This is a genomic window from Polyangium spumosum (assembly GCF_009649845.1).
Classification (GTDB): Bacteria; Myxococcota_A; Polyangia; order Polyangiales; family Polyangiaceae; genus Polyangium; species Polyangium spumosum.
Window position 1 is genome coordinate 1 of record NZ_WJIE01000010.1, and the last position, 56157, is coordinate 56157.

Annotated in this window: 53 protein-coding genes and 1 tRNA gene (1 of these 54 only partly in view); 27 read left to right on the top strand and 27 right to left on the bottom strand. The window is 70.2% G+C overall.

From position 1 onward, the window contains the following. Positions 1 to 167 precede the first annotated feature (167 nt). Positions 168 to 344 (top strand): hypothetical protein, encoded by a 177-nt coding sequence (locus GF068_RS29385; RefSeq protein ID WP_153822815.1) that lies wholly within the window; start codon positions 168 to 170, stop codon positions 342 to 344. 414 nt (positions 345 to 758) lie between these two features. Here GF068_RS29385 and GF068_RS29390 read toward each other — a convergent pair whose 3' ends face one another. From GF068_RS29390 to GF068_RS29420, 7 genes are all read right to left on the bottom strand, one after another. After that, positions 759 to 965, bottom strand: a complete 207-nt coding sequence (locus GF068_RS29390; RefSeq protein ID WP_153822816.1) for a hypothetical protein — start codon at positions 963 to 965, stop codon at positions 759 to 761. Beyond that, the gene (locus tag GF068_RS29395; protein WP_153822817.1) at positions 962 to 1123 is read right to left on the bottom strand and encodes a hypothetical protein; all 162 of its coding nucleotides are present in this window, start codon (positions 1121 to 1123) and stop codon (positions 962 to 964) included. Before GF068_RS29395 ends, GF068_RS29390 begins: the two co-directional genes overlap by 4 nt. Beyond that, positions 1120 to 1365: a hypothetical protein gene (locus GF068_RS29400; RefSeq protein WP_153822818.1), complete on the bottom strand. Its 246-nt coding sequence runs from the start codon at positions 1363 to 1365 to the stop codon at positions 1120 to 1122. The genes GF068_RS29395 and GF068_RS29400 overlap by 4 nt, the downstream gene beginning before the upstream one ends. Before the next feature lie 16 nt (positions 1366 to 1381). Continuing rightward, positions 1382 to 1678: a hypothetical protein gene (locus tag GF068_RS29405; RefSeq protein WP_153822819.1), complete on the bottom strand. Its 297-nt coding sequence runs from the start codon at positions 1676 to 1678 to the stop codon at positions 1382 to 1384. Between the two features lie 4 nt (positions 1679 to 1682). Continuing rightward, the gene (locus tag GF068_RS29410) at positions 1683 to 1871 is read right to left on the bottom strand and encodes a hypothetical protein (RefSeq protein WP_153822820.1); all 189 of its coding nucleotides are present in this window, start codon (positions 1869 to 1871) and stop codon (positions 1683 to 1685) included. After that, positions 1868 to 2233, bottom strand: coding sequence for a hypothetical protein (locus tag GF068_RS29415; RefSeq protein ID WP_153822821.1), 366 nt, complete (start codon positions 2231 to 2233; stop codon positions 1868 to 1870). Before GF068_RS29415 ends, GF068_RS29410 begins: the two co-directional genes overlap by 4 nt. A 134-nt stretch (positions 2234 to 2367) precedes the next feature. Then, on the bottom strand, positions 2368 to 4362 hold the full coding sequence (locus GF068_RS29420) for a hypothetical protein (RefSeq protein ID WP_153822822.1): 1995 nt from the start codon (positions 4360 to 4362) through the stop codon (positions 2368 to 2370). Between GF068_RS29420 and GF068_RS29425 the strand changes: the two genes are divergently transcribed. After that, complete coding sequence (locus GF068_RS29425; protein WP_153822823.1) at positions 4324 to 5796, top strand: hypothetical protein; 1473 nt, start codon at positions 4324 to 4326, stop codon at positions 5794 to 5796. The genes GF068_RS29420 and GF068_RS29425 overlap by 39 nt on opposite strands. Here GF068_RS29425 and GF068_RS29430 read toward each other — a convergent pair. After that, positions 5754 to 5930 (bottom strand): hypothetical protein, encoded by a 177-nt coding sequence (locus GF068_RS29430; RefSeq protein ID WP_153822824.1) that lies wholly within the window; start codon positions 5928 to 5930, stop codon positions 5754 to 5756. The two genes, GF068_RS29425 and GF068_RS29430, sit on opposite strands and share 43 nt — an antisense overlap. A gap of 151 nt (positions 5931 to 6081) precedes the next feature. Between GF068_RS29430 and GF068_RS29435 the strand changes: the two genes are divergently transcribed. Then, positions 6082 to 6507, top strand: coding sequence for a hypothetical protein (locus GF068_RS29435; RefSeq protein ID WP_153822825.1), 426 nt, complete (start codon positions 6082 to 6084; stop codon positions 6505 to 6507). Positions 6508 to 7156: 649 nt separating this feature from the next. Continuing rightward, positions 7157 to 7594 carry a hypothetical protein gene (locus tag GF068_RS29440; protein ID WP_153822826.1) on the top strand — a complete coding sequence of 146 codons (438 nt, stop codon included), beginning with the start codon at positions 7157 to 7159 and terminating at the stop codon, positions 7592 to 7594. Between the two features lie 43 nt (positions 7595 to 7637). Here the strand turns inward: GF068_RS29440 and GF068_RS29445 are convergent, their stop codons facing one another. Together GF068_RS29445 and GF068_RS29450 are read right to left on the bottom strand one after the other, a co-directional pair. Continuing rightward, positions 7638 to 8006 (bottom strand): hypothetical protein, encoded by a 369-nt coding sequence (locus GF068_RS29445; protein ID WP_153822827.1) that lies wholly within the window; start codon positions 8004 to 8006, stop codon positions 7638 to 7640. A 697-nt stretch (positions 8007 to 8703) separates the two neighbouring features. Continuing rightward, positions 8704 to 8776 (bottom strand) — tRNA-Lys (locus tag GF068_RS29450). Between the two features lie 191 nt (positions 8777 to 8967). Between GF068_RS29450 and GF068_RS29455 the strand changes: the two genes are divergently transcribed. Together GF068_RS29455 and dut are read left to right on the top strand one after the other, a co-directional pair. After that, a complete protein-coding gene (locus GF068_RS29455) occupies positions 8968 to 9747 on the top strand; it encodes a S1 RNA-binding domain-containing protein (protein ID WP_153822828.1) in 780 nt (259 codons plus the stop codon). Positions 9748 to 9761: 14 nt separating this feature from the next. Beyond that, complete coding sequence (gene dut, locus GF068_RS29460) at positions 9762 to 10199, top strand: dUTP diphosphatase (protein WP_420814135.1); 438 nt, start codon at positions 9762 to 9764, stop codon at positions 10197 to 10199. Between the two features lie 9 nt (positions 10200 to 10208). On the opposite strand, the gene GF068_RS29465 is transcribed toward dut, so the two are convergent. After that, a complete protein-coding gene (locus tag GF068_RS29465) occupies positions 10209 to 11627 on the bottom strand; it encodes a site-2 protease family protein (protein WP_153822829.1) in 1419 nt (472 codons plus the stop codon). 363 nt (positions 11628 to 11990) lie between these two features. Between GF068_RS29465 and GF068_RS29470 the strand changes: the two genes are divergently transcribed. Continuing rightward, positions 11991 to 12626, top strand: coding sequence for an SGNH/GDSL hydrolase family protein (locus GF068_RS29470; RefSeq protein WP_153822830.1), 636 nt, complete (start codon positions 11991 to 11993; stop codon positions 12624 to 12626). Positions 12627 to 12629: 3 nt separating this feature from the next. Here the strand turns inward: GF068_RS29470 and GF068_RS29475 are convergent, their stop codons facing one another. The 6 genes from GF068_RS29475 to GF068_RS29500 form a co-directional block, all read right to left on the bottom strand. After that, positions 12630 to 13337 carry a lysophospholipid acyltransferase family protein gene (locus GF068_RS29475; RefSeq protein ID WP_240807586.1) on the bottom strand — a complete coding sequence of 236 codons (708 nt, stop codon included), beginning with the start codon at positions 13335 to 13337 and terminating at the stop codon, positions 12630 to 12632. Further along, a complete protein-coding gene (locus GF068_RS29480) occupies positions 13334 to 13756 on the bottom strand; it encodes a hypothetical protein (protein ID WP_153822831.1) in 423 nt (140 codons plus the stop codon). Before GF068_RS29480 ends, GF068_RS29475 begins: the two co-directional genes overlap by 4 nt. Positions 13757 to 13763: 7 nt before the next feature. Beyond that, positions 13764 to 14186 carry a secondary thiamine-phosphate synthase enzyme YjbQ gene (locus GF068_RS29485; RefSeq protein WP_153822832.1) on the bottom strand — a complete coding sequence of 141 codons (423 nt, stop codon included), beginning with the start codon at positions 14184 to 14186 and terminating at the stop codon, positions 13764 to 13766. A gap of 59 nt (positions 14187 to 14245) precedes the next feature. After that, a complete protein-coding gene (locus tag GF068_RS29490) occupies positions 14246 to 15088 on the bottom strand; it encodes an HvfC/BufC family peptide modification chaperone (RefSeq protein ID WP_153822833.1) in 843 nt (280 codons plus the stop codon). Further along, positions 15081 to 15932 (bottom strand): MNIO family bufferin maturase, encoded by an 852-nt coding sequence (gene bufB / locus GF068_RS29495; RefSeq protein WP_240807588.1) that lies wholly within the window; start codon positions 15930 to 15932, stop codon positions 15081 to 15083. Before bufB ends, GF068_RS29490 begins: the two co-directional genes overlap by 8 nt. Positions 15933 to 16038: 106 nt before the next feature. Then, the gene (locus GF068_RS29500) at positions 16039 to 16308 is read right to left on the bottom strand and encodes a hypothetical protein (protein ID WP_153822834.1); all 270 of its coding nucleotides are present in this window, start codon (positions 16306 to 16308) and stop codon (positions 16039 to 16041) included. A 254-nt stretch (positions 16309 to 16562) separates the two neighbouring features. Here GF068_RS29500 and GF068_RS29505 point away from each other — a divergent pair, with 254 nt between their 5' ends. Next, a complete protein-coding gene (locus tag GF068_RS29505; RefSeq protein ID WP_153822835.1) occupies positions 16563 to 17531 on the top strand; it encodes a hypothetical protein in 969 nt (322 codons plus the stop codon). A gap of 122 nt (positions 17532 to 17653) precedes the next feature. Further along, positions 17654 to 18472 (top strand): SUMF1/EgtB/PvdO family nonheme iron enzyme, encoded by an 819-nt coding sequence (locus GF068_RS29510; RefSeq protein WP_153822836.1) that lies wholly within the window; start codon positions 17654 to 17656, stop codon positions 18470 to 18472. A 52-nt stretch (positions 18473 to 18524) separates the two neighbouring features. On the opposite strand, the gene GF068_RS29515 is transcribed toward GF068_RS29510, so the two are convergent. The 5 genes from GF068_RS29515 to GF068_RS29535 all read right to left on the bottom strand — a co-directional run bounded on the left by GF068_RS29515 (position 18525) and on the right by GF068_RS29535 (position 25221). Beyond that, positions 18525 to 20939: an MMPL family transporter gene (locus GF068_RS29515; RefSeq protein ID WP_153822837.1), complete on the bottom strand. Its 2415-nt coding sequence runs from the start codon at positions 20937 to 20939 to the stop codon at positions 18525 to 18527. 222 nt (positions 20940 to 21161) lie between these two features. Next, positions 21162 to 22268 (bottom strand): NAD(P)/FAD-dependent oxidoreductase, encoded by a 1107-nt coding sequence (locus tag GF068_RS29520; protein ID WP_153822838.1) that lies wholly within the window; start codon positions 22266 to 22268, stop codon positions 21162 to 21164. After that, positions 22265 to 23362 carry a type III polyketide synthase gene (locus tag GF068_RS29525; RefSeq protein WP_153822839.1) on the bottom strand — a complete coding sequence of 366 codons (1098 nt, stop codon included), beginning with the start codon at positions 23360 to 23362 and terminating at the stop codon, positions 22265 to 22267. The genes GF068_RS29520 and GF068_RS29525 overlap by 4 nt, the downstream gene beginning before the upstream one ends. Positions 23363 to 23408: 46 nt before the next feature. Next, a complete protein-coding gene (locus GF068_RS29530; protein ID WP_153822840.1) occupies positions 23409 to 24260 on the bottom strand; it encodes a hypothetical protein in 852 nt (283 codons plus the stop codon). A gap of 4 nt (positions 24261 to 24264) precedes the next feature. Beyond that, entirely contained in the window at positions 24265 to 25221 is a 957-nt protein-coding gene (locus GF068_RS29535; protein WP_338046626.1) for a fatty acid desaturase, read from the bottom strand. A gap of 85 nt (positions 25222 to 25306) precedes the next feature. Between GF068_RS29535 and GF068_RS29540 the strand changes: the two genes are divergently transcribed. Then, positions 25307 to 26125, top strand: coding sequence for a fatty acid desaturase (locus GF068_RS29540; protein ID WP_338046627.1), 819 nt, complete (start codon positions 25307 to 25309; stop codon positions 26123 to 26125). A gap of 143 nt (positions 26126 to 26268) precedes the next feature. Here GF068_RS29540 and GF068_RS29545 read toward each other — a convergent pair whose 3' ends face one another. The 3 genes from GF068_RS29545 to GF068_RS29555 are packed head-to-tail and all read right to left on the bottom strand — an operon-like array spanning position 26269 to position 28141. Beyond that, a complete protein-coding gene (locus GF068_RS29545; protein WP_153822842.1) occupies positions 26269 to 27072 on the bottom strand; it encodes a hypothetical protein in 804 nt (267 codons plus the stop codon). Positions 27073 to 27104: 32 nt separating this feature from the next. Beyond that, positions 27105 to 27554 carry an EVE domain-containing protein gene (locus GF068_RS29550; protein ID WP_153822843.1) on the bottom strand — a complete coding sequence of 150 codons (450 nt, stop codon included), beginning with the start codon at positions 27552 to 27554 and terminating at the stop codon, positions 27105 to 27107. A 47-nt stretch (positions 27555 to 27601) separates the two neighbouring features. Next, on the bottom strand, positions 27602 to 28141 hold the full coding sequence (locus GF068_RS29555; protein WP_153822844.1) for a L,D-transpeptidase family protein: 540 nt from the start codon (positions 28139 to 28141) through the stop codon (positions 27602 to 27604). Positions 28142 to 28257: 116 nt separating this feature from the next. On the opposite strand from GF068_RS29555, the gene GF068_RS29560 reads away from it, so the two are divergent. The 4 genes from GF068_RS29560 to GF068_RS29575 all read left to right on the top strand — a co-directional run bounded on the left by GF068_RS29560 (position 28258) and on the right by GF068_RS29575 (position 35362). Beyond that, a complete protein-coding gene (locus GF068_RS29560; RefSeq protein WP_240807590.1) occupies positions 28258 to 29271 on the top strand; it encodes an RNA polymerase sigma factor in 1014 nt (337 codons plus the stop codon). A gap of 168 nt (positions 29272 to 29439) precedes the next feature. Continuing rightward, positions 29440 to 29892: a hypothetical protein gene (locus GF068_RS29565; RefSeq protein ID WP_153822846.1), complete on the top strand. Its 453-nt coding sequence runs from the start codon at positions 29440 to 29442 to the stop codon at positions 29890 to 29892. 634 nt (positions 29893 to 30526) lie between these two features. Beyond that, positions 30527 to 33070, top strand: coding sequence for a hypothetical protein (locus tag GF068_RS29570; RefSeq protein WP_153822847.1), 2544 nt, complete (start codon positions 30527 to 30529; stop codon positions 33068 to 33070). Positions 33071 to 33073: 3 nt separating this feature from the next. Beyond that, on the top strand, positions 33074 to 35362 hold the full coding sequence (locus GF068_RS29575; protein ID WP_153822848.1) for an Rv1355c family protein: 2289 nt from the start codon (positions 33074 to 33076) through the stop codon (positions 35360 to 35362). 230 nt (positions 35363 to 35592) lie between these two features. Here the strand turns inward: GF068_RS29575 and GF068_RS29580 are convergent, their stop codons facing one another. Further along, positions 35593 to 39015, bottom strand: coding sequence for a serine/threonine-protein kinase (locus tag GF068_RS29580; RefSeq protein ID WP_153822849.1), 3423 nt, complete (start codon positions 39013 to 39015; stop codon positions 35593 to 35595). Between the two features lie 201 nt (positions 39016 to 39216). On the opposite strand from GF068_RS29580, the gene GF068_RS29585 reads away from it, so the two are divergent. The 4 genes from GF068_RS29585 to GF068_RS29600 are packed head-to-tail and all read left to right on the top strand — an operon-like array spanning position 39217 to position 44603. Further along, a complete protein-coding gene (locus GF068_RS29585) occupies positions 39217 to 40425 on the top strand; it encodes a hypothetical protein (RefSeq protein ID WP_153822850.1) in 1209 nt (402 codons plus the stop codon). Between the two features lie 16 nt (positions 40426 to 40441). After that, a complete protein-coding gene (locus GF068_RS29590) occupies positions 40442 to 41638 on the top strand; it encodes a kynureninase/PvdN C-terminal domain-containing protein (protein WP_153822851.1) in 1197 nt (398 codons plus the stop codon). Further along, positions 41635 to 42582 carry a GNAT family N-acetyltransferase gene (locus GF068_RS29595; RefSeq protein ID WP_153822852.1) on the top strand — a complete coding sequence of 316 codons (948 nt, stop codon included), beginning with the start codon at positions 41635 to 41637 and terminating at the stop codon, positions 42580 to 42582. Before GF068_RS29590 ends, GF068_RS29595 begins: the two co-directional genes overlap by 4 nt. Positions 42583 to 42626: 44 nt before the next feature. Then, positions 42627 to 44603, top strand: a complete 1977-nt coding sequence (locus GF068_RS29600; protein ID WP_153822853.1) for an FTR1 family protein — start codon at positions 42627 to 42629, stop codon at positions 44601 to 44603. Here GF068_RS29600 and GF068_RS29605 read toward each other — a convergent pair. Beyond that, positions 44600 to 45460, bottom strand: coding sequence for a metallophosphoesterase (locus GF068_RS29605; RefSeq protein ID WP_338046628.1), 861 nt, complete (start codon positions 45458 to 45460; stop codon positions 44600 to 44602). The genes GF068_RS29600 and GF068_RS29605 overlap by 4 nt on opposite strands. Positions 45461 to 45598: 138 nt before the next feature. On the opposite strand from GF068_RS29605, the gene GF068_RS29610 reads away from it, so the two are divergent. From GF068_RS29610 to GF068_RS29650, 9 genes are all read left to right on the top strand, one after another. Next, on the top strand, positions 45599 to 47347 hold the full coding sequence (locus tag GF068_RS29610) for a phosphoenolpyruvate carboxykinase (GTP) (RefSeq protein ID WP_153822854.1): 1749 nt from the start codon (positions 45599 to 45601) through the stop codon (positions 47345 to 47347). 221 nt (positions 47348 to 47568) lie between these two features. Continuing rightward, positions 47569 to 48138 (top strand): GbsR/MarR family transcriptional regulator, encoded by a 570-nt coding sequence (locus tag GF068_RS29615; RefSeq protein ID WP_153822855.1) that lies wholly within the window; start codon positions 47569 to 47571, stop codon positions 48136 to 48138. 64 nt (positions 48139 to 48202) lie between these two features. Further along, positions 48203 to 49324, top strand: coding sequence for a polyprenyl synthetase family protein (locus tag GF068_RS29620; protein ID WP_153822856.1), 1122 nt, complete (start codon positions 48203 to 48205; stop codon positions 49322 to 49324). 5 nt (positions 49325 to 49329) lie between these two features. After that, positions 49330 to 50319 (top strand): 3-deoxy-7-phosphoheptulonate synthase, encoded by a 990-nt coding sequence (aroF, locus tag GF068_RS29625; RefSeq protein WP_153822857.1) that lies wholly within the window; start codon positions 49330 to 49332, stop codon positions 50317 to 50319. Continuing rightward, positions 50316 to 51527, top strand: a complete 1212-nt coding sequence (locus tag GF068_RS29630; RefSeq protein WP_153822858.1) for a hydroxymethylglutaryl-CoA reductase, degradative — start codon at positions 50316 to 50318, stop codon at positions 51525 to 51527. The genes aroF and GF068_RS29630 overlap by 4 nt, the downstream gene beginning before the upstream one ends. Further along, positions 51524 to 52264, top strand: a complete 741-nt coding sequence (ubiE, locus tag GF068_RS29635) for a bifunctional demethylmenaquinone methyltransferase/2-methoxy-6-polyprenyl-1,4-benzoquinol methylase UbiE (RefSeq protein WP_153822859.1) — start codon at positions 51524 to 51526, stop codon at positions 52262 to 52264. Before GF068_RS29630 ends, ubiE begins: the two co-directional genes overlap by 4 nt. Beyond that, positions 52265 to 53719, top strand: coding sequence for an isochorismate synthase (locus GF068_RS29640; RefSeq protein WP_153822860.1), 1455 nt, complete (start codon positions 52265 to 52267; stop codon positions 53717 to 53719). Next, complete coding sequence (gene menD / locus GF068_RS29645) at positions 53716 to 55497, top strand: 2-succinyl-5-enolpyruvyl-6-hydroxy-3-cyclohexene-1-carboxylic-acid synthase (RefSeq protein WP_153822861.1); 1782 nt, start codon at positions 53716 to 53718, stop codon at positions 55495 to 55497. Before GF068_RS29640 ends, menD begins: the two co-directional genes overlap by 4 nt. Further along, positions 55494 to 56157, top strand: partial view of a 1,4-dihydroxy-2-naphthoate polyprenyltransferase gene (locus tag GF068_RS29650; protein ID WP_153822862.1) — the 5' portion only. The gene runs 287 nt beyond the window's last position; the window shows 664 of its 951 coding nt (coding positions 1-664); its start codon is at positions 55494 to 55496; the stop codon falls past the right edge of the window. Before menD ends, GF068_RS29650 begins: the two co-directional genes overlap by 4 nt.

Here is a 56157-nt window from a genome sequence, read left to right on the forward strand (position 1 = left end):
ACGCTCGCTGTCTCAGCGACACTGAATAACCCGACGCGATGGCGCCCATCACGCGACACGCACGGAGTGCTGCACGCGCTGCGAGCGAGCGCGCGCACGGCACCGCAGGGGAGCTCGCGCGGGGACAGCCGCTCGGTATTTCCCTGGCGGAGCGTGAGCATCGCGGAGTGCTCCGTCCCCTCGTCGATCGAGCCCAGGACGATCACGTCGACGAAATCGAGGCGGCCGTCGTCCTCGTGGTGCTCCTCCCAAAGATCAACGGGGAATCGGGCGCCGTCTGCGAGAACGAGTTCGTCCACGGTGGCAATATACCACGAAAAACGGCGGAGCGCCGCTTGACCTGAGTGTCGAGATCGATGCCCCGCCGCCCCGTTGGCGATTGCTGGGACTGAGCATCTACACCGATCATCGGGTGTGCCCATCTCGCCTGTTGTGAGCGTCTCGGCGAATCGGTTTGGCTCCCGCTGCGATCAGATCGATCGCCCTCGTCCAGGCCGAGACGGGCATCCTCTCCCGTTTGCGCCAGCGGTGGAGCGTCGTATGCCTCACGCCGAGATGCCGGCTCGTCGAGGCGATCCCGCCGAGCTGATCGAAAATACGGGTGATCTCCTCGGCCGGTAGCTGGATCCATTTCCCCCGCGTAGGTCGGCTGAGGAGCTGCTCCTGCCGGGCCCGGACACGGGATGCGAACCCGGGCCCCTTGTCCTCCGCAATGACGGCGGCGACGAAGGCCCGGGCCCGGGATGTCTCCTTGGGGGTCACGGCCCCTCCTCGGGCGGCAAGAGCTGGAGCGTGACGGCGAGCTCCATCTGCTGGCTCGTGAACTCGCGCGTCTTGATCAACGTTTTCAACATGCGGGGCGTCGTCTGGAAGGCGCGAGCGGTATCCGCGAGGCCGCAGGTTTTGATCGCGTCCTCCAGGGCTTGCACGAGGAGGATCGCCTGTGCGGAATTGGGCTGGATCATGACCCCATGTCCCTCTCGAAGACCCACCAGTCGATCTTCTCGTGCAGTTCGGCGAGCGTCTTGCCGGCGATTTTGTAGATCGCGTTCTCCTCGGGGAGAGGACGCTCGGCGATGAGCGAGCGTCCCCGCGCCACGATCTGAAACCCCCTGTACCTCAAGGCCAAACCTCGATATCGGGGACCTCGTCATCGCCAGGCTCCTCGATCTTGGGCAGGGACCCGCGGGCGTAGCTCCGTTCGAGGTCCGCGAGCCCCTGCTCGATCCGCTCCGTCGCACGAAGCAGCTCGACGAGTGCGTCGCAGATCCACGCCTTCTGATCCGAGTAGACGCGGGTCTCGCCCGTCATCGAGTCCTCGATGATGTACTCGCCCTCCGGGGCCTGGTAGAACTTCAGGGCCATCTCTTCATCCCTCCTATCAGAGGCCGTCTCGACGGAGACGAGCCTCGAATCGCTCGTCAATCTTCGATTCGAGATCGGCTGCGAGGGTGAGAGGGTCTTCCTCGCGCATGAGGAAGACGGCGATGAACGCGAGGAGCTTGATCACCCGCAAGCCCGGCGTGTGCTTTTCGATGATGCGGAGATCGTCCGCGGAGAGACTCGCCTTCCCCTTGGCCAGGGCCAATACCCGCTGGTGACGCGTCACCCTCCGCTCGTGGAACTTCATGAGGATGCAGCGGTAGAAGGTCTCGTATCGAAGTTTCAGATCGGACACTTGTTCACTCCATCTGGGCCCCCGCGGGGGCCTCTCGTGGGTCCATCTCGACGACGCCATCCCGAACCCCCAGCAGGGAGCAGAAGGTGTCGAACGGCGCCGAGCATTCGTAGACGGCGCCCGTCTCGAAGAGGAGACGGGCCCGCCCATCGGTCATCCGCTCGACGTGAGCTTTGACCTTCGGTCGCTTCACGGCAGGTCGTAGCCCCCACGGCAAATCTGAAGCGACGGCCAGCAATCCGTCATCTGCGCCAGATGGGCCAGACACGCGATCTCGAACCGCTCGGACGACCCAGGTCCCGGGCAGCCCACCGACTCGACGTGCTGGTAGAGGCAGAATTCGAGGTCGGCGAACTTCGCCGCGTCCTCCGGGCAGAGATCCTCCTGGTCGCCGCCGAACCAGATTTGGTCACCACAGGAGCGGCACTTCTCCGGCGCCTCGGTTTCCGCCTGGTAGATGGCGACGGCGCACGCCTCGTCGATGGGCTCCTCGCACCCGACGAAGACGAGAGAGCTGAGAGCGATGCTGATGATCGCCGCGATGTACTTCTTCATGGTCCCTCTGGCACCGGAACGAAACTCTCCGGTGTCAGTAGAGGTGCCCTATAGAAGGACTTTCAAAAAAGAAGGGGCCCCAGCCGTACTCCCAGCCTGGGCTCCTTCGTTTTCTTGGGTATTGTTCTTGGGGGTCAGTGGACCGTACATTTCATAGGGTCGTCGCCTGGAGAAGACCGAAGAGCCTTGCGGACGTAGACCTTGCCGTCGAACTCCATGGTCTGGACACGCTCGCGAACGGCATCGACCGTCGCGGCGTATTGTTGCGTGTTGCCGGTCTCCCACTCGATAGACACCCGGCCGTCGCCGAGATCGGTGAGAGGAGCCCACTCGTCCGGGCTCGGCTCGGCGGTCCGGACCGTCCCGGAGACGGGGACTTCCTTCTCGACGCCCTCCTCCAGGATGCGCTCCAGCTCCTCGGACGTGATGCCCTCGTCGGTCGAAGGTGCAGCGCCACGGTCAGGCAGACGGACGCCCTCGAAGTGCTCGATGGGGATTTCGATGACCCTCTGCTTGACCCCGCCGCGGTCCCTCTTGACCCCCGTGCGGCCCTTTTCGCTCGCGGTGGGCGGCGTGGCCCCCAGCTCGCTCACCATCTGCTGGTAGACGTCGCGGAGAGGCGCGATGCCCGCTTTCTCGCTATCGAGGGAGACGAGCAGGGAGTGCATCGCCTCGGGCTGGAGACAGACGTGCGTGCCCGTGGACTCCGCCCACCCGATGTCCGCGCACCCAGGCTCGGACTTGAGGGGCTCCTCGGGCAGGCGGATGCGAGCCCGGCCCGTGTTGAGCGCCGACTTGATGAGGCGCATGTAGCGGGCCACCGGAGATGTCGCACGGCTGATCTCCGTCTGCTCGGACGCCACCTCGATAAGGGCCGCCCGCGTCTCGGCGAGGATGGCATTGGCCGCGTCCTGGAGGAGGGCTTCCGCCGCGACGCAGAAGCCGAGGAAGCTCTCCATCGCGATGATGAGGGACGCGAGAACCTCGGGCTGGCGAGCCTGAATCTGTCCCTTGGCGACCAGCTCCCGCAGCTCGAAGAGGATGTCCCGATGGCGATTGGGGAGCGTCGTCCGCCACGAGGGATTGTCCGCGAGCCACTGAATGTAGGCCCTCGTGACGGCATGGGGGTTCTTCGAGAGCTGGAGAGAGGCGAGCTTCTTCCCGTCGATATCCCCCTTCTGCACGTGAATCTTGAGCGCCCTGTTCGAGGTCGAGGCGCCCTCGGACGCCGACGCGAGGTCAGTCTCCGCCGTGAGCCACAGGACGGAGCGGATTTCCCGCGAGGCCCGGAGTTTGACGTCGGGGGTGGCACGTTCCCTCGACGAGCCGTTCCCGTACGTGTGGATCATCCTGCGGCAGAGATCCCGCTGCTTGTCGCCCTCGCGACCCGCCTTCGGCCAGGCGTCGTCGACCACCAGGAGCATGTTGTGGAGCGAGTGGCCCATGATCTCCATGGCCGTCGACGTGCTCTCGAAGTTTGCAACGAAATCGCGAATCGTGAGGAAGCCCGAACCGAAGTGACGCTGGGCCTCGAAAGAGAGACTCGACTTGAGAGAGCCCGTCTCACCGATGATCGTCACGGCCGACCGGTGGGGGAGAACATCGAGCACGGGGGCGTGCCAGATGCTCGCGTAGAGCGGATGGGTGATGGTCGACTTCCCGACCCTCAAGAACTCCAGAGACTCGTAGATGGCGAGACGGAGAGCCTGCTTGGGGTCGAGTCCCTTTCGCGCATCGAGGGGCGACAGGGTGTACTTCCGGAGCTTCTCGCTCGGGGGCTCGACGCGGATGGGGGCGTCGGTTCCGATGGCGCCGTCCGCATGGATGAACACGTGACGGCCATCGATGATGCGCCAGCCGTAGTCGCCGTAGGTCACGCTCTGCCCGAAGGACGAGCGCGTGAGAATGGCGTGGCGCAGACGATCTCGGGTCGTCTTCCCAGGCTCCACGCGGAGATTGCCGAACGTCTTGGGGGTGAGCCACGACATGAGGTCGAATTCTCCCATGGGAACCTCGAACTCGGGGAGCACGGTGCCGCTCTCCGTCGTCGCACGGAGGCGGAAATAGTCCCTGGTCTCGGCCCCGTCGTCATGACGCACGGCCTCGATGACCTCGATGTTGCCGTTCACGAGCTTGGAGGCGCCGTGGTAGAGGGCGCCGTCCCGCAGCTCGTACGCCGTGTCGGCCGACGTGCTCTCCTCGTCCTCCGTGTCGGCGATTTCGCGGAGAGCGCGCTCGACGTCCTTGCGGGTGATGCGCTTGGGGTACTTCGCCAAGAGCGAATCGATGAAGGTCTTCTGGTCGAGCGCGTCTTGCGTCGCGATGGCCTGGAGTGCGGGTGCGAGGACGCCCATGCGACCCGTGTCCGGCAGCTCGGCCGGGAGAGCCGACATGATGGTCGTGGGGTCGACCTTGCGCGGCTTGGACGCGAGCTTCCACGAGAAGGCGTCGAGGCCAGCGCGAGCCGAAAGCTCGTCGATGGCCTTCTTGAAGTCGTCCCCGGCGTGTCGCTCACGCCAGTAGGAGATGACGTCCCACACCTGCGGTGCCCCGAAGTCGTAGATGTGCCCGTCCTCCTCGAAGTAGACGGCCGACGGGGTGCGCTCCCCGCGAAGGTTGTAGACGCGATGACTGCCCTTCATGACGAAGGGGATGCCGTCCTCGCGAAGCACGTCCTCGAAGTCGACCCGGCTCTTGATTTCCTCGATGCGTTCCCCGAGCCGCGAATCGGCGGCGAACCCCTCGGACTTCTTGGGGGTCGCCGTGGGAATGCTCTTGAGGATCGAATCCACATCGAGGGGATTGCCAGGGACGAACTTGTGGAAGAAGTATCCCGACGGGGGGATGCACGGGACGAACCACAGCCGCGAGATGTCCTTGCAGGACGTGTCGACGACGTCGTCCGCGTCCATGAGCTTGTGCAGAGCCCAATGGATCAGACGGTCGAATTCCTGGGGGTTCACGCGGCGGGAGAGGGCGAGAACGACGCGGAATCGCGGCACGTCGGGGGTGTGGGAGTACGAGGTGACGAGGAAGCGCTCGACGCCATCCCAGCGGGAGAGCGCCGTCTCCATGCTCGTACGGCGTTCCTCGGGGAGGAGACGCTTCTCGCGGACAGCACGGCCGCGGTCGTCCAGCTCGCCCGTCTTGACGAGCTCGTGCTGATCGTACTCGACGACGAGCAGGTCCGAACCGGTGGCGTTGCCCTTGTTCCGGGCTCCCGTGAGATGCCCGGCGCACCACCCGGGGAGGTCGTCCTTCGACTTCGTGGCGGGCTTGGCCCCCTCGAAGAGCTTCGACATCTCCTCGAAGGTCATCGGGGCCGTCATCGTCCAGGAGGACGTCTCCTTCGACAGACCCATGGAGAAGCGAATGAGCCGAGATTTCGGGGCCTCGGGAGCATCACCCACAGCGACATCCTCGACATTCTTCGTTTCCGGTGTAGATTTAATCGACATCGCGAAGCTCTCCTAAGTTGGGAGAACACGAGGACCCGCCCTGCCCGGCGGGTCTTCGCGTTTCAGGGGGTCGAGGTGACCTGCGCTGCGAGGTGGGCGTCGTAAACGGCGAGCATCTCCCGGACGATGGCCTTCATCGTCACGTTCTTCTGCGCGCTGAGAACGCGGATACGGGTGTGGACGTCGTCGTCGACGGGGACGACAGGCTTGGACTTGCTCAGGGGATCGTGGCGGCCCATGACGGCCTCCTTTCTTCCCCAGCGATTTCACAAGAGAACTATCGCGAGGTTTTGGTGGTGTGGTTCACAGGTCGACGAAAAATCGTACGACCGGTGGGGCAAAGCTCATCGAGGCGGTTCCCGTGGTAAGCCAGGCGGGCGGAGGTGAGGCGTGCGAGATGCAGAGCTGGCGGCCTGGCGCCGACGGGTACGCGAGACGCTTGTCGAGGCCGGGTGGAAGGTTGGCCGTGAAGAGACCCTTGTCGTGGAGCGCGACGGCTTCAGGACCACGATTGCGGTGGTGCGGGTCAGCGGATGCACGTGCGGAAGCGTGCGGTTCCAGGTGGGCATGATGCAAGTTCGGCGCGGCATGACGTTCGTACGTCCGACAGGCGAGAACTTCGAACTCACCTTTGCGCCCGGCGCCGACGACGAGGTGGTGCTCAACTATCTCATGACGTCACTCAGCGGCATCGCGCTGGGCAAGCCGCTGGGACTCTGCCCAAACGTGCCAACGGTCATGCAGCCCAGTTACCAGTTCACGGAGACGGCTGCACAGCGCTGTCAGTGTGGGCGGCGTCCAAGGGGCTCTGGCTGATTTCACGCAACAGCGACGGCCCTCGTCGGCCGATTTGTAGAGGGTGAGCTTCTTGCCCTCCGCCTTCTCGATCTCCGTCACGCGGCCGTCCGATGAGCTTTTCCCGACGACCCGGCCCGTCGGGCTGGGCTCGGTTCCCGGACGGTTCCCACGGGTTCCCGTCGGTTCCCAGAGGGCGGGAACCAAGAATCGTCAATGAATCCGATGGGTTGACTGGCCGGTTCCCGCGGTTCCCGCTTTCGGGAGGGTAGAGACACGAACGCGCCCCTCTCCGAGAAAATCTCTCCGGGCCCCAGACGATTTTTCAAGCCCTCACGTACGTATCTATACCTCTCAAAAAGTGGGAACCGCGGGAACCTTGCTCAAAAACAGCAGTGAAGAGGCTCTTTGAGTGGTTCCCGCGGTCTGGGAACCCATGGGAACCGCGGGAACCTTCGCGGGAACCGGCTCGGCGTTTGGCCTGGGACGCCCCCGCAACCCGGGTTGCCGTCAAGCGTCACCGGCTCCTCGGTGTGGGCGCCTGTCCTACCTTTTTGAAAAATCGTCGCGGCCCGCCGATCGACCGCGGCATGACCTCTGTACGGGCGGGAGAAGGTCTCGCGCTCGATGCGGGCCAGTCCAGGGGACGCGGCCCCGGAGGTCATGGTCGATGGGCAAGGGATACGAGACGAGGATCGGGGCGATCATCGGGCACATCATCACGCTCGCTGAGGAGCGAGACGAGGAGTACGACGCAAACCGGAAGGGGCCATATCCCCTTCGGGATTCGGCCGACGTGGTTCGCGAGGCGATGGAATCGATCAGGCTTCGCCGTGATCCGGACGCCCGGAAGGCCAAGCGCCCCTGTGAGTCCAAGTTGCAGGAGTACCTGCTCGCTCTCGACCCCAAAGACCTCTGGAAGGTCCAGGTCGTGAAGCGTGCGGGTCGCGATGACGACGACATCCTCTCGCTGTCTCGGCGGAGGCAAGTCGAGAGTCACGCGGTAACCGCGCGCATGATGGCAGAGGAGGAGTGTCTGGCCGAGGACCTGGAGAAGGGCTTGGCAATCGCGAAGAGAGACGGCGTCGACCTGGACACCGACATCTGAACGACAAGAGCCCGGCCAATCCCTTCACCAGGGGCGGGCCGGGTCAGGCGGGGGGCTGTTGCTTCAGCGTGTCGTACACGTTCTTCATGAGGCTATCGATCCCCACCAGCTTGTCGGCTTCTTCTGACAGGACGCCCCGCGCTGCGAGTTCTTTCACGATGATCCCTCGAACAACGATCGGCCCCCCCAGCGCCGCCGTAAGGTGCGGCGGCAGATCCTTGGGGTCCGTTCCGTTGGCTTTCAGATCTTCAATCCCCTTCAGAGCACCGGGGATGAGCCGTTCCAGCGCTGCGAGGACCACGATCCACTGGTGCTCCTTCAGCGTGATGGAGTGCTCCCTGCCGTTATCCTTGCTCGCCGTGGGCTGTCCTCCAGCGACACCCACCGGCTTCTTCGTGTCGTCCTTGCTCATCTTGGCCTCCGCCGCCCGGCCTCATGAGCCGAACGAAGCTCCCTCTGTAACCACGGAAGGGCTAGAGGGAAGGGGGCTTGCCTCCAGTTCCGCGAAGAGTAGCCCGCCGGAGGACAGGCCCCGGATGGAGCGGGTTCGCGTTATACTGAGTATATGTCAAGCAAAATCGACATCGTGTCCCAACTTTCTTTGTGACTGACTGGTCAGTCAGTCTGTGGCCATTGCGATGCGAAACCATGTAATCGTTTAATGGTTAATTGCTTAATGGTATGGTGAAGGGGACTCGTCCCGAGTCCCGTGCTCACGACCGGCCCGACCCACGAACACCCGGACATGGATCGTCCGTGACCACGGACGATGGACACACGTCGGCGTCCGCTCGGGTCGGGTCGGGGACCGAGCGTCATGTGGGCGATGGAGGATGGAGCTGGGCCACGGGCCATCGTCCCGTTGAGGGGATGGCCGTGGCTCGGCCGCGTGATGGGCGAGAGGGCGCAGAGGGGGAGGGGAGAGGCCCTTGGGAGGGCCTTCGACCGTTACCGCGCTGTTACCGTGGCGTCTCGCATGGCCCTCTCCCGAGGCGGGAGCGGTTCGAGACGACCAGTTGTAGGTCGCCCCGGGGAGAGGGGATGAAGCGCTGGTTTTTTGTCAACAATTCCGCGTACGTGCGAAATTGTTGTTTGTCTTGCTAAATGGGTGGGTCGACAGGGACTCGAACCCTGGACCTACGGGTTAAAAGCCCGCAGCTCTACCGACTGAGCTATCGACCCTGGACGTTCCGGCGGGGTGGTCCCTCCGGCGCATCGCGGCGCGCACCCTAGCACGATCCAACCCGCCTGCGGCAAGCAGGAAACGCTCCCATCATCCGTCCAGCGTCTCCCGCTCCCGCTTCCGCTCCGCTTTGGCTCCTGCCTCCGTTCCCTCGCCTTCCTGACGTAGCCGCGCTAAGAGGCGGTCCACCATGTCCGAGCGCCGGGAAACGTCGGAGTCCTTCGGGGCCCTGTTCGAACAAGCGGGCGGTGGTCGCCAGGAGCGACGCCGCTTTCACGTGGGCGACAAGCTCGAGGTGACCATCGTCGTCGTCGCACAGAACGCCGTGTTCGCCGACCTCGGCGGCAAGCAGGAAGGCTTCTTCGAACGGATCGACCTCAGCGATCCCGACGGCAAGCTGCTCGTCGCCGTCGGCAACAAGGTCAGCGCCACCGTCGCCGCCATCGACCGCGGCACCGGACAGGTCCGCTTGAGCCCCCTCTTCATCCGCAACGCCGAAGGAGACGCGCTCACGACCTCCATCGGCCTCGGCGCGAAGGGCCAAACCCCCGTCGTCGTCGAAGGCGCGCGCGTCAAGGGCAGCGTCACCGGCGTCGAGCGGTACGGCGTCTTCGTCCAGATCGCCGGCACCCAGGGGCGCAGCGGACGCGGCCTCATCCCCACCCAGGAGACCGGCACGCCGCGCGGATCGGACCTGAAGAAGCACTTCACCGTCGGCCAGGAGGTCGAGGCGAAGATCGTGAACATCGATCAGGAGGGCAAGATCCGCCTGTCGATCACCGCGGTCGCGCGCGACGACGAGCGCAACTCGTTCGAGAAGTTCAAGGACGCAGGCAACGCCGAGGCGGCCGAGTCGGGAGCGGACAAACCCAAGGCCGAGGGCAAGAAGGCGCAACAAGGCGGCGCCAAGAAGCCCGAGCCGCGTGGGTTCGGGACGCTCGGGGATCTGCTCTCCAAGAAGAAGAAGTGACGGGCCGAGCCTCCGTGCAGGTCGCGTGCGTGCGCGTGGGCGGCGCGGATGTGCCGCTGCCGGCGTACCAGTCCGCGGGCGCCGTGGGGCTCGATCTGTGCGCGGCCGTGACCGAGGAGGTGACGATCACGCCGGGCGCGCGGAAGCTCGTGCCGACGGGCGTGCGCGTCGCGATCCCCGAAGGCTACGAGGGGCAGGTGCGGCCTCGCTCGGGGCTCGCGCTGAAGTTCGGGATCACGGTGCTGAACGCGCCGGGGACGATCGATCCGGATTATCGCGGCGAGCTGATGGTGCTGCTCGTGAACCACGGCGAAGCGCCGTTCGTCGTGCGGCGCGGGGAGCGGATCGCGCAGCTCGTGATCTGCCCCGTGGCGCGCGCCGAGCTCGTCGTCGTGGAGTCACTCGACGATACGGCGCGGGGAGAGGGCGGGTACGGGTCGACGGGGCGGTGAGGCGAGGCGTCAGGGGCGCGGGACGACGGCTTCGAGCCCGCTGCGCGCGCGGAGCGCTTCGAGCGCATTGTCCGACCAGACGCGGCCACGATCGCTGAAGCCTGACTCGACGGCCTTGCGGAGCATGTCGAGCGCGCGCTCGTAGGCGCCGTCCTGCGCGTGCGCGCGTGCAGCCTCGTAGGCGTCCTCCGCGCTCCTCTGCCGCTCGAAGACGGCCTCGGAGAGGCGCGCGGACCAGTCGAACGCGCGGCCTTCGAAGGCGAGCTTCGCCATCCGGCGCGCGTCTTCCTCGCTGAGCGAGTCGACGATGTCGTAGGCGATCGCCGCCGCGCGCGCGATCTCGCCCTGCTCGATGAGGATCTGCACGAGCGGGCCCACGATCTCCTTGCGATCGTCGCCGGCCGCCCGCGCCTCCTCGAGCACGCGCCGCGCCTCGCGTAGCTCACGTTTGGCGAAGTGCACCGCGCCCACGAGCGCCGCGTCGACCTCGCCGAGCTTGCGCGCCTCGGCGACACGCCGCGCCGCCTCGTCGATCTGGCCCGAGACGATCGCCACCCAGCCGAGCACCTCGAACGCCTCACGGCGCGCGCGCGGCGACAGCGGCTCGCCCGTCCGCTCTTCGTAGGAGAAAATGTCCGAGACGAGGCTACGCGCGCGGCCGAGATCCTCGTCCGCGACGGCCGCGCGCGCCCGCAAGAGGAGCGAGAGCAGCTCGCCCGGGAGCGCAGGCTCCACGTCCGGCGCCGGCGCGTGGGGCCGCGGATCCACCTCCGCGTCGCCAGGCCCGAGCGTCTGCAGGCGCCGCAGGCTCTGGAAGGCGCTCATGCCGAAGATCATCGCGATCCAGAGCCGACCACCCTTCAAGGACACGATCGCGACGGCGAACGCGACGACCATGGAGATGCCCGCCGTGAGCCGCAGACGTTTCGGCCCGAGCGCGTGCTCGAGCACGTGCCCGCCGTCGAGCGGCAGGACCGGGATCAGGTTCACGACGCCCCAGAAGAAGTTGACGTAGATCAGGAGCTCCAGGCCGAGCCTGGCGAGCTCCGGCATCCGCATCACGTGCTCGGGGGCGAGCTTCGTGAGGGCGAAAAACAGGCCGCCGAAGAAGAAGCCGGCGAAGGGGCCGGCGAGGCTGATGAGGATGTGATCGATGCGCCGGAGCGGCAGCACCTGCTGCCACGTGGTCACGCCGCCCATCAGGTAGAGCGTGATCTCCGGCTGGATGCGGTGCCGCCGGATCGCGAGGGCGTGGCCGAGCTCGTGCACGATCACGCTCACGAGCACGACGAGCCCCCACACCCCGAGCGGCGCGAGGCCCGCAGGGCTGAGGTTCTTGGGATCCACGAAGTTGATGCCGAGCAGCACCGTGGTGAACCAGAAGCCCGCCTGGACCTCGACGTCGATGCCGAACAGCCTGAAATTCATGCCCTCGAACTTCCTCGTGACCGCCTGCCAGGGGCGGGCGGATTCTTTGCGGCTCGGACGAAGTGTGCCTTAGAGTGCGGAGCCCTGGAACCTCCGATGCGCTCTTCGAGCTCCGCTCCGCTCCTCGCGCTCACGCTTCTCTCCCTCGTAGGCGCCTGCGCTTCCGCGGCGCCTCCGGAGGCGCAGCCTGCCACGCCGGCCCGTTCCATGCACGCCCACGTCGACGGTGGTGGGCGTGTCGACGGTGGTGGGCTCCGGTCGGACCGCGATGCGGTCCTTCCTCTGCCCCCCACGCCCCCCGCGGGGTCTGCTGGCGGGGCTGCGGCTGCAACTCCAGAGGCGACGGCGGGCTCGGCGGCCGAGGTGGAACCCGAGGCGGCGCCGCCGATCGAGGGTCGCACGGTCGTGCTGCACATCGGCGACTCGTTCCTGATGGCCGGTTTTTCCCAGGCCTTGCGGCCCAGGATGAAGGCCGTCGGCGCGTACTACGAGGTCCGCTCCGAGCAGGCCTCGTACACCACGAGCTGGCACCTCAAGCTCGCCAAGCTCGTCGGCGACTACCACCCCGATCTCGTGATCATCAACCTCGGCGCGAACGAGGTCTCGTTGACCGATCCGGAGGCCCGCGCCGACGCGGTCGAGCGGCTGGTCAAGATCGTCGCCGACCGCCCGTGCGTGTGGGTCTCGCCGCCGCTCTGGCGCAAGGACACGGGCATCATCGAGGTCTTCCGCAAGCACACCTCGCCGTGCCGCTTCTTCGACTCGGACGCGGTCGCCGGCCCGATCTCGCGCCAGCCCGACGGTATCCACCCCGACGCGGCCGGCGGCGCGGCCTGGGCCGAAGCGTTCTTCAAGTGGCTGCTCGCCGAGCGCGCGCCCGCGCCCAAGGAAGGCGAGGCCCTGCCCAAAGGCTCGGGCCGCCACGCCGTGAACCCCTGGCGCCTGCGCCCCACCCGAGCCTCGACCCCGCCGCAGAAGACCGCGCAGACGCAGCCCTAGCCGTCAGCGCCCCATCGCCTCGACGATCGCGTCGTGCACCGCGGCCATGAGCTCCTTGCGGCGCTCCTTGCCGTACGCCTTCGGATCGATCGGCGGCAAGATCGTCACGACCACCCGCTTGCCCTTGCGCACGATCGTCCCGCGCGCCGGAAGCACGTCGCGCGTGCCGTCGATCGCCACCGGCAGGATGCGGTGGCCCGTCTCGAGCGCCATGTAAAACCCTCCGCTCTTGAACGGACCCACGAGCCCCGTCACGCTGCGCGTCCCCTCGGGCGCGATCCACAGGAGCGAGCCCTCCGAGAGTTTACTCGTCGAGGCCCGGAGCGCGTCCACCGCCTGCGCGCGGTTGCCTCGCTCGACGCGGACGAACCCCGCGGCCGTCATGGCGCGGCCCCAGACGGGCACGTCGAAGAGCTCGGCCTTCGCCACCATACGCAGCCGCCTGTCCGGGATCGCGCGGTAGAGCGCCGGGATGTCGTAGAGGCTCTGGTGGTTCGACATCACGATGAACGTCTCGCGCCCGTCGCCGAGGTTCTCCCGCCCGCGCACGACGAGGTGGACCTCCGCGTCCGCGAAGAGCTTCCGCGACCACCACGCGAGCCGCTCGTCACACGCCTCGGCGCCGAGGCGCCCCATCGCCGCGTCGAGCACCGTGGGCACGCTGATGCGCGCCGTGTCGACGATGCCCTTGGCCGTCTCGACGAACGTCAACGACCCCTCCGCTTCTTCTTCGCGTCGGGGAAACGCGCGCCGCACGTGTCGACGCACTCCTTGTCCGTGCACGCCTTCAAGCACTCGTCGATGTTCGTCGCGTTCTGGTCCGTCGGGTCGGCCTCCGCGACGGGCTTCGGATCGAGCCCCTTGCAGAGGTTGTCCGTGCCGCAGTACGAGCCGGGCTTGCAGTCGGTGTCGTAACGACACTCGACGCAGCGCAGGTTGTAACAGATCGCCGACGTGGTCCCGGCGTCACGCGCGAGGCAGTCGTCGTTCGACGCGCACGAGAGGAAGCGGCCGTCCTCGAGGCTGCCGGGCAGGCTGCCGGCGCACGCGGAGACGAGCGCCGCGACGAGCGCGACGGGCAAAGGAAGGACCAGCAAGGCGCGAGCGAAGAAGGAAGTACGTGCGTTCATGGGCTTGTCATGCGCCGAGGACGGTGACCACGAGGCGCCTCGTGTGCGGGCTCGTTCGGTGCTCCCAGACGTAGATCGCCTGCCAGGTCCCGAGCGCGAGTCTACCCGCGGTGATGGGTATCGTGAGGCTCGTGCTGGTGAGGGCGGCGCGGATGTGCGCGGGCATGTCGTCCGGGCCCTCGGCGTCGTGCTCGTAGCCGGCGCCCTCGGGCGCGACGCGGGCCATGAAGCGATCGAGGTCCCGGAGCACGGCCGGATCGGCGTTCTCCTGCACGACGAGGCTCGCCGAGGTGTGCTGCAGGAAGAGCGAGCAGAGCCCGATCGAGGCGCCTGCGTCGCCGACGACGGCCGCGACCGCGCTCGTCACGTCGTAGAGACCGCGACCTCGGGTGCGGACGTCGAGCGTCTTCTGGTGGATGCTCCCGTTCATCGCCGCGTTGCCCCCCGTACGTGGCTCCTACCGTGTCCGAGGAGTGGGGCTCTCCGCAACTACGAAGATGAAGGAAGTTCGACGTCGACGACGATGCCGAGGGCCGTCCACTGCTGGAACCAGCGCCCGACGTTCGCCGCGACGTGGCTCTGCCGGTCCTCGGGCAAGGGCTCGGTGAGGCGGCCCAGCGCAGGCACGAGCGGCACGCCCTCGGCGAGCAGGTCGAGCAGCGCGAAGGCGTCGGGCTCGAGCTCCTCGAAGTGCGTGACGATCTCCCGGCTGCGGTAGAGCGCGATCTTCACGGGCGAGGGCGCGTCGGGCAGGACCACCGGCTCGCCCGCGATGACCCACGCCTTGCGGAGGCGGTGCACGGGGTAGTCGAACGCGAGCCGCTGGGCCGCGGGGTGCACGACGATCCGCGCGCGCTCCCAGGCGTCCTCGGGCAGGCTCGTGAGCTTCTGCGGATCGAGGGGCGGCGCGTCGGGGCCGGTGCGCACGTCGCGCAGCGCGATCTCGTAACGCGCCATGTCCACGACGAGGCCGCGCCGCGTGCCCTCGTCGAAGCCGCTCCATGCCTCGGCGAAGGCCGGGACGTGCGTGATCAACGCGCGAAACGGGCCTTGGGTGGGCGGGAACGCGTCGAGGTAGGCGCGGCAGAAGGCGTCCATGCCGCGCTCGCCGAGGATGCAGGCGAGGCCCGGGAACTCGTCGTTCAGGATCTCGCGGTGGCGGAGCCAGAACTGGCGACGGTAGATGTCGACCTGCGCGGCGGGCGTGAGCCGCGTGCTCCCCGTGACGAACCGCGCGGCGGCCTCGGCGAGGGCCGGATCCTCGGGGATCGGCGTGTGTCCGGGGATCACGCCGGCGAGGAACGCTTGCACGGAGGCGAGATCGTCACGCATGGGCGAGCACCTCCTCGCGGACCTCGCGCGCGCGCTTGGCCTCGGCGAGCAGCGTGGCGAGCGGCGGGATGTCCTCGTCCCACTCGATGAGCGTGGAGACGGGGCCGACGCGGCCGATCGCGCGGCGGTAGAGGTCCCAGACCGGATCGATCACGGGGCCGGAGTGCGTGTCGATGATGTAGTCGCCGTAGTTCGTGTGGCCGGCGAGGTGGATCTGCGCGACGCGGCGGGCGGGCACGGCGTCGACGTAGACGTTCGGGTCGAAGCCGTGGTTCTGCGAGGAGACGTAGATGTTGTTGACGTCGAGCAGGAGGCCGCAGTTGGCCTCCTCGACGACGGCCGTGAGGAAGTCCCACTCGGTCATGTCGCTCGACGTGTACGTGAGGTAGCTCGAGACGTTCTCCAGGAGCAGCGGCACTTCCAGCGTCTCCTGGACGATGCGGGCGCGGGTGGCCACGTGGCGGAGCGCCTCCTCGGTGTACGGCAGCGGCAGGAGATCGTGGGTGTTCAGCGTCGCGGTGCCGGTCCAGCAGAGGTGGTCGCTCACCCAGGGCGAGCCGGTGCGGCGGACGAGGGCGCGCAGGTCGCGGAGGAAGGCGAAGTCGAGCGGCGTGGTGCCGCCGATAGAGAGCGAGACGCCGTGCTGGATCACGGGGTATGCGGCGAGGGCGCGGTCGAGGTTCGCGAGCGGCGCGCCGCCGGGCACGAGGAAGTTCTCGCTGATGATCTCGAGCCAGTCGATCGCGGGACGGGTCTCGAAGATCTCCTCGTAGTGCGGCACGCGCAGGCCCACGCCGATCCCGAGGTCGGGGAGGCCGAGGCGCATGCGGTCGGGGGCGGTCATCGTGCGGTCTCCAGAGCGAACGTATCTAAAACGAAGGGCCGCGCGCGCCACCTGGGGGTGGGAGCGGCGGCCCTTCGGGCTCAGGCGGCGCGGGGGGCCGCTCGGATCACTTCGGCGCGTCGGCCGGGGCGGCGCCGTCGGCCGGGGCCGCGCCGTCGGCCGGGGGAGCCGCTTCCTGCTTGCCGCTGCAGGCGCCGGCCTTGCAGGAGTGCTCGCCGCCCTCCTTCTTGGCGCCGCTGCACGAGGCCTGCGCGCCGGACTCGGCGCCCGCCGCGTTGTCGGCGTTCTCGGCCGCCGGCTGGCTGCCGCCGCACGCCGCGAGGCCCGCGATCATCCCGCCCACCGCCAGCGAAGCCATCATCTTGTTCATGTTCATGGTCGATCTCCGTTCCGAACCTGTCTCGTTGCTGCCGTCACCCGAGGGAGTCGCGATTTCGAGCGCTTCGTGCGAAACCTCCCCCCGCCATGATCGCCGCCGCCCCGGGTGCCGGGGTTTCCGACCTACGCGCGAGCTCATCTTCCGGTTTCGGATGGCCGAGCCGCGCTTTGGAAGGCCATGGTGGTAGCCCGATGCGAGCCTACGGAGCAAGAAAAAGCGCCTGCACGCGAGGGACGCGACCTCTACACGTCGTGGCCCTCGTCCTCGGCCTGCTCGGGCCTCCGGGATGCGCCGCGTCGCGGTTCGACGCGCTGTTTCTGCCGACCGAGGACGTCGCGCGTGAGCTCGAGGCGATGACACCGGCGCTCGACGCCGAGGCGCGCGCGACGTTCCGCGAGGTGCTCGCCACGACGCTCGCGGAGGACGCGTACGTCTGCGCGCCTTCGCCGCGGGAGGTCTTCTTCGGCGACGTGCAAGAGGGGGAGCGCATGATCCGCGGCTCGATGCCGCATTACCGCTTCTTCTTCGGCCCGATGCATTACCGGGTGCGGCGGGTGGGAGCGCGCGGGGGCGCGCCGGGGCGCTGGGAGGTGTCGGCGAGGTTCGCGGTGGTGCTGCCGAGCGAGGGCGGGGCGCTCGAGCTCGCGGACTGCGACGGCAAGGAGCGGTACGAGGGGGAGGTCGTTTGCCGCGGGGTCCCGTATTCGCGCTCGAACACGACGGAGGCGTGCCCTTCGTCGGGGGAGTTTCTGGCGCCCGCGACACGCCGCAACATGGAGGCGCTGCTCGCGCGCTGGTCGGAGGAGGCGGAGAAGTACTGGAACCGTGACGCCGAGCGATACGGGTTGCCGATCCGGTACGACTTTACCTTTTTGCCGCATGACCAGGCTGCGGGGGAGGGCGCGCCGGTTGATCTCACGTTGCCGCTCTCGAAGACCTGCGGCCGGACCCCGTATTTCTGGTCGCTCCGGAGCGGCTGGTCGCTGCCGGTGATCGCGCACGAGGTGGGGCATTTGCTGGGGCTCGTGGACGAGTACGAGGCGCTGTCGGGGATCGTGCCATTTTATCCGAAGACGCCCTTCGCGGGGGCCCACACGAGCCGGATGGGTTTGTCGATGAAGGAAGACACGATCCTCTATCCGATGCACCACTGGCTCGTGGTGCGCCGTTACCTCTGCCCGGAGCCCTCGGGCCGCGACCCGTGGGGGCACGCATTTTAATGAACGTCCCCGCCCGCCTCCTCGTGCTCGGCTTGCTCCTCGCGGCTTGCGATGACGACCCCGCGCCCGCCTCCGCGTCCGCAACCGCGTCAGCAACCGCAACCGCAACCGCCGCCGCTTCCGTGCCCGCGCCTGCGCCTGTGGCGCTGCCCGAGCGGCCCGACGATTTTGCGCTCGTCGAGCCGCAGACGCCGGTCTGTCCGGCCGACATGGTGCGCGTGAAGCGGAGTTATTGCGTCGACCGGTACGAGGCGAGCCTGGTGGACGCGGAGACGGGGCAGGACCTCTCGCCTTATTACGTGCCTTCCCGCAAGCAGGCGCTCTCCATTCAAAAACTCTGGGAGCAGGAGCGCCTCGCCGTGGGCCCGCCCGAGGCGCGTGAGCTCGGGCTGCCGCCGCTGCCCCCGTGGCAATCGCAGCGGAACTTCGAGCCGAAGGCGGCCTCGCGGAAAAATCGCGTCCCTCAGGGCTACCTCACGGGGCCGCTCGCCGCGCTCGCTTGCAAGAACGCGGGCAAGCGCCTGTGCTCGCTCTCGGAATGGCAGACCGCTTGCCGGGGCGAGGAGGATCGCGATTTCCCTTATGGCGAGAAGTACCAGCCGGGCAAATGCAACATCTTCCGCGAGGCGCACCCCGCGGCGGAGCTGCACGGCAACGCGAGCATCGGCCACAGCGATCCGCGGCTCAACATGGTGAAGGCGGGCGACAAGCCACTCCTGCGCCGGACAGGCGAGACACGCGCCTGCATGAGCAAATGGGAGGGCGACGCAATCACCGACATGGTCGGCAACATCGACGAGTGGATCGACGACCCGGAGGGGACGTTCGTCGGCGGGTTTTACGCGCGGTCGAAGAAGGATGGATGCGCGTCGATGGTGCGGGCACATCCGTTCGATTATTTCGATTATTCGACCGGGGTTCGGTGCTGCAAGGATCTCTGACGACGGGCGACCGCGTCGAGGGCCGAGCCGAGAGAGAAGACCTCGGGAAGGGTCAGCTCTTCCGCCGATCCATCCACACGAGCGCCGCCGGCAGGACGATCACCGCCGCGAACAGGCACGTGATCTCGCCGATGACCGCCGCGACGCCCATGCTGCGCACCGCGAAGTTCTTGGAACGCACGAGCGCGATGTATCCGAGCGCCGTGGTCAGGCTGCAGAGCACCACCGCGCCGCCCGTCTCGCGCACCGCCGCGATCGCGCCGCCCGTGCCCTCGCGGGTATATCGCTGCACGATGTTCACCGCGTAATCGACGCCGATCCCGAAGGTCAGCGGCAATGCGATGAAGTTCAAGAAGTTCAGCTTGATCTTCATCACGACGAGCGCGAGCGCCATCCAGCCCACGCCGACGAGCAAGGAGGCGAGCACGTATATCGAGGGGCGGCCGCGGCGGAAGGCGATGAGCACCGCGAGGACCGTCGCGAAGAGCGAGAGCAAGACGGCCGGCGGGACGTCGTCGATGACCGCGGCCCACATGTCCGCATAAATGACCGCGCGGCCCGAGCCGAGGACGACGCTGCCATCCGGCAAGACCGTGCGGCGATACGAGTCCGCCCAGCGGAAGAGGTAATGGGCGTCGTCGACCGAGGCGCCCTCGGTCGGGCTGATGTAGACGATCCGCCCCCGCGTGCCGTCCGTCTCCGTGAACGCACGCGCGAGGCCCGCAGGCAGGTCCGCCATGCCAAACGGCGCGAGCTCGTCCGGGGGAAGGATCTCCTCGATCGTCTTCCAGTCCTCGTCGGGGATGGCGCCGCGGCGCTTCGCCTTGAGGACACGCTCCTTGATGTCGAGCAGGATCGGGATCTTCTCGGCCTGCGCCTCGGGGACGAAGTCCTGGAGCGCGTGGACCTTTTCGAATGGCTTTTGCCCCGGCGGCGCGGCGTCACGTTTTGCGTGGAGCGCCGCGCGCAAGGGCTCGACCTGCTCGGGGCGATCCACGAGGATGGCCATGCCGTCCGTGCCGACGTACCCGGTGATCCGCTCGCCGAGCTCGCCGAGGCGGATCTCCTCGGCCCGCGCGCGCTCGTCGCTGCGCAGGTTGCGCAGGTCGTACTCCATCGGGTCGCTTTTCACGTAAAAGACCGCGGCCACGGCGCCGGCGACGGCGACGGCGGCGCCGAGGAGGGCGAGCGCGCGGGGGGCCCGCTCGGCGAGGCCCGCGAAGGGCTTGCCGAAAGCAATACCGCCCTGCGTGGCGCGCTGGATGCGACCCCAGACGCCCTTGGCCTCACGATCGAGGGGCAGGAGCCGCTCCATGAGCGTGAGGACGCTCGGCAGGGCGAGGTAGGTGGCGATCCAGCAGAGGAGCATGCCGACGCCGCCGATGACGCCGAAATCGCGGAAGCCGCGGAACTCGGTGGCGACGAGCGAGCCATACGCGGCGCCGGCCGCGCAGGCGGCGGTGAGCGTGGGCCGCCAGGTCTCGCGACGCGCGACGTCGAGGGCCTCGGCGAGCGGGATCTGGGCCCTCCGCGCCTCGAGGTACCGCGCCATGTAGATGATGCTGAAATTGATGCCGTTGCCCGCGACGATCGTGAAAAGAAAACCCGTGGCCATGTTCAAATGGCCAATCAAGAGCTCGGTGACGCCGAAGGTCCACGCGACGCCCATGCCGACGATGAGCGTCATCGCGACGAGCGTGCGAATGCGGAGGTAATAGAGGAAGACGACGGCCGCGAGCAACAAGGCGCCGAAGACGCCGACCTCGGTCAGGTCCTTGTTGATCGCGGTGAATTCGGAGATGCCCGTCTGGAGGTCGCCGCCGAAGCCGTAACGGATCTGCGGGTGGAACGAGGCGGGATTGACACGATCGACGGCCTCGCGGATGCGGCGGAGGGCCTCGCTGCCGCGGGAGAAGTCGCTGCCGATGACCTTGGAGCGGACGGCGACGACGAGGGTCTTGCCGTCCTTCGACTGGTAGTAGCCGTCGGGGAATCGGTCGGCGGTGGCTTCGTCGCCGAGCTTGAAGCGCTTCTTGATGTTCGCGGCGTCGAGCTCGGGCGGCGGATCGGAGTCGTCGAGCAGGGCGTCGGTCGCCTTGGCGACCTCGTAGGCGTGGCGCTCCTCGATGTCGTCGCGGAGGGCTTCGAGCTCTTTCTGGTCGGCGTAGAGGCCGGCGCGGGGCGAGAGGAAGGCGCGGGCCTCGTGGACGCCGCTCTCGGCGCTGCCGACCCAGGGCGGGCCGAGGGCCTCGAGCGCGGGGACGAGCGCGTCGCCGGCCTTGCGGAGCTCCGCCGTGGGCGTGTCCGGTCCACCTTCGAGGACGATGAAGAGCGTGGAGATGCCAGCCGTGCGCGCCGCGACGCGGTGGAGCTCCTGCACGCTCGGGCGGGTCTCGGGCAGGAGCGATTCGAAGCCGGTCTGGATGGTGAGCCGCAAGGCGAGGACGACCGAGAGGGCCGTGATCACCGCCGCGACGAGCAGCGGCAGGCCAGGACGCTCGACCTGGAGGCGCGCGAGGCGTTCGAGGCGGCTCTCGGTGGAACGGCGGGGCGGCGAGGAGGAAGGTTCGGCGCTCAGGGCAAACCTCGGCAGGGCAAGGGAGGGTTGGGGGCGGCGGTATAGTGCAAACGGCGCCGGACCTCATCCGCAAACCCCACGCCGCGCCGCGCCGCGCCGCGGAGAGGAGGCTCAGCCACGCGTGGCGCGATACAGCATCTCGACGAGCCGCGGGGCGCGGCCGACGAGCGGGGCGAGGAGCTCGAAGAAGGGCGGGCGGAGGAAGAGGCCGTGGAGCGCGCCGGCCACGAGGAATCGCGCGGAGAAGGCGCGCGAGAAGGCGCGGGTGTAGGCGCGGATCGGGTCGGGCGAGAAGGTGGCGAGGGAGGCGAGGCGGCCGCTGCGCAGCGCGATGGCCATGCCGTCGCCCGTGAAGGAGGGGACGAGGCGCGCGGCGTCGCCCGCGAAGAGCAGAGGGGCGCCGGTGGTCGGGCAGGTGCGCGCGATAGCCTGGGCGCCGAAGCCGAATCGAGCGAGGCCGCGGGGTTTCTCCGTCGGCGCGCCGAGGCTCGTGAGGCGCCGGCCGAGCGCCGGGTGGCGCGTGGCGAGGTCGAGGAGCGTCGGCCACGCGGGGCGGAAGGCGCCGTCGAGCAGGGCGCACACGCCGATGCGGCCGTCCTCCACGGGGTTCACGCCGACGTAGCCGCCCGGCACGACGTGGAGCTCGACGTCGGCCTCGAGGGGCGTCTTCGCGCAGTAGGCCTTGATGGCCACGAAGCTCGGGCGCTCGGCGCGGGCGCGCGGCAGGCCGAGCGGGGCGTCGAGCGTGGAGCGTTTGCCCATCGAGAGGACGAGGGCCCGCACGGCATGGGCGCTCGATGGGGTGCGGACTTCGAGGGCGCGCGAGGGGCTCGGTGAGAGGCCGCGGACGGGGGTGCGCTCGTGGATCACGGCGCCGGCGTCACGCGCGCGCCGGGCGAGGAAGGTCTCGAGGGCGGCGCGCGTGAGGCCGAGGGCCGGGCGGCCGGGGAGCGTGAGGTCGAGGCGCGCGCCGCCGGCGCCGAAGAGGGCGACCGTGCGGAGGGGCGCAGGGTTCAGCGCAGAGGCGAGGTCGCCGCAGCCGAGGGCGTCGAGGTCCTCTTCGGCCTCGGGCGAGAGGAACTCGCCGCAGACCTTGTCGCGGCCGATCTCGCCGCTCTCCCAGACGAGGACTTCGCGGCCACGCTGGGCCGCCGCGATCGCCGCGGCGAGCCCCGCCAGGCCGCCTCCCACGACGCCGAGCGGAGGGCGCGGGTTCATCGCCCGGAGGTGGTCTCCAGCAGGCCGATCTCCGCGCAGAACCCCGGTCCAAACGCCGTGACGAGCCCGAGCGCGCCCGGCTCCGGCCGGAGCTCGTGGAGGAGCTGGTCGAGCGCGACGAGCACCGTGACCGAGGACATGTTGCCGTGGCGAGAGAGCGTGTCCCAGCTCGTCTTGGTCACGGTCTTGGGCAAACGCGCGTGATCCTCGAGCGCCTCGAGCACACGCCGGCCGCCGGGGTGCACCGCGCCGAACGAGATGCGGTGAGGCCCCTCGACGCGGAACTGGCCGAGCGCGCGCGCGAAGACGTCCGGCAAGCCGCGCTCGGCGAAGGGGACGACGTCACGCGAGAGCTTGATCTTGAGCCCCTCGTCGCGGACCTCGAAGCCCATGAAGTGCTCGGTGCAGGCGAAGATCTCGCGGAAGGTGTCGCGCAGCCGGAGCGCGGGGGCCGGGGCGTTCAGGCGCTCGGCCCGCTCGCCCGCGAGGACGACCGCGGCGGCGCCGTCGCCGAAGATCGCCGCGGAGACCAGGTTCTCCTCGCTCCGATCCTCGGGCAAAAACGTGAGCGAGCAGAGCTCGACGCAGACCACGAGGGCGCGCGCCTTCGGGTGGCCGGCGAGCCACTCGTGCGCGATCGCGAGGGCCGCGGCGCCACCCGCGCAGCCATGCTGCGTGAGGTTGATGCGGCGGACGTTCGGCGAGAGGGAGAGGGCCGCGACGAGCGTGGCGTCCATCGCCGGAATCTGGAATCCCGTGCAGGATGCCGTGACGACGAGGTCGATGCTGTCGCGCTCCTCTTCGGTGGTGCTCTCGGCGATGCGCCGGGAGAGCGCGCCGCAGGCGTCACGGACGGTCTGGCGGTAGAGCTCGTTCTTCGCGGCGAACGAGCGTCCGATGGAGAGCAGCTCCTCGGGCGTGACCACGAGGTTCCTGCGCGCGACCGCGCTCCTGCGGAAGAGCTGACGGGCGAGCCCGAGGGTGCGTCCGTCGAGCCACCGGGGGAGCGCCTCGGAGAGCTCCTCCTGAGCGTACGAGCGCCCCGGGAAGAACGTCCACGTCTGTTCGATGATCGCCATTCGAGGGGGCGACATCGGCAATTTTCATGCGCGGCGAGCCCCTGGGCAGGGGGCGCACGGATCAGGCGGGGCGTCCCGGGCGGCGCCATTCACCGCGCAGGGCCGCGACGCTCGGGCGCGCGAGGGCATCACGCAGGCCGGTGCCGGCGGGCTGCACGAGCAGGAAAAACACGAGGCCGAGCGCGCCTCCGAGCTTGCTCGTCGAAGAGACGATCGGCTCGTGCAGGGCGAGCGCCGTCACGCCCGCGGCGAGGGCGAGGACGACGGCGACGAAGAGCCAGCCGAGGAGGACCTTTTGACCACAAAAGGATCGCGGGTCGATCGTCGAGAGGATCATCACGCCGTCCGCGGCGGGCGCGAGGCGCGGCGCCTCGCCGTCTTGCTGGACGACGCCGTACGCGTAGACGAGGGCGCCCTCGGCGATCGGCGCCGTGATCTTGCGGGAGAAACCACGCGCCTTGCTGGCGTCGGGTAACGCGGCCTCGAAGGCGTCGGCGGAGGGGCAGGCGGCGGCGGCGTGGAGCGCGTCGCGGCCGAGCCAGACCTCGACGCCCGCGCCGGTGAGGGGCGGGATCTCGAAGGAGCGCCCCTCGGCCTCGATCGCGCCGCCGAAGGACGCGCTCTCGGCCGGCCGATCCTCGAAGAGCACGACGGGCTCGTCCCCACGCGCGAGCCTGCCGACCTGCGGGACGACGTGCGCCGCGAGGGCGTGGCCTTCGCCGTCGCCACGCGTGACGCGGCCGATCACGAGGCCGGGGCCACTCGGGCCGGGGCCGCGCGGGACGAACCGCCGCGCGAACGTGGAGAGGGCCGCGATGTCCTTGTACGCCGCGGCGACGATGAGCAGGGTGTTCACCCAGAGGACCCCGAGGACGAGGAGGCCCAGGAGCTCGTAGGGCAGGGGTTTTCCCATCGCCTTATGCGCTCGCGGCTTCGGCTTCGGCTTCGGCGCGGCGGATCTCCCGCGGCGCGAGGTCGATCTGCGCGACGAGCGTCTCCGCCTTGGCGACGTCGCGTATCGGCGGGCGAGAGGGGCGGAGGAGGTAGGTCCGGAGCAGGTAGAGGACCATGCTCGGCTCGTCGAGGCTCGGATCCACGCGGGGGACGACCTCGCGCCGGTGCGCGTCGGCGAGCGAGGACCAGTGCAAGCCGGCGCGGTTGTGGTGGATGGTGTGGAAGCCGTTGTTGCACATCACCCAGTTGAAGGCGCGGCCGACGAAGTTGCGCGAGTGGTTCCATTCACTCGTGGTGTCGCAACGATCGTGCTGGATGAGGTTGATGCGCAGGATGCAGCGGGCGCCGTAGAGCTGGGGGACGACGACGAAGAAGAGCGTCGTCCAGAAGTCGTAGACGAGCAGCGCGCCCGTCAGGCCGAAGGCGACGACCTGCTCGACGAGGTACTGCCGGACGAAGTCCTCGCGGCCCTTGATGCGGGCCCAGCGCGAGACGCCGGCGAAGGTGTTCGGGCCGGCGACGTTGGGGAAGTGGATCAGGTTGAGCAGGTTCCACCCGAAGGAGACGTACGTCGGCGCGACCCAGTCGGGCTTGCCGTCGTCCTCGAAGTGGTGGTGGACGAGGTTGTGCGAGGGGATGTTGGCCGAGGCCGGATAAAGCGCGCCGAAGCTCAAGACGGCGCGGAAGATCATGTTGAGCCGCCGGCTCTGGAAGACGCCCTGGTGCAGGTGGTTGTGGATCACCACCGTGTTGAGGAAGCTCAGGTAACAGGCCGCCGCGAGCAGCGGCAGGTTCCGGCAGGCAGGGACGAAGACCATCGAGGCGAGGACGCCGAGGTAGGCCGTCACGATGCCGATCTGTCGCCACTCGGCTGGGTGCTTGACCAGCCAGGGGCCGCGGGCAGTAAGCGAAGAGGACACGGCTCCGGCTTCTACCATCCGTCCCAGTCGGTCGACAATCATGGACGTAGGGACGGATTTGCGTTAACCGAGATGGCAAGCCGCCGTGACAGCCATCGTCTCGACCCTGACCTCCTTACCCTTCACGCAGCTCCGTCGGAACCGGTATTTTTACCTGTGGTACGACGGCTTTTACCTCGTCCTCTGCGCGGCGCTGATCGCGCTGATGGTGACGACGGGCTTCCAGGGGCTCGTCCCGACCTGGGACAATCGCCTCTGGCTCGTGCTGCCCGTGGCCTGTCACCTGCAGATCCTGTGCAGCGTGTTCATCCACAACGCGACGCACAACAACTTCCCGCGGGCGCTCAACCGGATCGTGGGCGAGCTCTGCGGGATGGTGGTGCTGACGCGGTTCGCGTCGTGGGAGGTGATCCACCAGCGGCACCACCGGTTCTCGGACGACGTCGAGAAGGACCCGCACCCGGTGGGGCCGAGCTACTGGCGGTTCCTGGTCGATACGATCGTGAACGTGGAGCACCAGCTCCAGCAGATTTACTTCGACCTCTACGGCGACACGCCCGAGAACCGGCGCTACGAGCGGCTGCGGGCGTACGTGAGTTACGGGACGAACCTGCTCCTGATCGCGACGTGGTTCCTGTTCCTGGGGAAGGTCGGGTTCTTCTTCCTGTTCGTCCCGGCGTCGATCGTGGGCTTCTTCCACCTCGTGCACTTCAACTGGTCGACGCACAACGCATTCTCGCCGAGCGGCGATTTCAAGCCGGTAAACCTCGACCACGGCTATTACAAGATCGGCAACCTGCTCTGGTTCGGCATTTACATGCACGCGAACCACCACAAGCGGGCAGGGATGTTCAATCCAGCGAAGATGCAGCCGAGCTTGCCGATCACGCCGCCGCCGGGCTGAGAGGCAGGCTGGCAGCGTAGCGCCGGGGTTTCACCCCGGGCCCCACCAGGGGCTGTCCGCCCCTGGACCCGGACCAGGCACGGCCTGGACCGAGGACGACAACGCGCGTTGCGCGTCGTCGACCAGCATTCCCCGCCCCCCCTCTACTGCGTGCCGGCAGGCTTCGGGCCCTCGGGGGGCGCCGGGGCCGCCTTGGGAGCTTCAGGCTTGGGAGCTTCGGGCTTCGGAGCTTCAGGCTTCGGAGCTTCAGGCTTGGGAGCTTCGGGCTTCGGAGCTTCGGCCGGTTTGTCCGTCGTGCCCGTGGGCTTCGCGGCCCCGGCGTCCGCGGCCGCGTCGCCCGCGTCGCCCGCGTCGGAAGAGGCCGCGTCCGCCCCGGCGTCCTCGGCGCCCGCGTCCTCGGCGCCCGCGTCGGGCACGGCTGCGGGCGCAGGCGGCGGCTCCGCGGGGCGCTCGTCCGTCCAGCAGGCCGGGTTCGGCGGCGGCTGGAAGGTGAGCTCGTGCGAAGCGCGATCCCCCTTCTTCGTGACGAGGGGATCCGTCTTGTAGACCTTGGCCTCGCCGCACTCGTACGCCGTGAGGTCACGCTCCTGCGTCTTGCCCGCGCGGAGCGGCACCGAGGCGCGCTCGTTGCTGCACTGGGCCCACTCGACCGTGTACTCGGCGTCCGCGTCCGGCAGGATCACCCGCACGCTCGGATCCGCCTCGACGCGTTTGCCCAGGAGGAGCACGCGGACCACCGGATCGCCGTCGTCGAGCACCCGGACCTGGACCGGCTGGCGAAGGCCGCCGCGCATCTTGTTGTCCGCTCCGCCGAGCGTGAAATCAGGGCAGACGGGCTCACCCGTGACCCCCGAACGGAGCTGGTCGTTGGAGCAAGCGACGAGGGGCGCCGCGAGGAGCGCGGCGAGGGCGAACGCAGTGCGCGAGCGCAGGTTGTGGCGGATCACGGGCGCAGCGTCGCCCCGTACGGGCCCTTTCGTCAAGTCCGGCGCGTTTTCTTCACAGGCAGCTTCGTTTTCCCGAGCGCGAGCACGTGCTCGAAGTGCGCCTCGGAGACGGGCACGACGCTGAGGCGCGAGCGCTTGAGCAAGGCGATGTCGGCGAGGGACGGATCGCTGCGGATGACCTCGAGCTCGACGGAGGCCTTGAGCGCGACGACGGGCTCGACGTCGACGGCGCTCCAGTCCTCGCCCTCCGCGGTGGGATCCGGGTACGCCTCGCGGGCGACGCGGGCGACCCCGACGACGGCCTTGTCCTCGTTCGAGTGATAGAAGAGCAGGAGATCACCCTTCTTCATGGCGCGCAGGTTGTTCCGGGCCTCGTAGTTGCGCACGCCATCCCAGACGGCCCGCTTGTCCGCGAGGAGCTGGGCGAACGAGTATTTGTAGGGCTCGCTCTTGACGAGCCAGTAATGCTTCTCCGTCGTCATGCGTTCGTCGGGACCATACAGCCCGACTTCTGCACCCTCAACAACAATCAGTCCGTGATCACGAGCGTCGTGTCGTCCGGCACGAGGCGGGAGAGCTCGTCGATTTCGGCGTCGTCGAGCGCGATGCAGCCGTGTGTCCAGTCCGATTGCTTATGCACGCCGTTCCACTCGCGCTTGCCGACGCCGTGGATGCCGATGCCGAAGCCGACGGTGCGGCCGGGCGGGACCTCGCCCCGGCGCTTGAGCTCGGCGAACCGCGCGCGGTCCACGTCGTTCGGGTAGGTCACGTTGATGAACTGATGGAACAGGCCCTTGAAGCGGCCCTTCACCCGGTAGGTGCCGACGGGCGTGACCTTGTCGCCCTCGAAGCGCTTGGGGCCGGCGCCGCCGCTGCCGATCGCGACCTTGTACGTCTTGATCACGCGTCCGCCCTCGGCGACGAGGTCGAGGCGGTGCTCGCTCTTGTCGACGCGGAGGAGCGCGACCTTGTCCGCGGCCGGTTTCTTGGGTTTTCCGCCCGGCGCGGCGGGGAGCGGGGAGGGGTGGAGGAGGGTGGTCGCCACGAGGAGCGCAAACAGGGCGTTCATGCCCGGGTGTCGAGGATCCCGCGGGGATCGTGACGGCCGAGGCGCTCGAAAAAAAATGTTTTTTCGCCCGTCACACTCCGGGTACGTTCTCCGATGAGGGGGTGATGAGCGCTCCGATGACCATGGACGAACCGAGGCTTTCCGAGCCGCTGGCGGATCCGGAGCTGCGGCGGTTTTTGCTCGATTTCGTGCGCCGCCGCGTCTCGCCCGCCGACGCCGACGATATCGTCCAGACGGTCCTCTGCGAGGCGCTCACCGCGAAGAACCGCCCGGTCGACGGGGCGGAGCTGCGCAAGTACCTGCTCGGGATCGCGCGGCACAAGGTCGCCGACGCGCACCGCGCCGCGGCGCGCCTGGAGATGCGGGAGCCGCCGGAGCTCGTGGCGGGCCCGCCCCCGGTCGAGGAGGAGGCGCTCGTGCGCTGGGCCGAGCGTCAGGCGCCGGCGACCGAGGAGGCGAAAAAGACGCTCGCCTGGATGGCGCGGGAAGGGGAGGGCGAGAAGCTCGAGAGCATCGCCGAGGAGGAGCAAGTGCCGGCGGCGCGCGTGCGGCAACGCGTGTCGCGCATGCGGCGCTGGATGAAGGAGCGGTGGCTCGCGGAGCTCGCGGCCGTGGCGGCGCTCGTGGCCCTCGCGGCGATCTTGTGGCGCGTGGTGAAGGACGCCGACGAGCCGGAGGCGCTCGTGCCGGTGCCGGACAAGGTCCCGGCGCCGCCGGATACGCCGCTCGATCGGGCGAAGGCGCTGCGGGCGGACGCGTTCTGGTGGTGCGAGCGCGGGTCGTACAAGGTTTGCGTGGAGCAACTCGACGCGGCGAAGCAGCTCGATCCGAGCGGGGACGCGGCGCCCGAGGTGCAGGCGGCGCGCGAGCGGGCGCGGCGGGCCCTCGAGGCGCCGCAGCCGCGGCCGACGTCGACGTCGACGCCGACGCCGCCCGAGACGAAAGGCGAGATCAAGGACACGAAGGAACTCGAGCCGCGGAAGGTCGCGCCCTCGCCGAAGCCCGCGCCCACGAACGCGAAGCCGAAGCTCGACCCCGAGCTCATCGATCGCGGCACCAAGAACGAAAAATCGAGGCCCCTCCCCAAGACACAACGCAAGAAGGGCGACATCGAGCTGCTGAAGAAGTGAGCCAGGGCCCGAAGCTACGGCGTTCCGGGGCCGCGGGGGGTCTTGTCCGGCGAAACCTCGGCGCTTGGGCCTTGCTTGCCAAGCTTTCGGCCCTCCTGTACGCTGGCCGAGGCGAGGAGTGGACGGCGAAGCGTCGGCGGTGCGGCTGGAGCGATCCGGATGAAGAACATGGCCTTCCAGAAAGTGGGCGACTACTTCGTCCTCGTCCACACCGCCATGGCGCCCACCGACGAGGAGTGGGACGAATGGATGCAGCACTACACGTATGCATCGATTCTCGTCGTAACGGACGGCGGCGCGCCGACGGCGTCGCAACGCAAGCGCATGAAAATGCGCGTCGACGAGCTCCGCGCCTTGCCGGGCGTGCCGAACAGGAAAGAGCCGAAGGTGGCGACCGTCACCGCGTCGTCGTTCGTCCGCGGCGTGCTCACGGCGCTCCGGTGGTTTTACCACGATGCGTATGCAGCTTTTCCGCCGGACCACATCAATCAAGCGCTGACCTATCTCGACGTTCCGCCGCGGTATCACATTGCGATGAAGACCGCGGTGCAGACGCTCCGCATGCAGCTCAAGAAGGCCAAGGGCTCCGGGCAGACGCGGACGATGCCCGACGAAGGTTGAGGCGGACCCCAGCGTCCACCGTCGACTGTGGTGTCGATAGTTACATCCGATCAGCACGACGTCGGCCTTGACGCTGTCGGGGTCGTTCGATAAAAACGGGTGTTGGTCGGTGGCACGAGCGCGTGAGCAGCTTTGGCCACGACGAATGTCGGACCCGATGTCGGGGCCCGAGGCTACTCGTCGCCCGAACGTGAGACCGCTGGAGGCATCGCACCTTGCTTGACGCAGAGAGTCGGCGCTTCCGTCGTCCGAAGGCTCCCCGAGGGGGTGAGGGGTGAGCAGCGAGCGGGCGCCGGCCGCGGGGGGCGAGCCAAGAGCCGCGGTGTCCACCACGTCGGGGGAATCGCAGGCCCCGCCGAGCGTCAATCCGTTGTCGGACGGACCTGCGTCCGTGCGTTTTCCGCGGCTCACCGCGGAGGGGCGCGTGGCGCTCGGAATGCCGGAGGAGGAGCGCCGGAGCGAACCGCCGCCGTCGGTGAGGTTTCCGCGGGCAATGGGGGAGGCGCGACACTCGTCGTGGGGCCCGCCGCGCGACGAGGACCAATTGAGCGAGCCGCCGCCGTCGGTGAGGTTTCCGCGGGCAATGGGGGAGGCGCGGCACTCGTCGTGGGGCCCGCCGCGCGACGAGGACCAATTGAGCGAGCCGCCGCCGTCCGTGCGATTCCCGCGGACGATGTCGGAGGCGCGGCACTCGTCGTGGGGGCCGCCGCGTGATCGCGAGGAGGACGGGCTCAGCGAGCCGCCGCCGTCGCTCAAGTTCCCGCGTCCGCTCTCCGCGCCGCCGCTCGGGATGCGGGCCGAGCGTGGCGAGCGCGCGGAGGACGAGGGGCTCGCGGAGCCGCCGCCGTCGCTCCGGTTCCCGCGGTCGATCGCGCCCTCCGCCTCGCCCTCGGAGCGGGCGCCGGGGCGGGACGACGAGGTGCTCTCCGAGGGGCCGGCGTCGGTGCGCTTCCCGCGGCTGACGGCCGAGGGGCGCGCGGCGCTCGGGATGCGCGAGGACGAGCCGCTCGGCGAGACGGCGTCGGTGCGGTTCCCGTCGCGCCGGCTCTCGGACATGCGGCCGCCGCGGCCCTCGGAGGCGCCGCCGTCGACGGACTACGCGGAGAGCCCGCCGTCGGTGCGGTTCCGGCGGGTGAGCGGCGAGGCGGGGCCGGGGTATCGGCTGCGCGAGGGGGCCTGCGCGGTCACGCTCTACACGCAGGATCGCTGGCTCTTGCCGGCGTCCGTGGTGCGCCTCTCCCCTTCGGCGGTGTGGTTCGCGCCGGGGGACGGGCTGATCCCGCGGCTCGGCGGGCGCGTGATCGCGTACATGCTCTCGGGCAAGGGGGCGGTCGGGCCGGTCGAGGGGATCGTGGTGTCGATCGAGCCGACGGGGCCGCAGGGGGCGGTGCTCGTCAGCGTGCAGTTCGAGGGGGTCACGCGGGAGCTCGGCCGGAAGATCCTCTCGCTCCTGCAGGAGCTCTACGCGGTCGGGCAGGCGGAGCTCGCGCGGAGTTTGTCGCGTGTCCGCGAGCAGATCGACGATCCGGGTCGGGTGCGGGCGATCCTGCGGGCGCTGATCCACGCGGGCAGCGAGGGGCTCGTCGTGGGCTCGGAGGTGCCGGTCAAGGCCGAAAAAATCGAGTCGGGCGAGGCGCCGCGGGTCGTGTGGCGATCGGCGCTCGACTGGGGCCCGCCGCCGTACATCGTGGATCTCGGCGGGTACAACTCGATTCACCGGATCCACCTGGAGAAGGCCGACTTCGAGGCGGACGGGCGGGTGACGTCGGCGCTGCCGACGCGGATCGAGCGGGTGCGGCACCGGTGGTTCCGGCGGTGCAAGGTGCAGCGGAAGATCACGGCGTCGTTCAAGCACCCGATATGGCCCGAGGTGGTCGTGGCCGGGCGGGAGGTGCTCGACGTCTCGTTCGCGGGGATGAGCTTCGAGATCGATCCCGACGAGGATCTCGTGTTCCCGGGCCTCGAGCTGACCGACATCGAGATTTCCCTCGGGGACGGGGCGCCGCTGCACGTGCACGGCGAGGTGCGGTACGTGCTCCCGGCGCGAAACGGGGCGAAGGCGCGTTGTGGGCTCAAGGTGGCGCCGCGCGCGTCGAAGGACGAGGGGCCGTGGATGCGGCTCGTGAGCCAGGAGCTGCACGAAAAGACGCTGGGCAACTCGGAGACGCCCGAGTCGATGTGGAGCCTCTTGCAGCAATCGGGGTATTTCAACTTGTCCGGTAAAACTCCGGATCAGTTCGAGCCGATGAAGAAGACGTTCCTCGAGTTCGGGGCGCGGGCGGCGGCGGCGCCGCGGATCATCTGCCAGGCGGTCTGGCCCTCGGAGCGTGGGATCGAGGCGTCGCTCTCGGTGGCCAAGATTTACAGCGGGAGCTGGCTCGTCCACCAGCTCGCGAAGCGGCCGGGCAAGGCGCCCGGCGTCGCGCACGTGCGGCAGATCCTGCGGGACATCTACCTGCGCGCGTTCGAGTATCCGCAGCTCGATCCGGCCTTCACGTGGGCGCTCGCGTTCATCGACGGCGAGGTGCCGTGGTCGATGGCGCACCTCGACTTCGCGCGGCCCTACCTCGACCAGGGGCTCGCGGCGATCCGGCCGTTCCGGCTGCTCGAGGCGCAATCGGCGGGGGCGAGCGACGAGCCCGCGGGCGAGCGATTCGACGTCGGCCCCGCGGCGCCCTTCGAGACGGCGTGGCTGCTCGACGAGCTCCGCAAGACGCACTCGCAGGCGCTGCTCGACGCGCTCGACCTCGTGCCGGAGCGGGTGGATCTCGCGGAGACGGGGCGGCTCTGGAAGGAAGCGGGGATGGGGCGGGAGCGCGTGATCTTCACGGCGCGGCGCGCGAACGTGCCCGTGGCGGCGGCGCTCGTGGAGACGGGCGAGACCGGGACGAACCTCTTCCGGCTGCTCGATTGCGTGCGCCTCTTCGAGCTCGGCCCGGGCGGCAAGCAGGCGTTCGTCGGGCTGATCGACGAGGCCCGGCAGTTCTACCGGTCGCGCGGGAAATCGAGCTTCGTGTACATGCACGAGCACCCGGACGTCGAGCACGTCGAGCGCTGCAAGCTGCTCGATCTCGGGCAGGGCAATTGCTGGGCGATATCGGCGCAGATCCTCCCGGAGTTCCTCGAGCACGTCTACGAGCTGACGGCCATCGGCCGGTACAAACCGAAGCAGGGGTAAGGAATGAGGCTCGCCGAGCGACTCGCGGCCCTCGCCGCGGGCGCAGATCACGGGACGTACAGGCCGGCGTTGTTCTCGCTCGCCGACTCGTGGGACAGGCGCAAGGTCGAGGAGCTCTGCGCCTCGGGGCTCGTGCGCGAGGTGCACGACAGGTACGTCGATCAGCTCGCGGAGCTCTGCGCGACGCGGTCGCCGAAGCAGCGGCTCCGGGGCGCGGCGCTCGACGAGGCGGTCCGCGCGGCGCTCGGGGACGGGCCGACGGAGGAGCGCGGGACCTGGGTCCATTACCCGTGGAGCGGGCGGCTCGTGCACGTGCTCGGCGAGGCCGAGTACCGCGAGCTGCGTTTCTCGCGCAATCGATACAAGATCACGCCCGACGAGCAGCGGATCCTGCGCGAGAAGCGGATCGGCGTGGTGGGCCTGTCCGTGGGGCAGGCGTGCGCGGTGACGCTCGCGCTCGAGGGCGTGGGCGGGACGCTCCGGCTCGCCGATTTCGACGAGCTCGCGCTCTCCAACATGAACCGCCTGCGCGCCGGGGTGCACGAGATCGGCCTGCACAAGTGCGTGATCGCGGCGCGCGCGATCGCCGAGATCGACCCGTTCTTGCGGGTGGATGTCTTCGAGGCGGGCCTCACGGAGGAGAACGCCGAGGCGTTCTTGACCGAGGGCGGAAAGCTCGATCTCGTGCTCGAGGAGTGTGACGACCTCTTCACGAAGATCCTCCTGCGCGAGCGGGCGCGGGCGCGCGGGATCCCGGTGCTGATGGAGACGAACGATCGGGGGATGCTCGACGTCGAGCGCTTCGATCGGGAGCCGGACAGGCCCGTGCTGCACGGGCTCTTGCGTGGGCTCGCGGCGGCGGAGCTGAAGGGGCTCTCGGCGGCGCAGAAGGTGGCCATCGTGCTCAGGATCCTGGGGCCGGACGCGCTCCGGGGCCGGCTCGGGGCGTCGCTGCTCGAGGTCGAGGAGACGACGACGTCGTGGCCGCAGCTCGCGTCGGGGACGATGCTCGGCGGCGCGGTGACGACCGACGTGGCGCGGCGGATGCTCCTCGGCGAGCTGACGCGCTCGGGGCGGTATTACGTGGACCTCGAGGCCCTCGTGAAGGACGGGCGCGAGGCGCCGCTGCAGGTGGACGCGGCGCTGGAGGAGGCGTTTTCACGCAGGCCGCTGCCGCCGCCGGAGGTCCCGCCGCTCGCGCGGGCCGCGGACAAACGTACGGTCACGCGGGAGGACGTGCGGAGGCTCGTGGGGTTCGCGGTGCTGGCGCCGTCGGGCGGCAACGCGCAGCCGTGGCGGTTCGTCGCGAAGGGCGGGCGGGTGCGGTGTCTGGTGTCTCCGGACGGGGGCCGGACGCTGAACGATTACAAGCTCGCGGCGAGCTTCGCCGCGCTCGGCGCGGCCGTGGAGAACATGGTCCTCGCGGCGCCCGCGATGGGCCTCTCGGCCGAGGTCGTGTTTCCTTCCGGTGGGAAGGATCCGCGGCTCGCGTGTGACGTCGTGTTTCGCGTGGACGAGGCGTCGTACGCGGTTGATCCGCTCTGCGCGGTGCTCGGGGCGCGTTGCACGAACCGCAAGCCCGGCACGGGGGCGCCGCTCTCGGACTACGCGGCCGGGGAGCTCGCGGCGGCGGCGGAGGAGCGAAAGGGAAAGCTCCTGCTCGTGACCGATCGGGCGGCGCTGGACGAGGTGGGGCAGATCCTCGGGCAGGGCGATCGGATGTTGTTCCTTTCGCGCAAGCACAACGAGGAGATGGGAGCGGAGCTGCGCTGGACGGAGGAGGAGGTCCTCGGGACACGCGACGGGCTCGACGTGCTCACGCTCGACGTGCCGCCGCCCGCGCTCGCGGCGGTGCGGCTCGCGACGACCTGGAAGGCGATGGAGTTCGCGGCGAAGATGGGAGGCGGTGGGTCGCTCGAGCGATCCGCGCAGCGCGCGCTCCTGTCGTCGTCGGCGGCGGGGCTCGTGGTGTTTCCGGGGACGTCGTCGCGCTCGTATTTCGAGGGCGGGCGGGCGCTCGAGCGGGTGTGGCTCGCGGCGACGTCGCTGGGGCTCGCGCTGCAGCCGTGGTCGTCGATGCTGTACCTGTTCGCGCGGCTCGAGCGGGGCGGCGGCAAGGGGCTCGAGCCGAAGGTGCGCGAGCGGCTCGGGGAGCTGCGGGAGCGGTTCTCGAAGGTGTTTCCCGTGCCCGAGGGGAACGCGGAGGTCCTCCTGTTCCGGCTCTCGAAGGCGGATCCGCCGACGGCGCGGTCGCTGCGGCGTCCGGTCGAGGACGTGCTGACGTTCGCCTAGAGGCAGAAGACCCGTCGATCCCGGTCTCCGGAGCTCCGGAACGACAAAACGAGATGTCGATGTCGGTCTCCAGGGGGGCCGGAACGACAAAACGAGATGTCGATGTCGGTCTCCAGGGGGGCCGGAACGACAAAACGAGATGTCGATGTCGGTCTCCAGGGGGGCTGGAGCGACAAAGTGACATGTCGATCTGGCTCTTCCCGGGCGGCGAAGACCGGCATCGACGTCTTTCAGTCCGCGATCGGCCAGCGCAGGCGGAGCAGCTCGGGGGCGATGCGGCGGAGCTCGGCGCGTAAGGACGTGGCCGTCATGCGTTGCTCCGGGTTGTGGCGCAGGCACTGGAACAGGAACATGCCCACCGAGGCGAGGCGGCCCTGCGAGAGGCGCCGGACCTTCGGGGGCAAGCCGTCATGCGTCAGGTGCGCCGAGATCAGCGCGACGTCGCTCGGCCCGTCGAAGAGCGTATCGCCCGTGAGCGCCTCGTAGGCGAGGCAGCCGAAGCTGTAGATGTCGGCCGTGAGCGGCGTCGCGGTCGCGCCCTCGGGCACGATGCCCCAGACCTCGGGCGCGCCGTAGTTCGCGGTGGCGCAGCCAGGCCGGATGTGCCGGCCCGCGAGGCCGAAGTCGACGAGGACGGGGCCCTTGCCGCCGCGCAGGATCACGTTCGATGGCTTGATGTCGAGGTGGCCGATGCGCACCGAGTGCATGGCCTCGAGCCCCCCGAGCACGCCGTCGAGCAAGGCGAGCGCGGTCTGGATCGTGAGGCTCCGGCTGTCGATGAGCTGATCGGCGCGTATGCCCTCGATGAGCTCCATCACGAGGATGGGCTTCGGCCGCGCCCCGGCGTCGAAGGTGACGAAGCGCGGGAGGTTCGGGTGGTCGGGCAGCGAGAGCAACGCGCCGGCCTCGTCGCGGAAGAGCTTCAGGAACTCGGCCTCGGAGACGCTACGCGCGGCGGTGGCGTCGTAGTCGGGTACTTTGAGGGCAAAACGTTCGGCGGAGGGATCGTGCCGCTCCTCGGCCCGCGTGACGACGAAGACGGTGCCGACCGCGCCGCCGCCGAGCCGCTTGTGGACGAAGAAGCCGCCGAGGGTGCGGCGCGGAGGGAGCCACGCGGGCAAGGGGAGATCGGTCGTGGGCAGGTCGTCGGGCTCGCTCGTGGCGCCGCCGACGCGCTGGCCGGGCAGGTCGCAGAGGCGCGGCAGGACGAGGGCGGCGAGGACGGCGAGCGGAGCCGGGACGGAGGCGCGCGTGGCCTCGACGAGTTTTTCGATCGCGGCCTTCAGCTCGGGCGTCGCGCCGCCCTCGCGGGCCATGCCGGCGGCGAGCGCGAGGGCGTGGGCGCCGAGGATCGTGGAGTGTGGGGTCTCGTCGCCCTCGCCGTCGCCGAAGCGGCGGCGCGCCGAGGCCGTGAGGCGCGCGATCGAGACGAGCGCATCTTCGAGCGAGACGAGGGGAGATCCTTCCTTCGTCGCAGACTCGGCCAGCGGGCCGAGGGCGCGCGCGGCGCGCACGGCGTCGAGGCCACGCGCGAGGCGGGCGAGGGCGGTGCGCAGGGCTTCGGTGCGCTGGGAGGCGCCTTGGGGCAGGTCGGCGACGAGCGCCTCGAGGGCCGCGAGGGCGGCGTCCATGCGCTCGGCGCTCGCGCGATCGGAGGCGGCGGCGTCGAGGGCGGCGGTGAAGCGGGCCTGGCAGTCGAGCAGCCTGCGGACGTCGGGGTGCACGCTCGCCTCGGCGAGGATGGCGAGCGTCTCGGGATCGCCGCTGCGCATGCAGGCGAAGAGCAGGACGTCGGCGGCGTCGGCGGCGTGGGTGCGGACGAGCGCGTCGAAGGCGCGGGCGACGGTGGCGACGACGGCGCGGCGGAGCGGCGAGCCAGGTTCCTTCGCGAGGCGCTTCGAGAGCACGTCGCAGGTGTCGAGCAGGCGGCGTTTTCCGCGCCCGCGCCCGGCGTCGGAGTCGCCGTCGCCTTCACTCTCGCCGTCGACGACGTGCAGGAGGGCGCGGAGGTTTCGCTGGTGGAACGTCGCGTGTGGAGGCGCGCCCTCGGGCGGAGATTGCGCCTCGACGCGGAGGAGGAAGCGGGTGATGCGATCGTCGAGCGCGTCGAGGCCAAGCGCGGCCCCCTCGGTGCCGGAGCCGCGGCGCTCGAGCAGGAGCAGGCTGCGCAGCGCGCCGGACTCGTAGAGGTTCGAATCGAGCTCGCGGACGAGGCGGGCCGCGGCGCGGCGGGACAAGCTCGTCTGCGGGAGGCCGGGCAGGAGGGCGGCGCGGGGCGAGGAGACGGGGCCCGCGCCGGCGTCGAGGGCGTCGAGGGCGTCGAGCGTGCTCGCGGCGAGATCGAGGGCGGCGAGGGCGCGGGCGTGGGCCTCGCGCGAGCCACTCTCGACGAAGGCGTCGAGCGCGCTGCGCACGGTGGCGGCGAGCTCGGAGGGCTCGCGGCCTTCGAGATCGCGGAGGATGCTCTGGCCGAGGGCGGTGAGGCCGTCGTCGGTCTGCGGCGCGGCGAGGCTGACGGCGAGGGCCTGGGTACACGCGGCGCGGGCGCGGGCGCCGAAGGCCGGGCCGAGCTCGACGCGTAGCTCGGCGACGCTGTCGGCGACGGCGATGGGTTGCGTGGTGGTGATGGCTTCGAGCAGCGCCTCGGCGGCCTCGGGCTCGGCGTCGGCGGCGCGCGGCAGGCCCCAGACCATGGTGATGGCGAGGCCGGGATCTTCGCGCAGCAGTTCGGAGGCGAGAAGCGCGCGGCTCGCCTCGAGGTTCTTGTCGGGATCGACGGCGATGCTCGCGACGAGGGAGGTCGCGGCGCGGCGCCACTCGGTCGGGCTGAGGTTCGGCGCGAGGTTCTTGTGGATCTCGTGGTGGAGCTCGGGCAGCGCGCCGGCGAGCAGGCCGCGAGCGGCGGCGACGTGGCGCCAGACGAGCGTCTCACGGTCGGCGAGCAGGAGGTGGTAGGCCGGGGCGACGACGTCGGGGGCCGTCGCGCGGCCCGTCGATGCGGGGGCGTTCTCGACGAAGCCGCGGAAGAGGCGCAAGGCGTCGTCGTCGCCCTGGCCGGCGCGGCGGACGGCCTCGCGGGCGGCGCGCTCGAGCAGGCGCGCGGCGAGGCGGCGCTCGGGCAGCGAGCCGGTGGAGGCAGCGCCGACCCAGTCGCGGGCGAGGTCGCGGCGAGAGACGAGCGCGAGGGCGAGCGGATCGACGGGCACGTCGACGCTGCTCGGGAGCTGCAAGGCGAGGGCGATACGCGCGCGGACGGGCGCGCCGGCGAGGGCGCGGGCGCTGCCGAGGGCCATACGCGTGGCGAGCGCGACGAACGTGGAGGCGCTGCCGTCGTAGAGCTGGGCGAGGACGCGGCGGCCGATCTCGCGGCGCTCCGGGCCGAGGGGCAAGGCGCCGGTGATCTCGTAGAGCGCGACGGCCGCGGCGGCGGGCGCGAGCCAGCCGAGGTCGTCGAAGAGGCCGTCGGCGAGCGCGACGCGGATGCCCGCGAGCAGGGCCTCGGCGGACAGGCCGTCGAGCGGCGGCGGGCCGTCGATCGAGGCCTCGATGGCGAGCGAGGTGATGCTCTGCCGGAAGACGCTGCGGCGCGCGCTGCGATCTTCGTACCGGTGGAGCTCCAGGAGTCCGTCGAGGAGTTCGGCGCGCGCGCGCATTGGTGCCTCTAGTTCGCCATCATTCCCCGGTTCGAACGAGGTGGGCAACGTTTTTACCGTGTCACGCGAGAGGGTGACGAAGCACGCTGGCTCGCCGCGCGTGGGCGAAGTGGAACCGCGCCTGGAAGTGGGATAAAGCAGGCTCGGCCGCCGCTGGATCTTCTCGGGTTCGGTCGGGCCGGCTCTGGAGGTTTTTCCGTGATGTCGAGGTCGCTCCTAGGCTTGCCGCTCGCCGGGCTGCTCGCTTTTTCGCTCGTCGCGTGTGAATCGAAGGACACCCCGCCGACGCCCGCGCCGGAGAAGGTCGACGAGGCGAAGGCGAAGGCCCCCGAGCCGAAGCCCGAGGCGAAGGCGGAGGCAAAACCCGAGGAGGCGCCGAAGCCCGAGGCGGAGGCGAAGGCCGTCGCGCCGAAGGACGAGGAGCCGAAGGAAGCCGATACGAAGGCCAAGACGGAGCCGAAGGGCGAGACGAAGCCGGCGGCGGACGTGGCGGCGAAGACCTCGGTGCCGAGCGCGCCGCACGGGATCTTGCCGAAGGGCGCGGCGGACAAGCTCGTCAAGGCGGGCGGGCGGCCGGTCGTGCGGCTGCTCGCGGCGGGCGGCGAGCCGCGATCGGCTGCGTCCTACGCGCTCGTGAAGGGCACGTCGAAGCCGCTGCGCATGGGCATGGACCTCGAGATGAGCATGAGCGCGCCGGGCATGAACATGCCGCCCATGAAGATGCCGCGCATGATCATGACGTTCGACTTCTCGGCGGGCGACAAGAAGGGCAGCGACTGGCCGATCGAGGGCACGTTGAAGGACGTCGGCGTGGAGTCGCTGGCGCCGGGGCAGGCCAAGATCACCGAGGCGCTGAAGCCTCAGCTCGCGCCGCTCAAGGGGCTCGGCATGCGGTACTTCGTCGACGAGAAGGGCCGCGTGCACGACGTGACCATGAGCATCCCGAGCGCCGTGCCGCAGGCGGCGCAGCAGATGATGACGGGCATGACGCAGTCGATCGAGTCGATGACGGCGCCGCTGCCGGACGAGGCCGTGGGCAACGGCGCGAAGTGGGAGGTCATCGGCCGGCTCTCGGCGAACGGCGCGGATCTGCTGCAGGTCTCGACGTTCACGTTGAAGGAGCGCAAGGGCGACGTGCTCACGCTCGACGTCGCGGTGAAGCAGCTCGCGGCGAACGACAAGGTGTCGCCGCCGGGCATGCCGCCGGGCACGACGGCGCGCCTCGTCGCGTTCGAGTCGAAGGGCAGCGGCACGAGCGTGCTCGACACGAAGGACGTGGCGCCGACGGGCGGATCGATGAGCGTGAAGAGCGCGATGACGCTCGAGGTGCAGCTCAGCGCGGGCGGCAAGACCGAGAAGCAGAAGACCTCGGTCGACACGACCGTGACCGTGTCGTATTCGCGCAAATGACGGGGGAGGGGAGAGCATGAGCGACGAGGCGGGCCACGTCCGGGATCTGAACGCGTTTCGGGCGGCGTATGGGCGGTTCGTGACGGGAGACAGAGTTCTCCTCACCGGTCACTCGCACCAGGCGTGGCCCGACGTCGCTCGTGACGCGATGATCGAGGCGTTCGACGACGCTGCGCGCTTCGTCGACGACAAGTGGTCGCGCTCGGTCTTCCCGAAGATGGACGCCGTCGGGCGCGGCGTCCTCCGGCGCCTCGGCTTCGACGAGGGCGACGCGATTGCCTTCGGCAAGAGCACGCACGAGCTCGTCACGCGCCTGCTCTCGTGTTTCCCCCTCGCGTCGGGGCCACGCGTGGTCACGACGCGCTCCGAGTTCCATTCGCTCCACCGCCAGCTCTCGCGGCTCGCGGAGGACGGGCTGCGCGTCACGTGGATCGACACGAAGGATCGCGAGACGCTCGTCGATCGTTTCCTCGAGGCGATCGTGCCCGGCACGAGCGTCGTGGTGATCTCGGCCGTGCTCTTCGAGGACGCGTACGTCGTGCCGAGGATCGGGGAGATCGCGGCGCGCGCGGTCTCCGTCGGCGCCGTCCCGCTCGTCGACGCGTACCATGCGTTCAACGTGGTCCCGATCGAATGGGGACCGGCGAAGGACGCGCTCTTCGTGACGGCCGGCGGCTACAAGTATGCCGAGCTCGGCGAGGGGATCTGCTTCCTGCGTTTCCCCGCCGCGACGAACCTGAGGCCCGCGGACACCGGCTGGTTCGCGGATTTCTCGGCGCTCGACGGCGAGCGCACGCACGCGGTGGGTTACGGGCCGGGCGGCGCGCGTTTCTCGGGCGCGACCTTCGATCCCACGCCGATCTACCGCGCCGACGCCGTGCTCCGGCACTGGGACCACTTCGGGCTCGACGTCCCGGCCCTGCGCGTGATCTCGACACGACAAACGCGCCGCGTCCTCGCGAGGCTCGACGAGGCGGGGCTCGCCGACCACGTGGCCTCGCCCCGCGTGGACGAGCGGCGCGGGGCTTTTGTCGCCGTACGAGCTCCCGGCGCAGGGCGCGTCGTCGAGCGGCTGCGCGCGCGGGGGATCTTCGTCGATTCGCGCGGAGATTTCGTGCGGATCGGCCCCGCGCCTTACCTCACGGACGACGAGATCGATCGCGGCACGCTCGCCGTCGCCGAGGAGATCCGCCGGGAGATCACGCCCTCGTGAGCCGCACCTACGTGCCCCGGCTCGAGGACGCGCTCGTCGCCGAGGCGGCGCGGCAGACGCACGTGATCTGGTCGGGCGGGCGCGCGATCGACGCGCACATCGAGGCCCAGCGAGAGCAGCTCCGCCGCGCGGGCCCCGCGATCCTGCGGTACACGGGGCTCGTCGACGACACGGGGCTCGTCGCGGGCATCAAGCGGTACGGCATCCAGGTGAGCATCCCCGGCGGCGGCAAGGCCCCCGGCGTGGGCATCGGCGCGGTCTTCACGCGGCCCGACGCCCGCGGGACGGGCGCCGCGACCGAGCTGCTCCGCGCCGTGCTCGACGAGGCGCGCGCGGAGGGCGTCGCGCTCGCCTTGCTTTATTCGGACATCGATCCCGGCTTCTACGAGCGCCTCGGCTTCGTCGCCTCGCCGGCGCTCGAACACACGGCGCACGTGGAGGCGCTTCCTTCCGAGACGTCGCTCGAAGCGCGCCCGGCCACCGCGGAAGACGAGCGATGGATGCTCGAGACGTACGACGCGTCCTGGGATCCCGCGTGGGTGCGGCCTGCGCGCACGCTCGAGATCCTCCGCTACTTCCGCTTCCGCAACCACGTCGATCTCGGCTGGATCCTGCGGCAGGGCGGGCGCGACGTCGGCTACGTGCTCGCCGCGCTGCACGACGGCGCGCGTGACGACGGCGCCGCGCCCCCGCCCCGCGCCTTGTGGGTCGACGAGTGGGCCGCGCCCGGGATCTCGCGGGAGGACGTCCTCGGCGCCGTGCGACGGATCGCCCTCGCCGAGGGCGCGGCGCACGTCGCGGGCTGGTTGCCGCCGCACCTCGGCGCCGATCCGTTCGTCGCGACGACCCGCGCGACGGCCATCCCCATGGCCCTCGCGCTCGGCGCTCCTCTGTCCACCATCGATCCCGGCCAAACGTTTTTCGGGTCCTTGGATCACTTCTGATCCAGCCCTTGCAACGTTTTGCTCTTCCGGTATTCTTGTTGAACATGATTGTCATCTTCGCCCGATTCCGGTCGCTCGTGGCGCTGCTCGCGGCGGCGCTGGTGCTCGTGGCCGCGCCCCTCGCGAGGGCGGATTACGGCGATCCGCCGGAGGTCGAAGCGCAGCGGCTCGTGCACGTGCTCGGCTACGTGGGCGCGGACTACGGCGGCGCCGTGGAGAAGGGCGCGATCACGAACCAGGCCGAGTACGACGAGCAGCTCTCGCTCCTCGACGACGGCGCGAAGATCGCCGGGCGGATCCAGCCCGCGCTGCCCGCGGGCGCGCCACGCGTGGATCTGCCCGCGCTCGTCGGCAAGGTGCGCAAGCTCGTCGACGAGAAGGCGCCCGCGAGCGAGGTGTCGGCCGCGACGCTCGAAGCGAAGACGGCGATCCTCGGCTCTTTCCGCCTGGCCGAGGCGCCCACGACGGCCCCGAACGCCGAGCGAGGCCGGAGCCTCTTCCTGCAACACTGCACCGAGTGTCACGGCGCGGAGGGCCGCGGCGATACGCCGAAGGCCGCGACGCTGAACCCGCGCCCCGCGAACTTCTGGGATCCGGACATCGCTGACGGCATGACGCCCTTCCGCGTCATGAACACCGTTCGTTTCGGCGTGCAGGGCACCGCGATGGTGCCGTTCTCGCAGCTCAGCGACGCCGATCGATGGGACCTCGCGTTTTACGTCGTCTCGCTGCGCCACGTCGCCGAGCCCGCGGATGGATCGCCGACGTACGCGCTCGCGGAGCTCGCGACCCGCGCGGATGCGTCGCTGCGTGAGGAGCTCGAGGCCGCGGGCGTGGCGAAGGAGCGTGTCCCCGCGGTGCTCGCGGATCTTCGCAAGCGCGCGCCTTACGAGGATCGCGCGGCGAGCTCGCCGCTCGCGCTCGCGCGGGCGAAGCTCGATCGGGCGCGCGTCGCGCTGCAGCGTGGGGATCGCGAGGGCGCGAAGGGCCAGATCATCGACAGCTACCTCGAAGGTGTCGAGCCGGTCGAGGCGCAGCTCAAGTCGATCGACGCCGCGATCGTGGCGCGCCTCGAAGAGCGCTACATGGACATGCGCGCGGCCCTCGATCGTGGCGAGGGGCCGGCGGACGTCGGCGCCTCGATCGGCCAGACCCTCGCGGAGCTCACGGCCGCCGAGTCGAAGCTGAAGGAAGGCGCGAAGCGGACGGGCTTCCTGTCCACGGCGATCTCGAGCGGCGGCATCGTCGTGCGCGAGGGCGTCGAGGCCGCGCTGCTCATCGCGGCGCTGCTCGGCCTCGCGGCGCAGGCGGGGCACTCGGACAAGAAGCGTTACGTCCACCTCGGCTGGTTCGTGGCGATCGTCCTCGGCGTGCTCACGTTCCTGCTCTCGCAGAAGCTCATCACGATCTCGGGCGCGAACCGCGAGCTCATCGAGGGCATCACCGCGCTGCTCGCGACGGCCGTGCTCTTCTACGTGAGCTACTCGCTGCTCGCGAAGCGCGAGGTCCAGCGCTGGATGCGCTTCCTCAAGGAGCACATCTCGCCACGCAAGGCCGCGCTCTCCCTCTTCGGCGTCTCGCTCCTCGCGGCCTACCGCGAGGCCTTCGAGACCGTCCTCTTCTACCAGGCCCTGCTCGCCTCCGACGCCTCGCCGTTCGCGGCCGTCGTGGGCGCGGGGGTCGGCGCGGTCCTGCTCGTGATCCTCGTCGTCGCGTACACGCGGGCCGGACGTTTCGCGCCGCCGCAGGTCTTCTTCCGCATCTCCAGCTACATGCTCTACGGCCTCGCGGTCGTGTTCGTCGGGCAGGGCCTCTCGGCGCTGCAGATGGCGGGCGTGGTGCCGGCGCACCGCGTCGGCCTGCCGAGCGTGCCCGTCCTCGGCTTCTACCCGACGCTGGAGACGATCACCGCGCAGCTCGTCCTCATCGCGCTCGCCGTGGGCGCCTACGTGTGGAACAAGCGCTCGCCCGAGGCCGGTCCCCCGACGCGCACGGCGACGCCTGCGGCCGCGAAGGGCTAAAACGCGCCGCGATGAACCGCTGGGGCCCCCGGGTGCAAGATCCGGAGGCCGCGGCGGGCGGCGTCCTCGGCGCTCATCGCCGGCTCCGAGAGATCCCACTCCAGGTAGAGCTTGTCCCCGTCGAAGCAGCCGAAGCTCGTCGACACGCAGAGCATCGGCTCGCGATCGATCGCGTAGCCGGTCCGCGCCACGTCGTGACCGTACACGGCGACGCGCGCGTTCGGGTGGATGGCGCGCAGGAAGGCCCAGGCGCGATCGGATGAGGTCGTTCGGGCCCAGAGCAGCGCCCCGAGCGTCCCGCGGGCGGCCATCTCTTCGAGCGTCAACCCCGTGCAGCCGTCGAGCGAAAGGTTCTCGAGGTCGTCGCGGCTCTGGATGCGCGCGTGTGGCGCCGCGTGCAGCATGACGAGCTGCGCCTTGGGGGCGACGGCGACGAACGGCCACGTACGAAACCAGTCACGCATCGCCTGCGTGCCGTCGTCGCCGAGTAGCTGCTCGAGCCGCATCGCTTCGTCCGGGAAGAACTTCGCGACGATGGGGCCACCGACGTGCGCGTGCTCGTGGTTGCCGAGCAGATAATGAACGCGGTCCGGGTACCTGTTTTGCAGATCGCGCGCTCGCTCGAGCACCCCGGGCGAGTCGCCTTCGTAGTAGCTGCCGAGGTAGTCGGGCCAGTCCATCTCGGCGAGCTCGGGCCCGTGCACCAAGTCGCCCGTGACGACCAGGACGGCCCCATCGGGCTCGCGGGCGGCGCGTTCGAAAATGGCGGCGATGCGCTCGAAGTCCTCCACGTGACCCTGGAGGTCCGTGGCGACGATGAGCTTGCCGCGTTCTGGGAGCACGACGACGCGTCGCACAGCGGGCGAGACTACCGCACTTCGGTCTTCTTGCTCGTGAAAGCGCGCACGCCCTCGTCGTATCGGGCGGGGACCGAGGATGTCCGCGGAATGTCACCCGGTAGCGTCGCGCTGCCCTGGGGGCTACTCTACCGCGCCATGAACAATCAGAGCCTTTCCGCGTGGGTCGAAGAGGTGGCCCGCCAGACGGAGCCCGACCGCGTGGTGTGGTGTGATGGTTCCGAGGAGGAGTACCGCGGGCTCGTGCAGGCCATGCTCCGGGACGGCACGCTGCACGAGCTCGACCAGGTCGCGTACTCCGGTTGTTACCTGCACCGGAGCCATCCGTCCGACGTGGCGCGGACCGAGCATTTGACCTTCATCTGCTCGGATCGCGCCGAGGACGCCGGGCCGACGAACAACTGGATGTCGCCGACGGAGGCGCGCGAGAAGGTGGGCCGGCTCTTCGACCGCTCGATGCGCGGGCGGACGATGTACGTGGTCCCGTACCTGATGGGCCCGGCCGGCTCGTCTGCTTCGAAGGTCGGCGTCGAGATCACCGACAGCGCGTACGTCGCCGCGAGCATGCGGATCATGACGCGTATGGGCAAGGTCGCGCTCGAGCACCTCGGCACCTCGAGCGACTTCTGCCGGGGCTTGCACTCGCTCGGCGACCTCGATCCGGAGCGCCGCTTCATCGCGCATTTCCCCGAGGAGAGGCTCATCTGGAGCGTGGGCTCCGGCTACGGCGGCAACGCGCTGCTCGGCAAGAAGTGCTTCGCGCTCCGCATCGCGAGCACCATGGGTCGCGACGAGGGCTGGCTCGCGGAGCACATGCTCATCATGGGCCTCGAGGATCCTTCGGGGAACGTGACGTACATCTGCGCTGCGTTCCCGAGCGCCTGCGGGAAGACCAACCTCGCGATGATGGTGCCGCCCGCGAGCCAGCCGGGCTGGAAGGTGTGGACCGTCGGCGACGACATCGCGTGGCTGCGCGTCGGCGCGGATGGTCGGCTCTGGGCCGTGAACCCCGAGGCAGGTTTCTTCGGCGTCGCCCCCGGGACGAGCCGCAAGACGAACCCGCACGCGCTCGCGACCGTCCAGCGCAACACGATCTTCACGAACGTGGCGATGACGCGGGAGCGGCACCCGTGGTGGGAGGGCATGGACGGCCAGGTGCCGGCGGAGCTCACGGACTGGAAGGGCAGGCCGTGGACGCCGGCGAGCAAGGAGCCTGCGGCGCACCCGAACAGCCGTTTCTGCGTGCCGGCGAAGCAGTGTCCGAGCGTCTCGTCGTTGATGGAGGCGCCCGAGGGCGTGCCCATCAGCGCCTTCGTGTTCGGCGGCCGCAGGGCCAAGCTCGCGCCGCTCGTGTACGAGTCGCGCGACTGGGCGCACGGCGTGTACCTCGGCGCGTCGATGGCCTCGGAGACGACGGCGGCGGCCACGGGCAAGGTGGGCGTCGTGCGCCGCGACCCGATGGCGATGCGCCCGTTCTGTGGATACAACATGGGCGACTACTTCCGGCATTGGCTGGAGATGGGGCGCGGTCGCTCGAGCTTCCCGAAGGTCTTCCACGTGAACTGGTTCCGCCAGAACGAGGCGGGCAAGTTCCTCTGGCCCGGCTTCGGCGAGAACCTGCGCGTGTTGCGGTGGATCAACGATCGCGTGCACGGCCGGGCGAAGGGCCATGAGACGGCGCTCGGCATCTTCCCGGCCGAGGGCGAGCTCGACACGAGCGGGCTCGATCTCCACGCATCGGCGATGAGCGAGCTCTTCTCGATCGATCGTGACGCGTGGATCGAGGACCTCGCCGATCAGGAGGCGTTCTTCGGGTCGTTCGGCGACAAGATGCCCGAGGAGATCTGGCGCGAGCATCGCGCGCTGCGTTCGCACCTCTCGCCCTGAAGCGCGCTGCTCCGCGACGCTTCCCCCGCGGCCCCGGCGACGACGTCGGGGCCGCGTCGTTTCCATTTCGCGCGGCGTCGTCCCGACGCGCCATTTCCACGACGCGTTGCGCCGCCGCGAAGGCCACGCGGGCGAGCGTGAAAATGTCGGCGCCTCGTCTTGACCGCGCCGACCTTTACCGCTACCTGCAGTTTCAAAATCTTTTGAAAGTTCACGTCACCATGTCCGAGCGCGAGACCCCGAGACACGACGAAGCCCACGAGGCCGAGCTCATCGCGGCCGAGGCGATCGGCGACGTGATCGAGCACTGGGGTTTTCGTCGCGTTCTCGGGCGCGTGTGGACGATCCTGTTCATCGCGGCGGAGCCTTTGCCCGCGGCCGTCATCGGCGAGCGGCTGAGCCTCTCGGCCGGCGCGGTGAGCATGTCGCTCACGGAGCTGCAGCGCTGGGGCGTCGTCCGCCGCGTGTTCCGGCCGGGTGAGCGCAAGGAGTACTTCGAGGCCGAGACGGACTTCTGGAAGATGATCTCGAAGGTCTTCGACGAGCGCGAGCGGCTGCTCGCCGAGTCGGTGCGGGGGCGGCTCGAGCGAGCGGTGGCGCTCCTCGAGGCCCGCCCGCGCGCGTCGGGCGCCGAGCAACGCGCCGACCGCGTGCGCCGCCTGCTCTCCTTCGTGATCGTCGCCGAGACCGCGCTCGACGGCTTCATCCGCTCGCGCCGCGTGGACTTCTCGCCCTTCGGCGACCTCATCCGTTTTCCGCTTCGCGTCGCAACGCGCAAGCGCAGGGCCTAGGCAGTCTCGAGACCCTTCGGTCCGGGGACGGCGCGGAAAGAGCCGTGCCCCGGCGGGAGAACCCATGTCGATCGCAACGTATCCCATCCAGCGCGTCCCTCACCACGACGTCGTCGGAACCCTCGAGCGCGGCTGCCAGGAGCACGGCCTCGATCCGCTCGCAAACAAACTCGCGGAGCTCCGCCTCTTCCTCGCCCACGATCTCGACGAGGTCGATCGCGCGATCGCGAGCGTGGGTCTCGGGGCGGAGGACGCCGCAGGCGATCCGAAGCCCCGAACGTCGACCGGGCTGGAAGGACAAACGCCCGCCCAGGAGAGCGCGCGGCACCTGCTCTCGCAGGACGGCAAGCGCCTGCGGCCCATCGTCGTCGCGCTCGCGGCGCACGTGGGCCGGGGCTTCAGCGAGGCGGCGCGCACCTACGCCGTGGCGGTCGAGCTCGTGCACAACGCGACGCTCCTGCACGACGACGTCGTCGACCTCGGCGCGCGTCGGCGCGGCGCCGACGCGGCGCGCGTCATCTACGGCAACGCCGCGAGCATCTTCGGCGGCGACTGGCTGCTCGTCGAGGCCCTCTGCCGCATCCAGCGCGTGGGCAACGCCGAGGTCCTCGCGCGCATGCTCGAGGTCGTGAAGGAGATGGTCATCGCCGAGTCGATGCAGCTCGCGCGCCGCGGCAAGCTCGACACGAGCGTGAGCGACTACTTCCACATCGTCGACGGCAAGACGGCCTCGCTCTTCCGCTGGGCGATGTTCGCCGGTGCGCGCGCGGGCGGCGTGAGCGACGAGGGCTGCGAGGCGCTCGTCGACTACGGCAAGAAGCTCGGCGTCGCCTTCCAGCTCGTCGACGACGTCCTCGACGTCGCGGGTGATCCCGAGGCCACGGGCAAGACGCTGCTCGCGGATCTCGGCGAGGGGAAGATGACCTACCCCTTGCTCTGCGCGCTCGAGCGTTGCCCGGAGCTCGTACCGCTGCTCGAGGCGGTGTGCGCGGGCGAGGAGGTCGGGCCCGAGGTGGGCGGGCGCGTGGCCTCGCTCCTGCGCTCGTCGGGCGTGGTCGACGAGTGCCTCGCGCTCGCGCGGAGGCTCTGTGAAGAGGCCATCGCGGGGCTCTCGATCATCCCGGATGGAGTCGCCAAGAGTGCCCTCGTGACCGTCGCGCGCGCGACGCCCGAGCGCAGGAGGTAATCGCCATGATCGTGTCCTTGAAGAGCGGCGCCGACGCGGCGAACGTGCTCAGCGAGCTCACGGGGCGGGGTCTCTGGGTGTCGCGCGTCGAGCGCAGCACCTCGGGCGGCGCGGTGCACTACGTCATCGCTCCGTTTTCCCAGCCGGCGGATCCCGAGGATCTCGCCCGGATCGACGGCGTCGCCGAGGTGACGACGCCGAAGCCCGCGCACCCGATGGTCACGGCGCAGGGCCCGGTCGTCGAGGTGAGCGGCCTCGAGGTCGGCACGGACAAACCCATCTTCATGTGTGGGCCGTGCAGCCTCGAGTCGGAGGCGCAGGTGCGCGAGACGGCCGAGGTGCTCTCGTCGCTCGGCGTCTCGTTCATCCGCGGCGGCGCGTTCAAGCCGAGGACGAGCCCGTACGCGTTCCAGGGGCACGGCGACGTCGCGCTCGAGTGGGTGCGGCGCGCGGCCGACGCGACCGGGATGCGGGTCGTGACCGAGGCGCTCGGCGAGGGGCACGTCCCCGCGGTCGCTGCGTACGCGGATCTCGTGCAGATCGGCTCGCGCAACATGCAGAACTTCTCGCTGCTCAAGGCGATCGGCAAGACCGAGAAGCCCGTGCTCTTGAAGCGGGGCATGGCCGCGACGATCGAGGAGTGGCTGCTCGCGGGCGAGTACCTGCTCGCGCACGGCGCGAAGGGCGTGATCTTCTGCGAGCGCGGCATCCGCGGCTTCGACGACTCGACGCGGAACTTGCTCGACATCGGCGCCGTGGCGCTGCTCCGGTACGTGCATCGGCTGCCGGTGATCGTGGATCCTTCGCACGGCCTCGGACGGCGGGATCTGGTCGCGCCGCTCGGCCGCGCGGCGCTCTCGGCGGGCGCGGCGGGCCTCATGATCGAGACGCACCCGGATCCGAGGACGGCGCTCTCGGACGGCCCGCAGGCGGTGCCGCTCGGCGAGCTCGGCGCGCTGCTCGGCCGGCTCGTCTCGGCGGAGGAGGCCCGATGAAGCGCGCGATTACGAGCCGCATCAGCAAGTTCTACGAGCGCTCGCCCGAGGCGCGCCTCGTCGTGCTGCGCGAGATGGGCGCCGTCGACGACGTCTCTTTCGCGCACCTCGCGCGGGGCGGGGTCCTCGACGTCACGGTCGCCGATCACATGAGCGAGAACGTGATCGCGACGCACGCGCTCCCGCTCGGCGTGGGCCTGAATTTCGTGATCGACGGGCGCGACGTCCTCGTGCCCATGGCCGTCGAGGAGCCGAGCGTCATCGCCGCGGCGTCGAACGCGGCGCGTATGGTGCGGGCTTCGGGCGGGTTCTTCGGCGAGGCGGATCCGCCGATCATGACGGCCCAGATCCAGCTCGACGACGTGCCCGAGCCGCGCGCCGCGTGCGAGCGGATCCTCGAGGCGAAGGCGCGGCTCTCGGCGCTCGGTGATACGTCGATCCCGCGCATGGTGGCCCGCGGCGGCGGCGTGCGTGATCTCGACGTGCGCGTGCTCGACGAGGCGCTCGGCGTGATCGTGGTGCACGTGCACGTCGACGTGGGCGACTGCATGGGCGCGAACACGGTCGACACGGTCGCGGAGGCCATGGCGCCCGCCGTGCACGCGATCGCGGGCGGGACGATGGGGCTCCGGATCCTCACGAACTTGCCGCTCCGGCGCCTCGTGCGGGTGCGCGCGGAGGTGCGTGACGAGGACGTGGGCGGCGCGGAGCTCGCGGGCGGCATCGCGCGCGCGAGCCGCTTCGCCGAGCTCGATGTGTTCCGCGCCGTCACCCACAACAAGGGCTTCATGAACGGCGTCGACGCGGCCGCCCTCGCGCTCGGGCAGGATTTCCGCGCGATCGAGGCCGGCGCGCACGCGTTCGCCGCGCACGGCGGGCGCTACCGGCCGCTCAGCACGTGGAAACGCAAGCCCGGCGGGCTCGTCGGCGAGGCGGAGCTGCCGCTCGCGGTGGGCACGGCCGGAGGTCTGTCGAGCGCGCATCCCGGCGTGCGCGCCGCGCTCGACATGCTCGGCGCATCGACTGCGGGTGAGCTCGCCGTGGCGCTCGCCTCGGTCGGGCTCGCGTCGAACCTCGCGGCGCTGCGCGCGCTCGCGGGGGAGGGCATCCAGCGAGGTCACATGCGCCTGCATGAGCGCAAGCAGAACGTGCAGGCGACCGATCCGCCGCCCGTCTTGAGCGGGCCACGAAGCGAGGTGGGACGATGAGCCACGAGGCGACCAAGGCTCCACGCGCGGGCAGCGGCGAGATGTTCGACGCCATCGCCGCTCGTTACGACATCTTGAACAGGATCCTCTCGCTCGGCATGGATCAGGGGTGGCGGCGCCGCGCGGTCCAGGCGCTCGCGCTTCGCCGGAGCGCGCGCGCGCTCGATCTCGCGACGGGGACCGCGGACCTCGCGATGACCATCGCCCGGTGGTACCCCGACGCCACGGTGATCGGCCTCGATCCGTCGAGCGGCATGCTCGCCGAAGGCGCGCACAAGCTCGCGGCGGCCGGGCTTGAGGATCGTGTCACGTTGCGCATCGGCGACGCGCAGGCCTTGCCGTTCGAGGACGCGAGCGTCGACGGCGTGGCCATCGCGTTCGGGATCCGCAACGTCCCCGATCGTGCCAGGGCGCTCCGCGAGATGGCGCGCGTCACGCGGCCGGGCGGGCGCGTCGTGATCCTCGAGCTCTCCGAGCCACGCGCCGGCTTGATGGGCCTGCTCGCGCGCACGTACGTCCACGAGATCGTCCCGCGTATCGGCGCGGCGCTCTCCGGCGCGAAGGAGTACCGCTACCTCCAGCGCTCGATCGAGGCCTTCCCGTCGCCCGAGGTTTTCACCCGGATGATGGGGGAGGCGGGGTTGTCCGTGGTCGAAGCTTCGCCGCTCACGTTCGGCGTCGCCCACCTCTTCGTGGGCACCCCGCTCGAGGAAAGGGCGCGGCGGGAGGAGGCGTAAGTGTCTTCGGGCCTCGGGACAGACCTCCTCGCGCGGCTCGCGCGAGCCACGAGCAGAGGTGCGGGATCGGCCGGGGAGATCGTGGCCGTCGTGGCCCCTGCGCCCGTCGTGCCCGCGGCCCGGCTCGTCGCCGCCAGCGCGTCCGCCCTGCCGATCGTGCTCTTCCAGGCGCCGCGACGCGAGGGGGAAGAGCCGCTCGAGGTCGCGGGCTTCGGCGAGGCCGCTCGTGTCGAGGGGAGCGGACCCGGGTGCCTGCCCTCGGTCACGGGCGCGGCGCGGCGGATCTTCGCGTCGCTGCGCGAGGAGCGCGACGCGGACGCGGGCGGCGCGCCGGGGCCGCGGTTTGTCGGGGGTTTGTCCTTCCAGACCGAATCGCCCCGCAAGGAGCCGTGGTCTGCCTTCGCGGATGCGAGCTTCACCTTGCCGCGGTGGCTCTACGTCGCCCGCGCGGGCGAGGCGTGGCTCTGGCTGCTCGTGCACACCGGGGATCTCGCGCCCGAGCGTTCGACGATCGAAGCCGAGCTCGTGTCGATCGAGGCTGCGCTCGGCGCTGCGACGCGGCCCTCGTCGCCCTTGCCTCCACGCGGGGCAGGGGAGGGCGCGCGGATCGAAGGCACGAGCCGCGAGGCCTTCTGTTCGCTCGTGCGGGAGGCGCTCGCGGCCATCCGCGCGCGCGAGCTCGACAAGGTCGTCCCCGTCGCTGCGCGCCGCCTCAGCCCGGCGCGCCCGCTCGACGCGCGCGCGGCGATCGCGCGGATCGCCGAGGCGTACGCCGAGACCACGCGGTTCGCCGTGCAGCGCGGGGATCGGGTCTTCCTCGGCGCCTCGCCGGAGCGGCTCGTCTCGCGCCACGGCCGCGTCGTCAGCACGGACGGGCTCGCTGGCACCACGCGACGTGGTGAAGACGATGCCGCCCTCGTGCGCGCGCTCCTCGCGAGCCCCAAGGAGCGGCGCGAGCATGCGCTCGTCGTCGAGGCCATCGCGTCCGCCCTCGGCCCTCGTTGCGCCTCCCTCGACGTCCCCGAGGGGCCCACGATCCGCAGCTTGCCCAACGTGCACCACCTGTGGACGCCCATCCGCGGCGCCTTGCGGGACGACACGCACGTGCTCTCGCTCGTCGAGGCCCTGCACCCGACGCCGGCCGTCTCCGGCGCGCCGCGGGAGCGCGCGAAGGCGTGGATCGCCGCGCACGAGCCTCACGCGCGTGGCTGGTACACCGGCGCCGTGGGTTGGTTCGACGCCGCGGGCGACGGCGACTTCGTGGTCGCCATCCGCGCGGGGCTCGTCTCGCCGGACGAGGCCTGGCTCTACGCGGGCGCCGGGATCGTCGAGGGATCGGATCCTCCGGCCGAGTACGCCGAGATCCGCGCGAAGCAGGCGCCGATGCTCGCGGCCCTGGGGTTCGGAGACATCGCCGCCGATCCCGACCTCCAGGCGTCGAACGGCCTCCCATGAGCACCAACGATCACCTCGCCTGGGCCGAGACCTTCACGGCCGCGCTCGCTGCGGCCGGCGTGCGTGACGTCGTGGTTTGTCCGGGTTCTCGTTCGACGCCCCTCGCCCTCGCCGCAGACGTCACGGCGGGCCTCTGCGTCCACACCGCGGTCGATGAGCGGGCCGCGGCCTTCTTCGCGCTCGGCCAGGCTCGCGCCACCCATCGCCCGAGCGTCGTGCTCTGCACCTCGGGCACGGCCGGCGCGCACTTCTTGCCCGCCGTGATCGAGGCCTCGCAGAGCCACGTCCCGCTCCTTCTCGTCACGGCCGACAGGCCCTGGGAGGCCGTCGACGTCGCCACGCCGCAGACCATCGATCAGACCAAGCTCTTCGGCGGGCACGTGCGGTTCTTCGTGGAGCTCGGCCTGCCCGACCCCGGCGCGCCTCGCGAGGCGCCGGCCCGCGTCGCCCTCCACGCCGCGGCCCGCGCCCTCGGGCCCGATCCCGGCCCGGTGCACGTGAACGCGCGCTTCCGCAAGCCGCTCGAGCCCTGCCAGCCGTGGCCCGATCCCGACCGAACCCCGCGCCTCGCCGGCGTCCTTCGCCGCGGCACCACGCGCGTCTTCCCGCCCCGGAGCGAGCCTCCGCCCGAGGCCCTCGACGCCCTCTTCGCGAGCGTCTCACGCGCCGAACGAGGCCTCATCGTCTGCGGCCCCGCGCCCCTCGATCGCCCCTCCGCCTCCCTGCGCGAAGCCGCCGCGGCCCTCGCTCGTGCCACCGGCTACCCCCTGCTCGCCGAGACCACCAGCCAAGCCCGGTTCGGCCCCGCCGAGCCCGGCCTCGTCTCGTGTGCTGCCTTCGACGCCCTCCTGCGTGACCCGGCCTTCGCCGTGCGCCATGCCCCCGACGTCCTCCTCGAGCTCGGCGCGCCCCCCACCTCCCAGGGATACGCCGACTACCTCGCGAAGCACCCGACGGCCGCGCGTTTCGTGATCACGCCTCACGGCTGGAACGATCCCTCCCAGGACGCGACGGCCCTCGTCCTCGCCGATCCCGAAGACACGGCCCGCGCCCTCGCTGCGCGCCTCGGCCCCGCGCGCCGCACCTCGCCGAGCCCCTGGGCCGAGAGCTTCCGTCGCGCCGACGCCCTCGCCTGGTCCCTCGCCGAGGCCCACGCCGCCGGCCCGCACCTCACCGAGGCTGCCGTCGCCCGTGCCGTCGTCGCCGGCTCTCCCGCCGGCGCGCTCCTCTCCGTCGGCAACAGCTTGCCCGTCCGCGACGTCGACCTCTGGGCCCCGCCTCGATCGCGCCCCCTCGGCGTCCTCCACCAGCGCGGCGCCAGCGGCATCGACGGCCTCGTCGCCTCTGCGGCTGGCGCGGCCAGCGTCTCCGGCGGGCCCGTCGTCCTCCTCCTCGGCGACACCAGCGTCCTGCACGACCTCACGAGCCTCGCGCTCGCCCGCCGCGCTGAGGTCCCCCTCGTCGTCGTCGTCGTCCAGAACCAGGGCGGCCGCATCTTCGAGCGCCTCCCCATCGCCCGCACCGTCGACGCCGACCGCTTCGATAAGTTCTTCACGATGCACGAGCCCGTCGATCTCGCCCACGCGGCGGCGGCTTTCGGCGTTCGGTTCGCCCGCATCGACGACGAGCGCGCCTTCGTCCGCGCCTTCGCCGAGGCCGCCCAGACCCCCGGCGCGACGCTGATCGAGGCCGTGGTCCCGCCCGACGACGGCCGCGCGCGGGCCACCCGCTTCCGGACCGAGCTCGCCGCCGCGCTCGCCCGCGAGGACCTCTCATGAGCCCCGACAAGACCCTCCCCCTCGGCTCCTTGCCTTCCGCCGCGTCCGCGCCCTCGATCCACCCCGGCTCCTTCCGCGCCTGGGTGCTCGCTTGCCGCCCCGCCACGCTGACGGCCGCCGTCGTCCCCGTCGCCGTCGGCAGCGCGGTCGCCCACGCGGTTGGCTCCTTCCGCGTGCTGCCTGCCCTCGCGGCCCTGCTCGGCTCGATCCTCATCCAGATCGCCACGAACTTCGCGAACGACGTCTTCGACCACGAAAAAGGCGCCGACACCGAGGAGCGCCTCGGCCCGACACGCGCCACCGCCACCGGCCTGCTCACGCCCCGCGAGGTCCGCACAGGGCTCGCCGTCACCATCGCCCTCGCCCTGCTCCCCGGCCTCTACCTCGCGTCCGTGGGCGGATGGCCGATCGTCGCCATCGGCATCACCTCCATCCTCGCCGGCGTCGCCTACACCGGCGGACCGTACCCGCTCGGCTACCATGGCCTCGGCGACGTCTTCGTCTTCCTGTTCTTTGGCCTCGTCGCCGTCTGCGGCACCGTCTTCGTCCAGGCTTTGGCCGTCCCGCCCCTCGCCGTCCTCGCCGCCGTGCCCGTGGGCGCCCTCGCCACCGCCATCCTCGTCGTCAACAACGTCCGCGACCGCGAGACCGACGTGAAGG

What these genes read in the sequence shown, in the direction of transcription:
- GF068_RS29390 (WP_153822816.1), bottom strand. Translation starts at nt 965, where the DNA reads ATGATCCAGCCCAATTCCGCACAGGCGATCCTCCTCGTGCAAGCCCTG.
- GF068_RS29550 (WP_153822843.1), bottom strand. Translation starts at nt 27,554, where the DNA reads ATGACGACGGAGAAGCATTACTGGCTCGTCAAGAGCGAGCCCTACAAA.
- ubiE (WP_153822859.1), top strand. Translation starts at nt 51,524, where the DNA reads ATGAGCCACGAGGCGACCAAGGCTCCACGCGCGGGCAGCGGCGAGATG.
- GF068_RS29500 (WP_153822834.1), bottom strand. Translation starts at nt 16,308, where the DNA reads ATGAACATGAACAAGATGATGGCTTCGCTGGCGGTGGGCGGGATGATC.
- GF068_RS29590 (WP_153822851.1), top strand. Translation starts at nt 40,442, where the DNA reads ATGAGCGACGAGGCGGGCCACGTCCGGGATCTGAACGCGTTTCGGGCG.
- GF068_RS29560 (WP_240807590.1), top strand. Translation starts at nt 28,258, where the DNA reads ATGACCATGGACGAACCGAGGCTTTCCGAGCCGCTGGCGGATCCGGAG.
- GF068_RS29620 (WP_153822856.1), top strand. Translation starts at nt 48,203, where the DNA reads ATGTCGATCGCAACGTATCCCATCCAGCGCGTCCCTCACCACGACGTC.
- bufB (WP_240807588.1), bottom strand. Translation starts at nt 15,932, where the DNA reads ATGACCGCCCCCGACCGCATGCGCCTCGGCCTCCCCGACCTCGGGATC.
- menD (WP_153822861.1), top strand. Translation starts at nt 53,716, where the DNA reads ATGAGCACCAACGATCACCTCGCCTGGGCCGAGACCTTCACGGCCGCG.
- GF068_RS29585 (WP_153822850.1), top strand. Translation starts at nt 39,217, where the DNA reads ATGTCGAGGTCGCTCCTAGGCTTGCCGCTCGCCGGGCTGCTCGCTTTT.
- GF068_RS29610 (WP_153822854.1), top strand. Translation starts at nt 45,599, where the DNA reads ATGAACAATCAGAGCCTTTCCGCGTGGGTCGAAGAGGTGGCCCGCCAG.
- aroF (WP_153822857.1), top strand. Translation starts at nt 49,330, where the DNA reads ATGATCGTGTCCTTGAAGAGCGGCGCCGACGCGGCGAACGTGCTCAGC.
- GF068_RS29400 (WP_153822818.1), bottom strand. Translation starts at nt 1,365, where the DNA reads ATGGCCCTGAAGTTCTACCAGGCCCCGGAGGGCGAGTACATCATCGAG.
- GF068_RS29445 (WP_153822827.1), bottom strand. Translation starts at nt 8,006, where the DNA reads ATGAGCAAGGACGACACGAAGAAGCCGGTGGGTGTCGCTGGAGGACAG.
- GF068_RS29520 (WP_153822838.1), bottom strand. Translation starts at nt 22,268, where the DNA reads ATGAACCCGCGCCCTCCGCTCGGCGTCGTGGGAGGCGGCCTGGCGGGG.
- GF068_RS29615 (WP_153822855.1), top strand. Translation starts at nt 47,569, where the DNA reads ATGTCCGAGCGCGAGACCCCGAGACACGACGAAGCCCACGAGGCCGAG.
- GF068_RS29425 (WP_153822823.1), top strand. Translation starts at nt 4,324, where the DNA reads ATGACGCACGGCCTCGATGACCTCGATGTTGCCGTTCACGAGCTTGGA.
- GF068_RS29480 (WP_153822831.1), bottom strand. Translation starts at nt 13,756, where the DNA reads ATGAACGCACGTACTTCCTTCTTCGCTCGCGCCTTGCTGGTCCTTCCT.
- GF068_RS29455 (WP_153822828.1), top strand. Translation starts at nt 8,968, where the DNA reads ATGTCCGAGCGCCGGGAAACGTCGGAGTCCTTCGGGGCCCTGTTCGAA.
- GF068_RS29440 (WP_153822826.1), top strand. Translation starts at nt 7,157, where the DNA reads ATGGGCAAGGGATACGAGACGAGGATCGGGGCGATCATCGGGCACATC.
- GF068_RS29555 (WP_153822844.1), bottom strand. Translation starts at nt 28,141, where the DNA reads ATGAACGCCCTGTTTGCGCTCCTCGTGGCGACCACCCTCCTCCACCCC.
- GF068_RS29575 (WP_153822848.1), top strand. Translation starts at nt 33,074, where the DNA reads ATGAGGCTCGCCGAGCGACTCGCGGCCCTCGCCGCGGGCGCAGATCAC.
- GF068_RS29530 (WP_153822840.1), bottom strand. Translation starts at nt 24,260, where the DNA reads ATGGGAAAACCCCTGCCCTACGAGCTCCTGGGCCTCCTCGTCCTCGGG.
- GF068_RS29630 (WP_153822858.1), top strand. Translation starts at nt 50,316, where the DNA reads ATGAAGCGCGCGATTACGAGCCGCATCAGCAAGTTCTACGAGCGCTCG.
- GF068_RS29485 (WP_153822832.1), bottom strand. Translation starts at nt 14,186, where the DNA reads ATGAACGGGAGCATCCACCAGAAGACGCTCGACGTCCGCACCCGAGGT.
- GF068_RS29465 (WP_153822829.1), bottom strand. Translation starts at nt 11,627, where the DNA reads ATGAATTTCAGGCTGTTCGGCATCGACGTCGAGGTCCAGGCGGGCTTC.
- GF068_RS29525 (WP_153822839.1), bottom strand. Translation starts at nt 23,362, where the DNA reads ATGTCGCCCCCTCGAATGGCGATCATCGAACAGACGTGGACGTTCTTC.
- GF068_RS29490 (WP_153822833.1), bottom strand. Translation starts at nt 15,088, where the DNA reads ATGCGTGACGATCTCGCCTCCGTGCAAGCGTTCCTCGCCGGCGTGATC.
- GF068_RS29565 (WP_153822846.1), top strand. Translation starts at nt 29,440, where the DNA reads ATGGCCTTCCAGAAAGTGGGCGACTACTTCGTCCTCGTCCACACCGCC.
- GF068_RS29600 (WP_153822853.1), top strand. Translation starts at nt 42,627, where the DNA reads ATGATTGTCATCTTCGCCCGATTCCGGTCGCTCGTGGCGCTGCTCGCG.
- GF068_RS29415 (WP_153822821.1), bottom strand. Translation starts at nt 2,233, where the DNA reads ATGAAGAAGTACATCGCGGCGATCATCAGCATCGCTCTCAGCTCTCTC.
- GF068_RS29430 (WP_153822824.1), bottom strand. Translation starts at nt 5,930, where the DNA reads ATGGGCCGCCACGATCCCCTGAGCAAGTCCAAGCCTGTCGTCCCCGTC.
- GF068_RS29580 (WP_153822849.1), bottom strand. Translation starts at nt 39,015, where the DNA reads ATGCGCGCGCGCGCCGAACTCCTCGACGGACTCCTGGAGCTCCACCGG.